Source organism: Acidovorax sacchari, from assembly GCF_042847045.1.
Lineage (GTDB): Bacteria > Pseudomonadota > Gammaproteobacteria > Burkholderiales > Burkholderiaceae_C > Paracidovorax > Paracidovorax sacchari.
Window position 1 is genome coordinate 1,286,244 of sequence record NZ_AP035783.1, and the last position, 56,394, is coordinate 1,342,637.

The 56,394-nt window shown below is 70.0% G+C and carries 48 protein-coding genes (2 of these 48 running past the window's edge); 30 read left to right on the top strand and 18 right to left on the bottom strand.

Translation table 11 applies throughout. The features are described from left to right. The 3 genes from ACGHC0_RS05770 to ACGHC0_RS05780 form a co-directional block, all read left to right on the top strand. A protein-coding gene (locus tag ACGHC0_RS05770) for a diguanylate cyclase (protein WP_368354389.1) crosses the window boundary here: on the top strand, positions 1–802 show its 3' end. 1,424 nt of this gene lie to the left of the window's left edge; only the last 802 of its 2,226 coding nucleotides appear in the window; its start codon lies off the left edge, out of view; it ends in the stop codon at positions 800–802. A 317-nt stretch (positions 803–1,119) separates the two neighbouring features. Further along, positions 1,120–1,761 (top strand): hypothetical protein, encoded by a 642-nt coding sequence (locus ACGHC0_RS05775; RefSeq protein ID WP_415268384.1) that lies wholly within the window; start codon positions 1,120–1,122, stop codon positions 1,759–1,761. Further along, on the top strand, positions 1,745–2,056 hold the full coding sequence (locus tag ACGHC0_RS05780) for a hypothetical protein (RefSeq protein WP_368354390.1): 312 nt from the start codon (positions 1,745–1,747) through the stop codon (positions 2,054–2,056). Before ACGHC0_RS05775 ends, ACGHC0_RS05780 begins: the two co-directional genes overlap by 17 nt. A gap of 15 nt (positions 2,057–2,071) precedes the next feature. Here ACGHC0_RS05780 and xdhB read toward each other — a convergent pair whose 3' ends face one another. Both xdhB and xdhA read right to left on the bottom strand, forming a co-directional pair. Beyond that, positions 2,072–4,543: a xanthine dehydrogenase molybdopterin binding subunit gene (xdhB, locus tag ACGHC0_RS05785; RefSeq protein WP_415267663.1), complete on the bottom strand. Its 2,472-nt coding sequence runs from the start codon at positions 4,541–4,543 to the stop codon at positions 2,072–2,074. Beyond that, positions 4,540–6,069, bottom strand: coding sequence for a xanthine dehydrogenase small subunit (gene xdhA / locus ACGHC0_RS05790; RefSeq protein WP_415268385.1), 1,530 nt, complete (start codon positions 6,067–6,069; stop codon positions 4,540–4,542). The genes xdhB and xdhA overlap by 4 nt, the downstream gene beginning before the upstream one ends. 787 nt (positions 6,070–6,856) lie before the next feature. Here xdhA and ACGHC0_RS05795 point away from each other — a divergent pair. From ACGHC0_RS05795 to ACGHC0_RS05810, 4 genes are all read left to right on the top strand, one after another. Next, entirely contained in the window at positions 6,857–8,455 is a 1,599-nt protein-coding gene (locus ACGHC0_RS05795) for an ABC transporter ATP-binding protein (protein WP_415267664.1), read from the top strand. Next, positions 8,442–9,521, top strand: a complete 1,080-nt coding sequence (locus ACGHC0_RS05800; protein ID WP_368354395.1) for an ABC transporter permease — start codon at positions 8,442–8,444, stop codon at positions 9,519–9,521. The genes ACGHC0_RS05795 and ACGHC0_RS05800 overlap by 14 nt, the downstream gene beginning before the upstream one ends. Then, positions 9,521–10,441, top strand: a complete 921-nt coding sequence (locus ACGHC0_RS05805) for an ABC transporter permease (protein WP_013593596.1) — start codon at positions 9,521–9,523, stop codon at positions 10,439–10,441. The genes ACGHC0_RS05800 and ACGHC0_RS05805 overlap by 1 nt, the downstream gene beginning before the upstream one ends. Positions 10,442–10,527: 86 nt before the next feature. Continuing rightward, the gene (locus ACGHC0_RS05810) at positions 10,528–11,694 is read left to right on the top strand and encodes a BMP family ABC transporter substrate-binding protein (RefSeq protein ID WP_415267665.1); all 1,167 of its coding nucleotides are present in this window, start codon (positions 10,528–10,530) and stop codon (positions 11,692–11,694) included. Positions 11,695–11,748: 54 nt separating this feature from the next. Here ACGHC0_RS05810 and ACGHC0_RS05815 read toward each other — a convergent pair whose 3' ends face one another. The 8 genes from ACGHC0_RS05815 to ACGHC0_RS05850 all read right to left on the bottom strand — a co-directional run bounded on the left by ACGHC0_RS05815 (position 11,749) and on the right by ACGHC0_RS05850 (position 19,959). Continuing rightward, positions 11,749–13,230 carry an N-acyl-D-amino-acid deacylase family protein gene (locus ACGHC0_RS05815; RefSeq protein ID WP_415267666.1) on the bottom strand — a complete coding sequence of 494 codons (1,482 nt, stop codon included), beginning with the start codon at positions 13,228–13,230 and terminating at the stop codon, positions 11,749–11,751. Further along, complete coding sequence (locus tag ACGHC0_RS05820; protein WP_415268386.1) at positions 13,230–14,213, bottom strand: Bug family tripartite tricarboxylate transporter substrate binding protein; 984 nt, start codon at positions 14,211–14,213, stop codon at positions 13,230–13,232. Before ACGHC0_RS05820 ends, ACGHC0_RS05815 begins: the two co-directional genes overlap by 1 nt. A gap of 53 nt (positions 14,214–14,266) precedes the next feature. After that, a complete protein-coding gene (locus ACGHC0_RS05825) occupies positions 14,267–15,217 on the bottom strand; it encodes an N-carbamoyl-D-amino-acid hydrolase (protein ID WP_415267667.1) in 951 nt (316 codons plus the stop codon). A gap of 216 nt (positions 15,218–15,433) precedes the next feature. Then, the gene (locus ACGHC0_RS05830; protein ID WP_368354399.1) at positions 15,434–16,360 is read right to left on the bottom strand and encodes a LysR family transcriptional regulator; all 927 of its coding nucleotides are present in this window, start codon (positions 16,358–16,360) and stop codon (positions 15,434–15,436) included. A gap of 110 nt (positions 16,361–16,470) precedes the next feature. Beyond that, a complete protein-coding gene (locus ACGHC0_RS05835; protein ID WP_415267668.1) occupies positions 16,471–17,781 on the bottom strand; it encodes an NAD(P)/FAD-dependent oxidoreductase in 1,311 nt (436 codons plus the stop codon). After that, complete coding sequence (locus ACGHC0_RS05840) at positions 17,778–18,524, bottom strand: amino acid ABC transporter ATP-binding protein (RefSeq protein ID WP_415267669.1); 747 nt, start codon at positions 18,522–18,524, stop codon at positions 17,778–17,780. The genes ACGHC0_RS05835 and ACGHC0_RS05840 overlap by 4 nt, the downstream gene beginning before the upstream one ends. Then, positions 18,521–19,183 (bottom strand): amino acid ABC transporter permease, encoded by a 663-nt coding sequence (locus tag ACGHC0_RS05845; protein WP_415267670.1) that lies wholly within the window; start codon positions 19,181–19,183, stop codon positions 18,521–18,523. Before ACGHC0_RS05845 ends, ACGHC0_RS05840 begins: the two co-directional genes overlap by 4 nt. Positions 19,184–19,188: 5 nt before the next feature. Next, positions 19,189–19,959, bottom strand: a complete 771-nt coding sequence (locus ACGHC0_RS05850) for an ABC transporter substrate-binding protein (RefSeq protein ID WP_415267671.1) — start codon at positions 19,957–19,959, stop codon at positions 19,189–19,191. Positions 19,960–20,167: 208 nt separating this feature from the next. Here ACGHC0_RS05850 and ACGHC0_RS05855 point away from each other — a divergent pair, with 208 nt between their 5' ends. The 14 genes from ACGHC0_RS05855 to ACGHC0_RS05920 all read left to right on the top strand — a co-directional run bounded on the left by ACGHC0_RS05855 (position 20,168) and on the right by ACGHC0_RS05920 (position 35,696). Further along, positions 20,168–20,962: an IclR family transcriptional regulator gene (locus ACGHC0_RS05855; protein ID WP_415267672.1), complete on the top strand. Its 795-nt coding sequence runs from the start codon at positions 20,168–20,170 to the stop codon at positions 20,960–20,962. Positions 20,963–20,977: 15 nt separating this feature from the next. After that, positions 20,978–21,955, top strand: coding sequence for a Rieske 2Fe-2S domain-containing protein (locus tag ACGHC0_RS05860; RefSeq protein ID WP_368354405.1), 978 nt, complete (start codon positions 20,978–20,980; stop codon positions 21,953–21,955). A gap of 119 nt (positions 21,956–22,074) precedes the next feature. Beyond that, on the top strand, positions 22,075–23,265 hold the full coding sequence (locus ACGHC0_RS05865) for an amylo-alpha-1,6-glucosidase (RefSeq protein ID WP_368354406.1): 1,191 nt from the start codon (positions 22,075–22,077) through the stop codon (positions 23,263–23,265). Between the two features lie 91 nt (positions 23,266–23,356). Then, positions 23,357–24,433 (top strand): adenosine deaminase, encoded by a 1,077-nt coding sequence (locus tag ACGHC0_RS05870; protein WP_415267673.1) that lies wholly within the window; start codon positions 23,357–23,359, stop codon positions 24,431–24,433. A 103-nt stretch (positions 24,434–24,536) separates the two neighbouring features. Then, entirely contained in the window at positions 24,537–25,373 is an 837-nt protein-coding gene (locus ACGHC0_RS05875; RefSeq protein WP_415267674.1) for a helix-turn-helix domain-containing protein, read from the top strand. 119 nt (positions 25,374–25,492) lie between these two features. Beyond that, on the top strand, positions 25,493–27,940 hold the full coding sequence (locus tag ACGHC0_RS05880) for a penicillin acylase family protein (protein WP_415267675.1): 2,448 nt from the start codon (positions 25,493–25,495) through the stop codon (positions 27,938–27,940). 103 nt (positions 27,941–28,043) lie between these two features. Then, positions 28,044–29,021 carry a 2-hydroxyacid dehydrogenase gene (locus ACGHC0_RS05885; RefSeq protein ID WP_415267676.1) on the top strand — a complete coding sequence of 326 codons (978 nt, stop codon included), beginning with the start codon at positions 28,044–28,046 and terminating at the stop codon, positions 29,019–29,021. Between the two features lie 137 nt (positions 29,022–29,158). Next, entirely contained in the window at positions 29,159–30,259 is a 1,101-nt protein-coding gene (locus ACGHC0_RS05890; RefSeq protein ID WP_415267677.1) for a BMP family ABC transporter substrate-binding protein, read from the top strand. Between the two features lie 100 nt (positions 30,260–30,359). Continuing rightward, a complete protein-coding gene (guaD, locus tag ACGHC0_RS05895) occupies positions 30,360–31,682 on the top strand; it encodes a guanine deaminase (protein ID WP_415267678.1) in 1,323 nt (440 codons plus the stop codon). Between the two features lie 99 nt (positions 31,683–31,781). Beyond that, entirely contained in the window at positions 31,782–32,348 is a 567-nt protein-coding gene (gene dcd / locus ACGHC0_RS05900) for a dCTP deaminase (RefSeq protein ID WP_013593615.1), read from the top strand. A gap of 189 nt (positions 32,349–32,537) precedes the next feature. Further along, complete coding sequence (locus tag ACGHC0_RS05905; protein ID WP_368354413.1) at positions 32,538–32,849, top strand: hypothetical protein; 312 nt, start codon at positions 32,538–32,540, stop codon at positions 32,847–32,849. Between the two features lie 27 nt (positions 32,850–32,876). Further along, positions 32,877–33,164, top strand: coding sequence for a hypothetical protein (locus ACGHC0_RS05910; RefSeq protein WP_415267679.1), 288 nt, complete (start codon positions 32,877–32,879; stop codon positions 33,162–33,164). A gap of 56 nt (positions 33,165–33,220) precedes the next feature. Beyond that, on the top strand, positions 33,221–34,117 hold the full coding sequence (locus tag ACGHC0_RS05915) for a neutral zinc metallopeptidase (RefSeq protein WP_415267680.1): 897 nt from the start codon (positions 33,221–33,223) through the stop codon (positions 34,115–34,117). A gap of 109 nt (positions 34,118–34,226) precedes the next feature. Next, on the top strand, positions 34,227–35,696 hold the full coding sequence (locus tag ACGHC0_RS05920; protein WP_415267681.1) for a DEAD/DEAH box helicase: 1,470 nt from the start codon (positions 34,227–34,229) through the stop codon (positions 35,694–35,696). Positions 35,697–35,732: 36 nt separating this feature from the next. Here the strand turns inward: ACGHC0_RS05920 and ACGHC0_RS05925 are convergent, their stop codons facing one another. Beyond that, positions 35,733–36,575: a symmetrical bis(5'-nucleosyl)-tetraphosphatase gene (locus ACGHC0_RS05925; protein ID WP_368354416.1), complete on the bottom strand. Its 843-nt coding sequence runs from the start codon at positions 36,573–36,575 to the stop codon at positions 35,733–35,735. A gap of 226 nt (positions 36,576–36,801) precedes the next feature. Between ACGHC0_RS05925 and ACGHC0_RS05930 the strand changes: the two genes are divergently transcribed. The 5 genes from ACGHC0_RS05930 (at position 36,802) to ACGHC0_RS05950 (ending at position 47,883) form a co-directional block, all read left to right on the top strand. Further along, complete coding sequence (locus ACGHC0_RS05930) at positions 36,802–37,101, top strand: H-NS family nucleoid-associated regulatory protein (RefSeq protein ID WP_013593621.1); 300 nt, start codon at positions 36,802–36,804, stop codon at positions 37,099–37,101. 546 nt (positions 37,102–37,647) lie between these two features. After that, complete coding sequence (locus ACGHC0_RS05935; protein ID WP_415267682.1) at positions 37,648–40,539, top strand: aconitate hydratase; 2,892 nt, start codon at positions 37,648–37,650, stop codon at positions 40,537–40,539. A 114-nt stretch (positions 40,540–40,653) separates the two neighbouring features. Beyond that, entirely contained in the window at positions 40,654–44,016 is a 3,363-nt protein-coding gene (locus tag ACGHC0_RS05940) for an EAL domain-containing protein (protein ID WP_415267683.1), read from the top strand. 2 nt (positions 44,017–44,018) lie between these two features. Beyond that, a complete protein-coding gene (locus ACGHC0_RS05945) occupies positions 44,019–46,571 on the top strand; it encodes a putative bifunctional diguanylate cyclase/phosphodiesterase (protein ID WP_368354419.1) in 2,553 nt (850 codons plus the stop codon). A 73-nt stretch (positions 46,572–46,644) separates the two neighbouring features. Beyond that, complete coding sequence (locus tag ACGHC0_RS05950) at positions 46,645–47,883, top strand: FAD-dependent monooxygenase (RefSeq protein ID WP_415267684.1); 1,239 nt, start codon at positions 46,645–46,647, stop codon at positions 47,881–47,883. Positions 47,884–47,932: 49 nt separating this feature from the next. On the opposite strand, the gene kynA is transcribed toward ACGHC0_RS05950, so the two are convergent. The 3 genes from kynA to kynB are packed head-to-tail and all read right to left on the bottom strand — an operon-like array spanning position 47,933 to position 50,869. After that, entirely contained in the window at positions 47,933–48,838 is a 906-nt protein-coding gene (gene kynA / locus ACGHC0_RS05955; protein WP_415267685.1) for a tryptophan 2,3-dioxygenase, read from the bottom strand. Between the two features lie 23 nt (positions 48,839–48,861). Next, a complete protein-coding gene (kynU, locus tag ACGHC0_RS05960; RefSeq protein WP_415267686.1) occupies positions 48,862–50,169 on the bottom strand; it encodes a kynureninase in 1,308 nt (435 codons plus the stop codon). 49 nt (positions 50,170–50,218) lie between these two features. After that, entirely contained in the window at positions 50,219–50,869 is a 651-nt protein-coding gene (gene kynB / locus ACGHC0_RS05965) for an arylformamidase (RefSeq protein WP_368354423.1), read from the bottom strand. A gap of 135 nt (positions 50,870–51,004) precedes the next feature. Between kynB and ACGHC0_RS05970 the strand changes: the two genes are divergently transcribed. Further along, positions 51,005–51,475, top strand: a complete 471-nt coding sequence (locus tag ACGHC0_RS05970; protein WP_415267687.1) for an Lrp/AsnC family transcriptional regulator — start codon at positions 51,005–51,007, stop codon at positions 51,473–51,475. Between the two features lie 6 nt (positions 51,476–51,481). Here the strand turns inward: ACGHC0_RS05970 and ACGHC0_RS05975 are convergent, their stop codons facing one another. Next, on the bottom strand, positions 51,482–51,808 hold the full coding sequence (locus ACGHC0_RS05975) for a YkgJ family cysteine cluster protein (RefSeq protein ID WP_368354425.1): 327 nt from the start codon (positions 51,806–51,808) through the stop codon (positions 51,482–51,484). 187 nt (positions 51,809–51,995) lie between these two features. Between ACGHC0_RS05975 and ACGHC0_RS05980 the strand changes: the two genes are divergently transcribed. From ACGHC0_RS05980 to ACGHC0_RS05990, 3 genes are read left to right on the top strand one after another with little or no spacing between them, the layout of a single operon-like run. Further along, positions 51,996–52,316: a ferrous iron transport protein A gene (locus tag ACGHC0_RS05980; protein WP_415267688.1), complete on the top strand. Its 321-nt coding sequence runs from the start codon at positions 51,996–51,998 to the stop codon at positions 52,314–52,316. Further along, complete coding sequence (gene feoB, locus ACGHC0_RS05985; RefSeq protein WP_368354426.1) at positions 52,313–54,217, top strand: ferrous iron transporter B; 1,905 nt, start codon at positions 52,313–52,315, stop codon at positions 54,215–54,217. Before ACGHC0_RS05980 ends, feoB begins: the two co-directional genes overlap by 4 nt. After that, positions 54,214–54,513 (top strand): hypothetical protein, encoded by a 300-nt coding sequence (locus tag ACGHC0_RS05990; protein WP_368354427.1) that lies wholly within the window; start codon positions 54,214–54,216, stop codon positions 54,511–54,513. Before feoB ends, ACGHC0_RS05990 begins: the two co-directional genes overlap by 4 nt. A 31-nt stretch (positions 54,514–54,544) precedes the next feature. Here ACGHC0_RS05990 and ACGHC0_RS05995 read toward each other — a convergent pair whose 3' ends face one another. The 3 genes in view from ACGHC0_RS05995 to argF are tightly spaced (at most 46 nt apart) and all read right to left on the bottom strand, a layout consistent with a single transcriptional unit that may run on beyond the window. Next, positions 54,545–54,997 carry a hypothetical protein gene (locus ACGHC0_RS05995; RefSeq protein WP_368354428.1) on the bottom strand — a complete coding sequence of 151 codons (453 nt, stop codon included), beginning with the start codon at positions 54,995–54,997 and terminating at the stop codon, positions 54,545–54,547. A gap of 46 nt (positions 54,998–55,043) precedes the next feature. Further along, positions 55,044–55,721 carry a hypothetical protein gene (locus ACGHC0_RS06000; protein WP_415267689.1) on the bottom strand — a complete coding sequence of 226 codons (678 nt, stop codon included), beginning with the start codon at positions 55,719–55,721 and terminating at the stop codon, positions 55,044–55,046. 30 nt (positions 55,722–55,751) lie between these two features. Further along, positions 55,752–56,394: the 3' portion of an ornithine carbamoyltransferase gene (gene argF / locus ACGHC0_RS06005; protein ID WP_415267690.1), read on the bottom strand. The gene runs 287 nt beyond the window's last position; only the last 643 of its 930 coding nucleotides appear in the window; its start codon lies beyond the right edge, outside the window; its stop codon occupies positions 55,752–55,754.

A 56,394-nucleotide genomic window follows, 5' to 3' on the forward strand; every position in this document is an offset into this window, starting at 1 on the left:
CGATGTCTGCTTCGTCCGCAAGGACGGCGGCGCGGTCTGGGCGCGGGTGCTGGGCCGGGCGGTGCGCGACGGCGCCGTGGCGGAAGGCGGAGGCACCGTGTGGATGCTGGAGGATCTGACCGCGGCGCGCGAGGCGCGGCGCCAGCAGGACTGGCCTGCGGGTCACGACTCCCTCACGCAGCTCGCCAACCGCGAGGCATTCCAGCAGCGCCTGCACGCCTTGCTGGCGGATCGTGCGAAAAGCTCCATGTTGGTGCGTTCGGTGTTTCGCCATGGTGCGGTTCCTGCCGATCCCGTGCAGGAGACCCCCGGTGGCGCCGAGACGTTGCTGCCGTCCGCTGCACCAGAAGCGGGCGTGGTGCTGTTCCTCGATCTCGACCATTTCACGGTGGTGAATGCGATCGCCGGGCATGACGCGGGTGACGACGTGCTGCGCCACGTGGGCCGGCTCATCGAGACGCAGGTGCGGCATGTGGGATGGGCCGCCCGGCTGGGCGGGGACGAGTTCGCGGTGGTGCTGCCCGGCTGCGCACTGCCGCGCGGCCTGGCGATCGCCCAGCAGTTGTGCGCGGCCGTGCATGCCTGGGAGCCGGCCTACGCCGGCCGCACCTATACGCTGGGGGTGAGCATCGGACTCGTGCCGCTGGACGGGGGCGCCTACGACGTGCCCACCGTGCTGCATGCGGCCGACATGGCCTGCTACGAAGCCAAGCGCGCGGGCCGCAACCGGGTCGAGGTGCGGTGGCTGCGGCCGGACCACCCGCTCGGCAGCACGCCGGTGGACGGCAACGTGCAGGCCTGACGTTCGCGCGGCAGCGGGGCCTCCCGAGCCCTACCGCGTAGCGGCCGTCCTGTCCATGACGGCTGTGGAAACATTCTGTTCTTCGGAACACGGGCGGCTGCGGCATCGGCAATGGTGCTTCCGTCGGGCATAGTGCGTGCCGCATGCCGGGCGCCCGTTCCGGCGCTTCCAGGGAGCCGGCAGCATCGCTGCCGGGGCGTGCGCCACGGGGAGGAATCAAAAGAATGTCGCTTGCGTACTGGCTTCGGGAGGAGCCTGCAGAGCCTGTTAGGTGGAGGAGATACTTTCTGACCACCAAGCCGCTCCTGGCCTTGCTCATGCTGGCAGGCGCCTGGACGGCATGGTGGTGGGCCGACAGCGCGCGTTGTGATCGCCAGGACGAATTCACGTTGCGTGGCATTTGCCTGATCCAGATCCGTGACAGTGCCGAGCAGGGCGAGGTGCTGGCCCAATGGATCTACGGCAATTATCTGGAAGGGGAAGATCGGAAGCAGGAGGGGAACGGCTGGCAGCTTCGCGCCATGCACGGCGCCAGGAAAGGGGTTGAGCTGCACGACAACATGATCGGCTATTGCGACCGCGTACCCGGCTTCGAGGCGCGCACGGTCGAGGCCATCATGCAGCGCGTGGCGGCGGACAGCCCCGATGCCCACCTGCGGCTGCTGCAGCTCTACACCTACCGGCGCTGCGGTGCGTTCGACCTGGACAAGGCCGCAGCGCAGATTCCGCTGCTCACCCAGTGCGCCCATCTCTCGCTGGGGCACTACCTGCGTGCAGCCCGGGACACCGGCCACCGCGTCGCTCCGGCGACGCGGCAGGCCATCCGGTCGAACTTGGCGCTGTGCGCCCAGGATGTCGCCCATCCACCGCCCATCGCCGATACGATCCGCGAGTTCATGCCGGTGCGCCAGGTGGACCTGGATGCGCTGTCGCGCGAGCTGGATGCGCTGGACCGCTGACATGGCGGCGTGGTGGCTGCGGTGCGGCAGTGGCGCGAAGTTCCTGATCACCTTCCTGTCGGTGTTCGGGGCGTGGACCGGCTGGTGGTGGATCGACAGTGCCCGCACCTGCCCCCGGCAGGAAGCAGCCACGCTGCATGGCCTGTGCCTGATGCAGGTGCGCGAGCGTGCGGAGCGCGGCGAAAGCGCCGCGCAGCGGACCTATGGCATCTACTTGCAGATCCATGGCCGGGAGGCGGAGGCCCGGGCCTGGCAGCTGCGTTCCGCAAGGCGCGCCGGCCCGGCGGCTCCCTGAGGGATCGCGCCCCGGTCAGTCCGCCACGCCACCGATCGCGCGCAGCACGTTCTCGGCGGTGGCCGGCGCCACCAGGCGCACCGGCCCGTCCGGCGAAACGCCCTTCGATGCATCCGCGTGCGCCGCTGCCACGGCATCGCGCAGCGCTTCATAGACGCTCACGGCCAGCATGAAGGGCGGCTCGCCCACGGCCTTGCTGCCGCCCACGTTGTCCTCGCGGTTGGCCTCGTGCCACAGGTCCACCCGGAAGTGGGCCGGGATGTCGCCCGTGGCCGGGATCTTGTAGGTGCTGGGCGCGTGCGTGGCGAGCCGGCCCTGGCCGTCCCAGACGAGCTGCTCGGTGGTGAGCCAGCCCATGCCCTGCACGAAGCCGCCTTCGATCTGGCCGATGTCGATGGCGGGGTTGATGCTGCGGCCCGCGTCGTGGAGGATGTCCACCGCCAGCACGCGGCTCTCGCCGGTGAGCGTGTCGATCGCCACCTCGGTGCAGGCCGCGCCGTAGGCGAAGTAGTAGAACGGGCGCCCGGTGAGCGTCGTCTTGTCGTAGTGGATCTTGGGCGTGCGGTAGAAGCCGTCGCTCCAGAGCTGGATGCGGTTGGCGTAGGCGGCCTGCACCACGTCGCGCCACGCATGCGTGCGTGTCGGCGAGGTGATCCGGCCGTTCTCGAAATGCACCGCGCCCGCGCCGCAGTGGTCCAGGCCCGCGACGAAGGCCGCGAGGTTGTCGCGCACGTGGCGCGCGGCGAACTGCGCTGCCCGGCCGTTGAGGTCGGTGCCGCTGGATGCCGCGGTGGCGCTGGCATTGGGCACCTTGCTGGTGTCGCTCGCGGTGACCAGCACGCGGTCCAGTGGTACGCCGAGTTCGTCGGCCACGATCTGCGCCACCTTGGTGTGCAGTCCCTGGCCCATCTCCGTGCCGCCGTGGTTCACCTGCACGCTGCCGTCGGTATAGACGTGGACCAGCGCGCCGGCCTGGTTGAAGAGCGTGGCCGTGAAGCTGATGCCGAACTTCACCGGCGTGATGGACACACCGCGCTTGAGCGTCGGGTGGCGGGCGTTCCAGGCCGCCACGGCCTCGCGCCGCTGGCGGTACTGCGAGGACTGCTCCAGCCGCGGCAGCAGGTCGGGCAGGATGTTGTCTTCCACGGCCATCTGGTAGTGCGTGACGTTGCGGTCCTCCAGCCCGTAGAGGTTGGCCATGCGCACGTCCAGCGGATCGTGGCCGAGAGCGCGCGCGATGTCGCCGAGGATGGTCTCGATGGCGATCACCCCCTGCGGCCCGCCGAAGCCGCGGAACGCGGTGTGGCTCTGCAAATTCGTCTTGCAGCGGTAGGAGGCGATCTCCACGTTCTCGAGGAAGTACGCGTTGTCGCAATGGAAGACGGCGCGGTCGGCCACCGGGCCGGAGAGGTCTGCGGAGAAGCCGCAGTTCACGGCCATGCGCAGCCGCAGGCCCTGGATGCGGCCGTCATTGTCGAAGCCCACGTCCCAGTCGTAGGCGAAGGGGTGGCGCTTGCCCGTGACCATGAAGTCGTCGTCGCGGTCCAGGCGCAGCTTCACGGGGCGCCCGGCCTTGCGCGCGGCCACGGCGGCCCAGACGGCCAGGTGACCGGCCTGCGTCTCCTTGCCGCCGAAGCCTCCGCCCATGCGGCGGCAGGACACGGTGACGCGGTGGCTGTCGATGCCCAGCGCGTGCGCCACCCAGTGCTGTACCTCGCCCGGGTGCTGGGTGCTCGAATGCACCTGCCACTGGCCCTGCTCCTGCGGCAGGACGTAGGCGATCTGGCCTTCTAGGTAGAAATGCTCCTGGCCGCCCACTTCGAGCGTGCCCTGCAGGCGGTGCTGCGCCGCGGCCAGGGCCGCGGCCGCATCGCCGCGGCGCACGGTGACGGGCGGCAGCACGTAGCTCTCCTGTGCCAGCGCCTCGTGCACTGAAAGCACGGGCGGCAGTTCCTCGATGTCCAGCTGGACCCGCCGCGCGGCGCGCCGCGCCTGCGCCACGGTGTCGGCCAGCACGAGGCCGACCACCTGGCCCGCGAACTGCACCGTGTCCCGGGCGAACACCGGCTCGTCGTGCGCGAAGGCGGCGAGCACCGGATCGCCCGGCACGTCGGCCGCCAGCACGACGTCGCGCACGCCGGCCAGGGCGCGGGCCGCCGCGGCATCCACGCCGCGCAGGCGGCCGTGCGCCACGGGCGAGAGGATGGGCGCCGCGTGCAGCGTGCCCTTCCATTCGGGCAGGTCGTCGATGTACTGCGCCGTGCCCGCCACTTGGGCGCGGGCGCTTTCGTGGATGGGGGAGGCGCCCACGGCGCGGCGTGCGCTGCGCGGCGTGCCGTCCAGGCCGGGCGGCGGGGCTTCGCCGGCCATCGGGCCGGCCGCGCCTTCCGCGTCGGCGCGGACGGCCACCGGGTCCGCATCCGCGTCGCGGCTCAGGGGTCCTTCGGGGGCGGTGCTGGCGGGCAGGGTGTCGTCGCGGCGGTTCATGCCTGTTCCTCCGCCTGCGCCTGTGCCACCGGCACGAGCTGTTCGAGCGATACGGTAAGGGCGCCAAGCCCTCCGGGATGCTCCGGGCTCTCCAGCCAGCAGCGCCGCATCAGCGAGGCCAGCACGGCGCGCCGGTAGGCACCGCTGGCGCGCATGTCGGATATGGGAGTGAACTCCGCCTGCAGGGCCTCGCCCGCGCGCAGCGCGGCCGCCTCGCTCCAGGGCTGGCCGGCGAGCGCCGCCTCGGCGCCGCGTGCGCGCGCCGGCACCGCGGCCACGCCGCCCGCGCCGATGCGGGCCGATTGCACGGCGCCGTCCCGCACCGTGAGCAGCACGGCCAGGCAGACGGCGGAGATGTCGTCGTCGAAGCGCTTGGACACCTTGTAGGCGGCCAGCCGGTCGCCCGGCGCGGGCAGGGGCACGGCGATGCGCGCGACGATCTCGTCCGGAGCCAGCAGGTTGCGGCGGTAGCCCGTATAGAAGTCCTCCAGCGGCAGGCTGCGCTCGCCGCGCACGCTGGCCAGCACGATGCGCGCGCCGAGCGCGATCAGCACCGGCATCGAATCGCCGATGGGGGAGCCGTTGGCGACGTTGCCGCCCAGCGTGCCCGCATTGCGCACCGGCAGCCCGGCGAAGCGCTCGGCGAAGCGCCGCAGCGCCGGCCAGTGCGCGGCCAGCGCGGCGAAGGCGTCGTCCAGCGTGGCCGCCGCGCCGATGGAAAGGTGGCCGTCCGCGGCATCGATGCGCCGCAGTTCCTCGGCCCGGGTGACGTCCAGCACGCGCTCGAAGCGGCGGTGCTGCTTGGTGATCCACAGGCCCACGTCGGTGGTGCCCGCGACGATTTGTGCATCGGGATGCGCGGCACGCGCTGCCAGCAGTCCGGCGAGCGTCTCCGGCGCCAGATAGCCGGGCGTGCCGTCCTGGGGTGCCGCCACCGGGTTCCGCAGCTCCCGCAGCCGCTCCAGCACCGCGCCTTCGTCCACCGGCTGGGCCGGCAGTTCGGCCATCCGCACGGCGGCGTCCAGGATCGGGCGGTAGCCGGTGCAACGGCACAGGTTGCCCGAAAGCTCCGCCACGGCCATCTCGCGCGTGACGGCGCGGCCCTGGCAGACATGGTTCTGGTACATGCCGAACAGGCTCATCACGAAGCCCGGCGTGCAGAAGCCGCACTGCGACCCGTGGCACTGCACCATGGCTTCCTGCGCGGGATGCAGCGGTGCGGGCGCGTCGCGCTGGATGAGCGGATCCTGCGCGAGGTCTTCCACCGTCCACAGCGCCATGCCGTCGATCGCGTGTGCGAGGCGGATGCAGCTGTTCACGGCCCGCAGGCGCAGCCGGCCCCCTTCCTCCGAGCCCAGCACCACGGTGCAGGCGCCGCAGTCGCCCTCGCCGCAGCCCTCCTTGGTGCCGCAGTCGCCCAGGTCCTCGCGCAGCACTTCCAGCAGCGTGCGGTCGGGCGGAACATGGGCCAGCGTCACGGGCTGGCCGCGGCGGAGGAAGCGGATCGGTCGGGAGGCAGCGTTCATTCGCGGGCTTTCTGGGGCGGGCCCGGCGTCCGGCAACCGGACGGGGGCAAGGGGGCCATGGACTCGAAGCGTAACCGGTCCCGGCGCCGCCTGCCACCGCAAATTCGATGCCAGCGCCCGCACTCCCGCTAGCGGCCGCAGTCCTCGCAGACGTAGAAAATACACCTCGCCCTCCTTCCCGTCCACCAGGGGCGCAAGGTAGGCCACGCCGCTGTCTGCCGCGAAGGTCATCCGCACGCGCCGTCCATCGGCGAACGACACGTCCACCCAGTCGCTCATGCATTCGCCGAAGGCGCCGTAATAGTTCATCACGTCGATCTGCGACACCGGGACGGCCTTGCGCAGGAACGTCCGCACATGGCGGGGCGTGACCGCGCGTGACTTCGGTGGCGGCGCGGCGCAGGGCCGGTTGTCGGCATCGAAGTAGCGCGTGCTGCGGATCCGGATGCCCTGGACCGGGCCGAGCGCGTGGGGGTAGGCGCGGGCTTCCGTGCGGCGCTGGTCTGCCTGGGCAGGGGGCAGGTCCGGGCCGGGAGCAGGGCCGGCTTGAACGGCTACGGCACCCAGGGCCGAGCACAGGACGAAGCGGTGCACCAGGGCACCGCGGTACGGAGAAGGAACCATGGCGTCGTCGGTGAAAGGCCGGATGAAGGCCGGAGGAACTCTTAGGATGATAGAGGGCGCCGGAGGGGCGTTCCGCGCACCGGCACGGCACGGGGCTTGCATGGTCCCGTGGGGCGCTCTTCTTTCTGCGCCGCCCGATTCAATCCAAGAGACAATCGTCCGCATGAATGCTCCCCCCTCCCCGCCAGCTGCCACCGGTGCGCCGCCGCGCCTGCAGTTGTCGGGCATCACCAAGCGCTACCCGGCCGTGGTGGCCAACAGCGGCGTGTCGCTCGCCGTGCAGCCCGGCGAGGTGCACGCGGTGCTCGGCGAGAACGGTGCCGGCAAGTCCACGCTGATGAAGATCATCTACGGATCGGTCAAGCCCGACGAGGGCGCGGTGTGGTTCGACGGCCGGCCCGTGTCCATCCGCAACCCGCAGGAGGCGCGCCAACTGGGCATCGCCATGGTGTTCCAGCATTTCAGCCTGTTCGACACCCTCACGGTGGCCGAGAACGTGTGGCTGGGGCTGGACAAGGGACTGGCGCTGGCCGAGGTCACGCGTCGCATCCGCGACACCGCGGCGCAATACGGCCTGGACATCGATCCGCTGCGCCCGGTGCACACGCTGTCGGTGGGCGAGATGCAGCGGGTGGAGATCATCCGCGCGCTGCTCACCTCGCCGCGCCTGCTGATCCTGGACGAGCCCACGTCGGTGCTCACGCCCCAGGCGGTGGAAAAGCTTTTCGTGGTGCTGCGCCAGCTGAGCGCCGAGGGCTGCAGCATCCTCTACATCAGCCACAAGCTGCACGAGATCCGCGCGCTGTGCACGGCGTGCACGGTGCTGCGCGGCGGCAAGGTGACGGGCGTGTGCAATCCCTCCGAGGAGTCGAACGCCTCGCTGTCGCGGCTCATGATCGGCGCGGAGCCGCCGGCCCTGCAGCACCGGCCCGCGCGCACGGGCGACGCCGTGCTGGAGGTCGAAGGCCTCAGCCTGCAGCGGGAGGACCCGTTCGGCGTGGAGCTGATCGACATCGGCTTTTCCGTGCGGGCCGGCGAGGTGGTCGGCATCGCCGGCGTGTCGGGCAACGGCCAGAAGGAACTGCTCTACGCGCTCTCGGGAGAGGACACGCGCGCCGCACCGGCCATGGTGCGCGTGGCGGGCCGCCCCGCGGGCCGCATGGGCCCGCGCGCACGCCGTGCGCTGGGCCTGCATTTCGTGCCCGAGGAACGCCTGGGCCGCGGCGCCGTGCCCACCATGGGCCTGGCCGACAACCTGCTGCTCACGCGCTCCGACTGCGTCGGCTCGGGCGGCTGGGTGCGCACCGGCGCGCTGGCCGCGCAGGCGCGCCGCATCATCGAGCGCTTCCAGGTGAAGGCCGGAGGCCCGCAGGCGGCGGCGAAGTCGCTCTCCGGCGGCAACCTGCAGAAATTCATCGTGGGCCGCGAGATCGACGCCGGCCCGAAGCTGCTGATCGTCTCGCAGCCCACCTGGGGCGTGGACGTGGGCGCGGCCGCGCAGATCCGCGGCGAGATCCTGGCGCTGCGCGACGCGGGCTGCGCGGTGCTGGTGCTGAGCGAGGAGCTGGACGAGCTGTTCGAGATCTCCGACCGCCTGCACGTGATCGCCAAGGGGCACCTGTCGCCCTCCATCGACCGGGCCGACGCCACGGTGGAGCGCATCGGCGAATGGATGAGCGGCTTGTGGAACGCCGACGTGCAGGCGCCCCTGGGCCGACGGGACAGCGAAGACCATCCGGAGGGCGTGCATGCTCAAGCTTGAACCGCGTCCGCAGGCCTCGCGCCTGTGGACCTATGGCTCGCCGCTGCTCGCGCTGGCCTTCACCGTGCTGATCGGCGTCCTGCTGTTCGCCGCCCTGGGCAAGGACCCGGTGCGCGGCCTGCAGGTGTTCTTCTGGGAGCCGGTCAAGACGCAATACGCGATCGGCGAGCTCATGGTCAAGGCCACGCCGCTGCTGCTGATCGCGCTGGGGCTGGCCGTGTGCTTCCGCTCCAACGTGTGGAACATCGGCGCGGAAGGCCAGTTCGTGATCGGCGCCGTGGCCGCGGGCGGCATCGCGCTGCTGGCGGACAAGACCACCGGGCCGTGGATCGTGCCGGCCATTCTGGTGGCCGGCGTGCTGGGCGGCATGTGCTGGGCCGGCATCACCGCGCTGCTGCGCGACCGCTTCAACGCCAACGAGATCCTGGTCAGCCTGATGCTGGTCTACGTGGCCACGCTGGTGCTGGGCTACCTCGTCTATGGCCCGTGGAAGGACCCGATGGGCTACAACTTCCCGCAGACCCGCACCTTCGAGCGGGTGACGCAGATCCCGCGCCTGATGCAGGGCTCGCGCGTGACCATCGGCCTGCCGATCGCGCTGGCCGCCGCCGCGGCGCTGTGGGTGTTCCTGTTCCGCACGCGGGCCGGCTTCGCCCAGCAGGTGGGCGGGCTCGCCCCGGCCGCCGCGCGCTATGCCGGCTTCTCGTCGCGCCGTGCGCTGTGGACGGCGCTGCTCATCTCCGGCGGCGCGGCCGGCCTGGCGGGCGCGCTGGAAGTGGCCGGTCCCCTGGGCCAGCTCACGCCCTACGTGCCGGCGGGCTACGGCTTCGCGGCCATCATCGTGGCCTTCGTGGGGCGCCTGCATCCGGTGGGCATGGTGTTCTCCGCGCTGCTCATGAGCATGTTCTACATCGGCGGTGAGCTCGCCCAGTCGCGCCTCGGGCTGCCGAAATCGCTCACGGGCGTGTTCCAGGGCCTGCTGCTGTTCACGCTGCTGGCCTGCGACACGCTGATCGCCTACCGCGTGCGCTGGGTCGGCGCGCCGGCCCGGAAAGGAGCCGCGTGATGGAAGCCTACGCACTGCTGCTGGGCTCCACGCTCAGCGCCGGCACCGTGCTGGCGCTCGCCGCGCTCGGGCTGCTCATCAACGAGAAGGCGGGCATCGTGAACCTCGGCGCCGAGGGCATCATGCTCTGCGCCGCCATCGCGGGCTTCGCCACGGCCGTGCACACCGGCAGCACCTGGGCGGGCTTCGCGGCCGGCATGGGCGCCGGGGCGCTGCTTGCCGCCGTCTTCGGCGTGCTGGTCATCTGGCTCAACACCAACCAGTACGCCACGGGGCTGGCCCTCAGCCTGTTCGGCGCGGGCTTCTCCGCCTTCGCCGGCATCCAGTACGTGCAGGCCAAGCTGCCCACGCTGCCGCAGTACGCGCTGCCGGTGCTGGGCGACCTGCCGCTGGTCGGGCCGGCGCTGTTCCGCCAGCATCCGCTGGTGTACGGCGCGATGGCGCTCACCGCGGGCCTGGCCTGGTTCCTCTACCGCTCTCGCGCGGGGCTGGTGCTGCGCTCGGTGGGCGAATCGCCCGAGTCCGCCCACGCGCTCGGCTACCCGGTGCGCCGCATCCGCCTCGCGGCGGTGGTGGCGGGCGGCGCGCTGTGCGGCCTGTCGGGCGCCTACATCTCCACGGTCTATACGCCGCTCTGGGTCGAGGGCATGGTGGCCGGCCGCGGCTGGATCGCGCTGGCGCTCACCACCTTCGCCACCTGGCGCCCGGCACGGGTGTTGCTTGGAGCCTATCTGTTCGGCGGCGTGACGATGCTGCAGTTCCACCTGCAGGCCACGGGCGTGCAGGTGGCCAGCCAGCTCCTGAGCATGCTGCCGTACGTGGCAACCATCGTGGTGCTGGCGCTGATCTCGCGCAATCCGGCCTGGATTCGCGCGAACATGCCCGCCTCGCTGGGCAAGCCGTTCCATCCCGGGGGCTGACCGGGGCGCCGCGCCGTGCCATCATTGCCGTTTCCAAACGTTTCCGATTTCTTCTCTCACCTGTTTTCCCTGGAAGGACATTCGACATGACCGATCTGCACAAGCGCTCGCTGATGAAGGCCGCCGCGCTTTCCGCCCTGGCCGCCGCCGCGCTCTCGGGCTGCGGCAAGAAGGACGAGCCGGCACCGGTGGCAGCGTCCGCGCCCGCTGCCTCGGTTCCCGCTGCCCCCGCCAAGGCCGAGCCGCTGAAGATCGCGTTCGCCTATGTCGGCCCGGTGGGCGACGGCGGCTGGTCGTTCGCGCACGACAACGGCCGCAAGGCCATCGAGAAGGAATTCGGCGACAAGGTCGTCACCAGCTTCGTCGAGAGCGTGCCCGAATCGGCCGATGCCGAGCGCGTGCTGCGCGACATGGCCGGCCAGGGCAACAAGCTGATCTTCGGCACCACCTTCGGCTACATGGAGACGATCCAGAAGATCGCCCCCGATTTCCCGGACGTGAAGTTCGAGCACGCCACCGGCTACAAGACCGCGCCCAACGTGCGCACATATGACAGCCGCACCTACGAAGGTGCCTACATGGCCGGCGTGATCGCGGGCGCCATGACCAAGACCAACACGCTGGGCGTGGTCGGCTCGGTGCCGATCCCCGAGGTGATCCGCAACATCAACAGCTTCACGCTGGGCGCGCAGTCGGTCAACCCGAAGATCAAGACCAAGGTGGTGTGGGTGAACGAATGGTTCAGCCCGCCGAAGGAAACCGAGGCCGCCACCTCGCTGATCAACGGCGGCGCCGACGTGCTGTTCCAGAACACCGATTCGCCCGCGGTGCTCAAGACCGCCCAGGAAAAGGGCAAGCGCGCCTTCGGCTGGGATTCCGACATGACCGCCTACGGTCCCAAGGCCCACCTGGGTTCCGCCGTCATCAACTGGGGCCCTTACTACATCAAGGCCACCCGCGACGTGCTGGAAGGCAAGTGGGCCACGGGCCAGAGCTGGTGGGGCGTGAAGGAAGGCGCGATCGACCTCGTCTCCATCGCCGACGACGTTCCCGCCGAGACCAAGGCCAAGGTGGACCAGGTCAAGGCCGGCCTGAAGGACGGTTCGTTCGCGATCTGGAAGGGACCGATCCTCGGCCAGGACGGCAAGGAACTGCTCGCCAAGGACGTGGTCGCCGACGACAAGTTCCTCTCGGGCATCAACTTCTACGTCAAGGGCGTGGAAGGCACGGTGCCGGGCGGCGACAAGAAGTGATCCGCGGGGTTCGCCCCGATGGCGAAAGGGCCGCCTATGGGCGGCCCTTTTTTGTCAGCGCTCCAGCACCCGACCCGGCCGCTGCCCCGTCGGCTCCCTGCCGTCCCAGACCCGCCGGCCGTTGACCCACACCCCCTCGATGCCGCGGCTGGCCTGCACCGGTTGGTCGAAGGTGGCCACGTCCTGCACCTGGGCCGGGTCGAACACCACGAAATCCGCTTTCCAGCCGGCGCGCAGCAGCCCCCGGTCGGCGAGGCCGTAGTTCTCCGCGGCGAGGCCCGTCATCTTGTGGATGGCCGCCTCCAGCGTCAGCAGGCCCTGTTTGCGCACCAGCCGCGAGAGCACCCGCGTGAAGGTGCCCCACTGGCGCGGGTGCGGATGCGGATCGAAGGGCAGTCCGTCGGAGCCGACCATGGTGCGCGGGTGCGCGAGGATGCGCTCCACGTCGCGCTCGTCCATCAGGAAATAGATCGCCCCCGCGGGCGCGAGCCGCTGCAGCATGGCGTCGTCGTCCAGGCCCCATTCGCGCTGCAGGTCCGCATAGTCGCGTCCCTGGGCGGACGGCTCGCCGCGCGACCAGGCGATGAGCGTGCGGCGCGCCAGCCGCACGCGGTCCAGGCGCAGCATGGTGGAGGTGGCGGGATAGGGATGGCAATCGAGGCACACGGGCTGCAGCAGGCCGGCCCGGTCGATGCGCGCGAGCGTCTCCACCGAGCGGCCGTGGTTGCGCTCGCCGGCCAGCTTGTGGTGCGAGAACACGACGCGCGCGCCGAGGGCGCGGCCGATGTCCAGCGCCTCCTCGATGGCTTCGTCGATGCGGTCGGATTCGTCGCGCAGGTGGGTGGCATACACCATGCCGGCGCGGCAGCGCATGGCCTCGCCGATGTCGATGATTTCCTGCGTGGTGGCGTGCTGCGCGGGCGGGTAGAAGGTACCGGTGGACAGGCCGAACGCGCCGGCCTCCAGCGCTTCCTCCAGCAGGCCGGCCATGCGGGCGGATTCCTCCGCCGTCGCGGGGCGCTGCAGGTCGTCCATCGCGCTCACGCGCAGGCTGGCATGCCCCACCAGGGGGATCACGTTGACCGCGGCGGGTGCATCGCGCAGCGCCTGCATCCAGGCATGGAAATCGGGGTAGCGGAAGAGATCGGGCGGGCCGAGCAGGTCGAGCGGCTGCGGCAGGGCGCGGCCGGGCGGCACTGGCGCGAGGCTGATGCCGCAGTTGCCGGTCACCACCGTGGTCACGCCCTGCGACACCTTGGGCACCATCTCGGGGTGGGCCAGCAGGTAGCCGTCGTCGTGGGTGTGCGAATCGATGAAGCCGGGCGCGATGACCCGGCCGGCGATGTCGATCACCGTGTGCGGGCCGGCCGCGCCGGTGCCCGGTTCCAGCACGGCGGCGATCGTCTCGCCCTCGACCAGCAGGTCGGCGGGGCGCGGCTCCGCGCCGCTACCGTCGATGAGCAGGCCGCCGCGCAGCAGCAGGCGTGCGTCCGGGGCTGCCGCAGCGGTGCCCGGGATGATGGCGGACCCGGCCATCAGTCGAGCTTCTCGATCTTGTTGCGCTCGATCAGCTCGCCCCAGCGCTTCGTCTCGCGGTCGATGGTGCGCTGGAAGTCGGCGGGCGTGCCGCCGGCGGGAACGGCGCCGAGCTTGGCCAGCCCTTCGCGCACGGCGGGCGTGGCCAGCGCGGCGTTGATCGCGGCATTCAGCTTGGCGACGATCTCGGGCGGCGTGCCGTGCGGCGCGACCACGCCGCCCCAGGCCACCGTCTCGTAGCCCTTCACGCCGGACTCGTCCAGCGTGGGCACGTTGGGCAGCAGGGCGATGCGCTTCGCGCTGCTCACGGCCAGCGCGCGCACCTTGCCGGCAGCCACGAGCGGGCCGACTTCGGACGAGTTGGCGAACAGGTAGTCGATGCGCCCGCCCATCAGGTCCTGCAGCGCGGCCGGGCCGCCGTTGTAAGGCACGAAGAGCACGTCGATGCCGGCCATGCTGCGGAACAGCTCGCCGCCCATGTGGCCGGTGGTGCCCACGCCGGGAGCGCCGAACGACAGCTTGCCGGGCGCCTTGCGTGCTGCGGCGACCAGGCCGGCCACATCCTGGATGGGCGATTCCTTGGGGACGATCAGCACGTTGTAGAGGTCGAACGCGTGGGCCACCGGCACCAGGTCGCGGTCCACGTCGTAGGGCAGTTTCCTGAACAGGGTGCGGTTCACGGCCAGCGTGTTCACGTTGCCGTAGCCGATGGTGTAGCCGTCCGCCGGCCGGCTCTTGATCTGCATGATGCCGATGTTGCCGGCGGCGCCGGGCCGGTTGTCGATCACCACCGGCACGCCCAGCGTCTTGGAGAGTTCGCTGGTCACGAGCCGCGACAGCACGTCGGGCGAGCCGCCGGCGGCCGAGGGCACGACGAAGGTGATGGGCTTCTCGGGCCACGCGGCCTGCGCGGGCAGGGAGGCCGCCGACAGGCAGGCGGCCGAGGCGAGGAGCGCGAGGGTGCGGGACAGCATGCGGTGCATCATGGTGGGCTTTCTCAGAGGGGCGGGTGGGGCGGTTCAGCGGCTTCGCTGGCTCAGGGGAGTGGATCGCCCGCGCCAGTGCGCTCGACGATCAGGCGGTAGTGCTCGGGGCGGCGGTGCTTCGCGAAATTGAAGACGTGCTCGCGGAAGTGCTCGCCGAGCGACAGGTCGGCGCGCACGCAGATCACCTCGTCCTCTTCGCTGGTGGTGCGCGCGACGATCTCGCCGCTGGGCGCGACGATGACCGAGCTGCCGATCATGTGGTGCCCGTCCTCGGACCCGCACTTGGCGGCCGCGGCCACCCAGATGCCGTTCTGGTAGGCGTTGGCCTGCAGGGAGATGAGGTGCGTGGTGGTGCGCAGGTGGGCCGGCTCGTCCCAGTGGATGTTGACCGAGGGCGTGTTGTAGCCGAGCACCACCACCTCCGCGCCCTGCAGCGCCATCACGCGGTAGGTTTCGGGCCAGCGGCGGTCGTTGCACAGGCACATGCCCATGCGCACGCCGTCGGTGTCGAAAGCGCGGAAGCCCAGGTCTCCCACGTCGAAGAACTTCTTCTCCAGGTGCTGGAAGGGCGCCTCGGGCTTGTGGTCCGCGTGGCCGGGCAGGTGGATCTTGCGGTAGCGGCCCCGGATGGCGCCGTCCTGCCCGACGATCACGGCCGAATTGAAGCCGCGCCCCTCGGCGGTCAGTTCCGCATACCCGAGGTAGAAGCCCACGCCGAGCCGGCGCGCCTCGTCGAACAGCGGCTGCGTCTCGGGCCCGGGCAGGCTGCGCTCGAAGAAGCGCTCGTGCGCCTCCGCTTCCGGCATCCAGTAGCGCGGGAAGAACGTGGTCAGCGCCAGTTCGGGAAACACCACGAATCGCGCGCCGCGGCCGTGCGCCTCGCGCAGCATCGCGACCAGGCGCGCCACGACCGAGGGCCGGCTGTCGGCCAGGTGGACGGGGCCCATCTGGGCGACGGCCAGGTCGAGGAAACGGCGGGCAGGGGCGGGGCGCGATGTCATGGAAACCTTCTTCTCTTCGTTGCAGCAGGGGTGATGCAACCGATTATTCGAAGCGGCGTCCGGAGCGTCGAATGACGCTTTGTGGCCCAGGTTTAACCGGGTGTTAAACCTTCGCATCCTCGCGGTGCGCACGGGCGGGCCATGCACCGGCGGGGAGCGTAAAAACCCGCCCGCACGCCACCATGGTGCGGTGCGGCCCGCACCACGCGGCGGACTTCAACCGGGCGCGCCGCCCTCGTCCGGAAAAGGCAGTGCCAGGCCGCACTGCAGCAGCACGCTGTGCAGCGCGCGCAGCAGCGCGTGGGCCGCGGGCGAGAGCGGTTCGCTCTGCAGGTGCACGAGGTCGGCCACGATGGGCTGCGCGCCCCGCACGGGGATCACCCTGAAGCGCGACTCCAGCCAGCCCTGCAGCGAATACTCGTCCACCAGCGCGGCCCCCGCGCCCGCATGTACCAGCGCGCAGGCGTACTGGGGCGAGGTGACTTCGACGCTGAAGCGCGGCGTCGCATCGCAGGCCGCGAACATCTGGTCGATGCGCAGGCCCAGCGGCGAGCCGTGCGGATAGCCGATGAACTCGTGCGGCAACAGCTCTTCCGTGCCTACTTCCTCGCAGGCGGCGAGCGGATGGCTGCGCGGGCAGATCAACATGAGCCGGCTGCTGGCCAGCGGCCGCGTCGCCAGGTTCGGGTGGTCCACCGGGAACGTGGAAATGCCCAGGTCGGCCCGCTGCTGGAGGATGCGCGCTTTCAGCGCCTCGTGCGTGAGGCAGTGGAAATGCACCTGCACGTCCGGCAGCGCCGTGCGCAGCTGGGCGATCGCCAGCGGCACGATCATCTGCCCGAGGCTGGGGCTCGACAGAATGCTCACGAAGCCCCGGCGCCGCACGGCCAGCTCCCGCGTCAGGCTGCCGATGCGCTGCACGCCGCCGTGCACCTGCTCGACCTCCACGTACAGCCGCCGGGCCTCTGCCGTGGGATGCAGCCGCCCCTTGACGCGCTCGAACAGCGCGAAGCCCAGCCGGCTCTCGGTATGCGACAGCAACCGGCTGATGGCGGGCACGGACACGTGGAGCAGGCGCGCCGCCCCGCTGACGGACCCGGTCACCATCACGGCCCGGAAGGCTTCGATCTGTCGCAGATTCATGGCCCGATTCTGCGGCGTGCGCGCCCCGCGTGCCGGCCGCGCGCTGCCATGGTGCGGAACGCGGTGCCTGCAGCGGGGGCGGGAGCCGGGCCGCCGGAGCGGCCGCGGGCTCAGGTATTCAGCCGGTCCAGCAGGCTGTACCACGCCACGCCCGCCGCCACGTAGAACCGCTGCAGTCCGTGCAGGGGGATGGGCTGGATGGGCGTGACGGGGTAGGGACAGCGCTCCGGCGCGCCGCCACCCACCAGGGCCGCCACCTCCCGCCCCATGCTCGTGGCGAGTGCCACGCCGCGGCCGTTGTAGCCGAGCGCCAGGGTGACGCCGGGCGCGGGCTGGTGCAGGTGGGGCATGAAGTCGCGTGTGACCGCGATGCGGCCGGCCCAGCGGTACGCATACTCCAGCCGGCCCAGGTCCGGGAACATGAGCGCCGTGGCCCGCTCCAGGTGCGCGAAATCCGCCGCACCCGCGGGGTCCGTGAAGTGGCCGCGCCCGCCCATCAGCAGCCGGCCCTGCGCATCCTTGCGGAAATACAGCAGCAGCCGCTGCGAGGTGGAGCCGGTCTCTCCGCCCGGCAGGATCGCATCGCCGCGCGCCCCGAGCGGCTGCGTGGCAACGATGAAGCTGTTGGCCGCCAGCACCGTCCGGGCGAGGCCCGGCCACAGGCCGTCGGTATAACCGTTGGTGGCCAGCACGACCTGGCCGGCCTCCACGCCGTGGCCCGCGGCCGTGGTGGCCACCCAGCGCGCGCCCTGGCGCTCGAGCTTCGCCACCGGCGAGCCGCCGTGCAACTGCACGCCCAGGGCCTGCGACGCGCGCGCCAGCCCGCGCGCATAGGCCAGCGGCTGCACGGCCCCCGCGCGCCCGTCCCACCAGCCGCCCGCGAAGGCCGGGCTGCCGATGCGCGCGGCCGCCTGGGCGCGGTCCAGCATCGCGGTGCGCACGCCGTGGCGCTCCCATTGCCGGGCGCGCGCGTGCATGCCCGCCACCGCCTGGTCGGTGTAGCCCACCTGCAGCCAGCCCGCGCGCACCGGCGCGCAATCGATGCCGTGGCGCGCGATGAGCTCGAACACCAGGTCCGCCGATCCGGACACGGCCTGGATCAGAGGCTCCGCGCGGGCGGCGCCGTAGATGCGCACCAGCTCGTCCGGGTCGTGCTTGAGGCTGGGGTTGACCTGCCCGCCGTTGCGGCCCGAGGCGCCCCAGCCGATGCCGTGCGCATCCAGCACGCACACGCGCGCGCCGATGGCGGCCAGGTGCAGCGCGGTCGAGAGGCCCGTGTAGCCCGCGCCCACCACCAGCACGTCCGCCGTCTGCCGGCCCTGCAGCGGGGGGGCATCGGGCGCGGGCGGCGCGGTGGCGGCCCAGAGCGAATCCGCACCGGGATGCGTGCCGACGGGGCGCACCGAAGCGCCGCCGCTCATGCCGCGCTCCCGCCGGGCGCATGCAGCACCCGGCGCAGGAAGTCCTGCGTGCGCGCATGCCTGGGCGCGCCCAGCACCTGTGCCGCAGGGCCTTCTTCCACGATGGTGCCGCCGTGCAGGAAGCACACGCGGTCGGCCACCTCGCGCGCGAACCCCATCTCGTGCGTCACCACCACCATCGTCATGCCTTCATCCGCCAGCGTGCGCATCACGCCGAGCACGTCGCCCACCAGTTCCGGATCCAGCGCGGAGGTCGGCTCGTCGAACAGCATGGCCTCCGGCTTGAGCGCCAGGGCCCGTGCGATCGCCACGCGCTGCTGCTGCCCGCCCGAGAGTTGCGCGGGGTAGTGCCCGCCCTTGTCGGCCAGGCCCACTTTCTCCAGCAGCGCCAGCGCCTCGGAGCGCGCCTGGGTGGCGGGCACGCCCAGCACATGCACGGGGCCTTCCATCACGTTCTCCAGCGCGGTGCGGTGGGGAAAGAGGTTGAAGCGCTGGAACACCATGCCCATGCGGCGGCGCAGCAGGTGGATGCCGGCGCCGCGCTGGTCCACGCGCTCGCCGAAGGCGCGCACCTCGCCGCCCTGGTAGGACTCCAGTCCGTTGATGCAGCGCAGCACGGTGGATTTTCCCGAGCCCGAGGGCCCGATGAGGCAGACCACCTCGCCGCGCGCCACGCGCAGGCTCACGCCCTGCAGCACGCGGTGCGCGCCGTAGGATTTCTGCAGGCCTTCGATCTCGATCATCGGCGGCTCCCCGCGCCCAGCCGGCGCTCCAGGCGCCGCAGGCAGGCCACCAGGGGCAGGCTCATCGCAAGGTAGAGCAGCGCCACCAGGGTATAGACGGTCATGTTCTGGAAGGTGGACGAGGCGATGAGCTGGCCCGCGCGCGTCATCTCGGCCACCGTGATGGTGGAGACCAGCGACGAGTCCTTCAGCATCATCACCAGCGTATTGCCGTAGGGCGGCAGCGCGATGCGGAAGGCCTGCGGCAGGATCACCCGCCGCATCAGCAGGGCGGGGCGCATGCCCATGGCCAGCGCCGCCTCGCGCTGGCCCGGGTCCACCGCCTCGATGCCGGCGCGGAAGTTCTCCGCCTGGTAGGCGGAATACGCGATGCCCAGCCCGATCACGCCGGCCTGGAACGCCGTGAGCTGCACGCCGAAATCCGGCAGCACGAAGTAGATGTAGAACAGCTGCACGATGATCGGCAGCCCGCGGATCACGTTGATGAGCGTGTATGCCGTGAACGACACCGCCCGCACCGGCGAGAGCTTGCCGAGCGCGAGCACCAGCCCGATCGCGCTGCTCAGCAGGAAGGCGAGCACGGTGACCTGCACCGTGACCACCGCGCCCTGCAGCAGGATGGGCAGGAAGTCGCGCGCATGCTGGAGAAAATGGGACATGGGGCTCAGATACCCCACTTCTTCGTGATCTGGGAGAGCGTACCGTCGGCCTTGACGGCTGCGATCGCCTTGTTCAGGCGCTGCAGCGTCTCGGCATCGCCCTTGCGCACCACCAGGCACACGTCGCCCACGTTCGACGGCTTGTAGCCTTCGGCCAGCTTCACGCCCTGGAAGGTGTTCTGGCGGATCTGGTAGGCCAGGATGGGCTGGTCCGCCAGGCCCGCCTTGATGCGGCCCAGGGCCAGGTCGCGCGTCAGGTCGGCCACCGAGTCGTAGCTGCGCACTTCCTTGAAGATGCCTTTCTTCTGCAGCATGTCGAGGAACACGGTGCCCACCTGCGCGCCCACCACCTCGCCCTTGAGGTCGTCCAGCGAGGCGTAGGCGCGGGCGTCGTCGGCCTTGACGATCAGGCCCTCGCCGTAGGAATACACCGGATCGCTGAAGTCCACCACCTGCTGGCGCGCGGGCGTCTTCAGCATGGCGGCCGAGACGATGTCGATCTTGCCCGCGGTGAGCGAGGGAATCAGCGCCGAGAACACGGTCTGCTGCACGTTCACGGTGAAGCCGCCGGCTTTCGCCACCGCCTGCACGGTGTCCACCATCATGCCCTGGATGGTGTTGGTCTTGATGTCGAGGAACGTGAAGGGAATGCCGGTGGCGGTCGCGCCGACGTTGTAGCTCGCGGGCGCGGCACCCTGTGCGCAGGCGGCCGTGACGGCGGCAGCGGCCAGCAGGCCGGACGTGAGGTGGCGGAGGCGGCGGATGAGGGGACGCATGCAGGGGCTCCTTGAACGAAAGGCGGGATGGACCACGGATGTGCGCCGTGCACGCCATTGGGGCGTGCCGGTCCGCACGTCGCGGTGAAGTGCAAGATCGGTGCCATCATCGATTCATGATGGGCGATTTGAAATTGGTAAAAACTACTAGTCGCCAAAAGCAAATCGATATGCGATTTTTCAAGGCGGCGAGGCTATACTGGCCACCATGGTTTCCACCCCTTCCGAAGATGACGTCAGCCGCCTGTTCAACCAGTCCCTGGAGAAAGGGCTGGACGTGCTGTGCGCCTTCGGTGCCCAGCGCCGGGGCATGACCTTCGCCGAGGTCGCCGAGGCGGCGGGCATCAACCGCAGTTCTGCGCAGCGCATGGTCTATACGCTCGAGCAGCTGGGCTACGTGCGCAAGCATCCGCAGACGCGGCGCTACGAACTCACGCCGCGCGTGCTGCGCATCGGGTTCAACTACCTGGCCGGCAACCCGCTCATCGACCTGGCCAATCCGTTTCTGTCCGAACTCACCAACGTCACCACGGAAACCTCCTGCCTCACCGAGGCCGATGGCGCGGAGATGGTCTATGTGGCGCGCTTCGTCAGCGCCCAGTTCGTTCCGGTGCACATGCCCATCGGCAGCCGCATACCCATGTACTGCACCGCTTCGGGGCGGGCCTTCCTGGGCGCATTGCCGGACGCCGAGGCGCTGGCGCTCATCCGGCAGGGCGAGCGCGTGGCGCACACCCGCCACACGCTGACCGACGAATCCGCCATCCTGGAGCAGCTCCAGCTCGCCCGGCAGCGCGGCTACGCGGTCAACCGCGAAGAGCTGTTCCTGGGCGACATGACCCTGGCGGCACCGGTCGTCGGCGGGCGCGGCCGGCCCGTGGCGGCGGTGCACGTCGTGGCACCCACCAGCCGCTGGACGCCCGAGGAGGCCGAGAGGCGCCTCGCGCCCGCCCTGATCGCCTGCGCGCGGTCGCTGAGCAATTCCGTGCGCGCGCTGGCCTGACAATTCATTCCAACGATGATCGAACACCACCACTGGCACCCTGTCGCCCTGGCCGAGGAGGTCGGCGCCGCACCCCTGGCGGCGCGGCTGCTGGACCAGCCCCTCGTCCTGTGGCGCGACGCCGCGGGCCTGCCGCACGCCTTCCCCGACCGCTGTCCCCACCGCGGTGCGCGCCTCTCGCTCGGCCGCGTGCAGGACGGCCGGCTGGAGTGTCCCTACCACGGCTGGCAGTTCGAGGGCGGTGGCCACTGCGTCCATGTGCCCGCGCTGCCGCAGTTCCAGCCGCCGGCCGGGCACCGCGTGGAATGCTTCGGCGTGCGGGAGGCCCACGGCCTGGTGTGGGTGCGGCTCGCCCCGGGCGATGCGGCCCTGCCGGCGTTCGCCGCGGAAGACGACGCCCGCCTGCGCAAGCTCAACTGCGGGCCCTACGACGTGGCGGCCAGCGCGCCGCGCATCGTCGAGAACTTCCTCGATATGTCCCACTTCGGCTTCGTGCACGAGGGCTGGCTGGGCGCGCGCGATGCCGCGGCCATCGACGACTACCGGGTGGAGCCGACGCCGACCGGCCTGCTGGCCACCGGTTGCAAGGCCTGGCAGCCCCAGTCCAACCTGCATTCCACCACGGCGGCGCAGGTCGAATACACCTACGAAGTGACCGGCCCGTACGCGGCCGTGCTGACCAAACTGCCGGAACCCGGCACCACCGCGGTGGAGGGCTGGCGCGAGTCCATCGCGCTCTACATCTGCCCGCTCACCCAGGAATCGAGCCGCGTGTGGTTCCGTCTGGCGGTCGCGGACTTCGATTCGCCGGACAGCAAGCTGCGCGATTTCCAGCACACCATCTTCACGCAGGACCAGCCGGTGCTCGAATCCCAGGAGCCCAGGCGCCTGCCCCTGGACCTGCGGGCGGAACTGCACACCGCCGCGGACAAGGCTTCTTCCGCCTACCGCCGCTACCTGCGCGGCTGCGGCGTCACCTTCGGCGTCTGCTGAAGGGCCCGCGGCCGGGCAGGGCACACGCGGGAGGGCTGGACACATCCGCGTGCGGCTGCACAATGGACCCTGTGCCGGCCCGATGCGTCCGCTCCGGCCCGCCTGCCCATTGCATGCCCATGACAGACCATTCCCTCGACGCAACATCCCGCGCGCTGATCGATGCCTGTTCGGACGCTTCGCTCGCGCTGCTCGAACGCAACCTCACGCCCCACGGCATCCTGGCCGCGAGCCGCACCGCGGCGGCGGTGGCGCGGCGCTACACGCGCATCTTCGGGCGCGATGCGGCCATGTGCGTCATGGCGATGTGCGGCAGCGGCGTGCCGGCCCTGGAAGAGGGCGCCGTGGCCAGCCTCGACGCCCTGGCCTCGCAGCAGGCCCCCAACGGGCAGATTCCCAAATACGTGGACCCGGAAGGGCGCGATGCGGACTTCTGGTACCTGGGCTGCATCGACGCCACGCTCTGGTGGCTGATCGCGGTGGACCACGTGCGCCGCCACGGCGCCGTGGGCGCAGGCCGCTGGGCGGATGGCGTCGAGCGGGCCATCGGCTGGCTGCTCGCGCAGGAGCACCAGCACTTCCGGCTGCTGCAGCAGAACGAGGCCAGCGACTGGGCGGACATCATGCCGCGCTCGGGGTACGTGCTCTACACCAACGCCCTGTGGTTCGACGTCAAGCGCCGCTTCTCGCTCTGCCAGGCGGACGACACGCACCACCACTTCAACCATCTCTTCAACCCGTTCCAGCGCGACCTGCCCGGGTACCATCGCGCCCGGCTGCTGCAGCACTACGCCCGCCGCGGCCGCCGCGACCCGGGTCTGTTCCTGAGTTTCGTGAACCTGGCGGTGGTGGGCGACGAGGGCGATGTGTTCGGCAACCTGCTGGCCATCCAGTCCGGCCTCGCCGACGAGGCGATGGCGCACAGCATCGTCAACACCATCGAGGCCGCCCATGCGGGCAACTCCCTGCCCGTGCGCGTGGTGCTGCATCCGCTGTCCCACGAGCACGACCTGTGGCGGGCCTACATGGGACGTCACCGCCAGAACCTCATGCACCAGTACCACAACGGCGGCATCTGGCCCTTCGTCGGCGGCTTCTGGGTGATGGCGCTGGCCCGCCTGGGCCTGCGCCGCGCCGGATGGTCCGAGTTGGCGAAGCTGGCCCATGCCAATGCGCTCGACGACTGGCGCTTCACCGAGTGGTTCCACGGCCGCACGCTGGCGCCCATGGGCATGGCTGGCCAGAGCTGGAACGCGGCCACCTTCCTGCTGGCCCGGCGCGCGCTGCAGGGGCTCGACTCCGCCTGGTAGCGGACGTGTGCCCGTGCCGCCGCGCGCCGGGCCGGGGCCTTATGCTGTGCGCTGCGCGCGCCTTAATGCCGTCCTTTTCCCGAGGCCTTCCATGACCGACTCCCGTACCGACGCCCCGCCGTCCGCCGATGCCATCGCACCGGAGCGCCTGCCCGACCTGCTGCGCGCCATGCCGAAGGCCGAACTCCACATGCACATCGAGGGCTCGCTCGAGCCCGAACTGATCTTCGCGCTGGCCGAGCGCAACGGCGTGGCGCTGCCCTATGCCGACGTGGAGTCGCTGCGCAGCGCCTACGCGTTCACCAACCTGCAGAGCTTCCTGGACATCTACTACGCCGGAGCGAGCGTGCTGCTGCACGAGCAGGATTTCTACGACATGGCCTGGGCCTACCTGCAGCGCGCGGCCGCCGACCACATCGTGCACACCGAGATGTTCTTCGATCCGCAGACGCATACCGCGCGCGGCGTCGGCATCGGCGTGGTCATCGAAGGCCTGCACCGTGCCTGCGAGGACGCCAGGCAGCAACTGGGCGTGAGCGCTTCGCTGATCCTGTGCTTCCTGCGCCACCTGAGCGAAGAAGACGCCTTCGAGACGCTGGAGCAGGCGCTGCCCTACCGTGACCGCTTCATCGGCGTGGGCCTGGATTCGAGCGAGGTGGGCCACCCGCCCGAGAAGTTCGCCCGCGTGTTCGCGCGCTGCGGCCAGCTGGGCCTGCACCGCGTCGCGCACGCGGGCGAGGAGGGGCCACCGGCCTATATCTGGAGCGCGCTCGACGTGCTGCGGGCCGAGCGCATCGACCACGGCGTGCAGGCCGTGCACGACCCGGCCCTGATGCGCCGCCTGGCCGCCGAACGGGTGGCGCTCACCGTCTGTCCGCTGTCCAACGAGAAGCTGTGCGTCTTTCCCGACCTGGCGGACCACAACATCCAGGTCCTGCTGGACGCGGGCCTGGCGGCCACGGTGAACTCGGACGATCCCGCCTATTTCGGAGGCTACCTGAACACGAATTTCGTGCGCCTGTTCGAGGCCGTTCCCACGCTCACGGCGGCGCATGCCTACCAGCTCGCGTCCAACAGCTTCGAGGCGAGCTTCGTTCCGGACGCGGACAAGCGTGCCTGGCAGCGTGCGCTGCGGGCCTGCTTCGACCGCTTCGCCACGCCGCAGTGAGGCCTAGCCCGCGGGTCGTTGCGGATCGACGGCCTGCTGCCCGTGGCGTGAGAATCACGCGGCGCACAACCCGGCGCCGGTCCGGGCCCGCGCCGCACACTGCATGTCCACCACCAACCAGCTGCATCTCTGGGATGACCGCTTCTTCTACATCACGGAAGCGATCCAGTCCGGCCTCACCGCCCGGGCTTCCGCCACCCTGCTGGCATCCGCCACCGGCCGCCCCTTCGTCCTCGTCGCGCTCGATGGCACGGTACTGCGCTGCACGGCCGCCCTGGTGGCGCCGCATGTGCCCCGCCAGCTCGACGCCGATGGCTGCGGCCTGCTTTCGCTGAACGTCGATCCGGCGTCCGGAACGTTCCGAAGGCTGGCCGCGCGCCTGGCCGGCCGGGGCATCCTGCCGCTGGATGCGGCCGACTTCGGTGCGCTGCGCGAGGACTTCGAAGGCGCGCTGCATGGCGAGCTGGACAGCCCGGCCCTGCGCCGCCTCAGCGGCGGCATGCTGGACGCGGCCTGCGGCTGTGCCTTGAAGCGCCCCCGCGTCGGCGACCGGGCGTGCCTGGATCCGCGCGTCGAGCGCGTGCTGCAGCGGATGCGCGATGCCGGCAGCCATGGCACGGCGGTCCCGCTGTGCGACCTGGCGGCCGTGGCCTGCCTGTCGCCCGGCCGGCTCACGCACCTCTTCCATGAACAGACCGGCCTGTCGATCAAGCGCTACCTGCTGTGGTCCAAGATCCGCCGCACCGTGCAGATGATGGCCTCGGGCATGCCGCTCACCGGCATTGCGCTCGCGGGGGGCTTCACCGACGGCGCGCACATGAGCCGCACCTTCCAGCGCTGCTTCGGCCTGACGCCGTCCTTCCTGGCGGACGCGGGCCGCGTGGACGTGTTCGTGGACGACTGCGCGCACACGGCCTGGCGCGGCGCGCAGGCCGGCTGATGCATTCCCCGGTGGGGGACGTAGCCGCTGCGTACAAGCGCCCGGCGGCAATTTTTCCTATGCTCTGGCGGCCCCGGCCATTCCGGCCGACAAGAGGGCCCACAAGGAGACACGCAACCATGCGCACTACATTCCGTGGCGGCCTCAGGCCGCTTTCCCTTTGCCTCGTCGCGACCCTCGCCGCCTGCGGCGGCGGACGCGGCGACGGCGACCTGGCCCCCTACAGCGCGGAGATCCGCCGCACCGCCATGGGCGTGCCGCACATCAGGGCATCCACCTGGGGCGGGGCGGGCTTCGGCTACGGCTACGCGCAGGCGCAGGACAACCTCTGCACCCTGGCCGATGCCTTCGTCACCTACCGCGGCGAGCGCTCCCGCTACTTCGGCGGGTCCGCGCAGGTCATCTACAACAGCACGCTGGGCCGGCCGCTCAACATCGACTCGGACTTCTTCCACCGCCACGTCATCTCTGCCGACGTGGTGGAGAAGATGATGGCGGCCCAGCCGGAGAAGCTGCGCCAGATGGTCGAGGGCTTCGCCGCCGGCTACAACCGCTACTTGGCCGATCTGCAGGCCGACAGCAACGCCCACGCGGCCTGCCGCAACGAGGCCTGGGTGCAGCCCGTCACCGTGCAGGACCTGTGGCGGCGCATGTACGCCGCCAACCTGGCGGGCGGCTACAGCAACTTCGCGGCAGCCATCGCCAACGCCACCGCGCCGGCCGCCTCCCGTTCGGACGCCGCCGCTGCCGCGCCGCAGCGCAAGGAGGGCGCCACCGCGGTCGCAACCCTCGATGCTTCCCGCGTCCGGACCCCGGACCTGCAGGTCGGCGGCACGGCGGGCATCGGCAGCAACATGTACGGCTTCGGCACGGCAGGAACGGGCGAAGGCAGCCCGCTGCTCTTCGGCAACCCGCACTGGTACTGGAAGGGGCCCGACCGCTTCTACCAGGCGCAGCTCACCATCGGCAACGAGCTGAACGTGAGCGGCGTCTCGTTCCTGGGCATCCCGGTGGTGCTGATCGGCTTCAACGACAACGTGGCCTGGAGCCACACCGTCTCCAGCGCGCGCCGCTTCGGCTTCTTCCAGCTCACGCTGTCCGCGGGCGATCCCACCAGCTACCTGCGCGACGGCGCCCCCGTGAAGATGGCGGCCACCACCATCACGGTGCAGAACCGCACGGCATCGGGCATGGTGGACGTGACGCGCACGCTCTACAAGACCGACATGGGGCCGCTGGTGAACCTGTCCACGCTCAATCCGGCCCTGGCCTGGAACCAGACCACCGCCTTCGTCATCCGCGACATCAACGGCGAGAACTACCGCACCTTCCGCAACTGGATGCGCTGGAACCAGGCCCGCTCGCTCGACGAGTTCATCGCCATCCAGCGCGAGGAGTCCGCCATTCCCTGGGTCAACACCGTGGCCGTGGGGCGCGGCAGCGCCCGGGCCTGGTATGCCGACATGGGCGCGGTGCCCAACGTGTCCGCGGGCCAGCTGGCCTCGTGCACCACGGCCTATGGCAAGGCCGTCGCCGCGGCGCTGCCGGGCGTTCCGTTCTTCGACGGCTCCCGCAGCGCATGCGACTGGCAGTCCGATCCGGATTCCGTGCAGAAGGGCGCCATCGGGCCTTCCCGCATGCCCAACCTCCAGCGCGACGACTACGTCGGCAACATGAACGACAGCTACTGGCTCGCCAACGCCAATGCGCCGCTCACCGGCTACGCGCCCATCTTCGGCGCCACCGGCGCCGCGCAGAGCCTGCGCACGCGCCTGGGCCACACCATGGCGCTGCAGCGCCTGGCCGGCACCGACGGCTACGGCGGCCGCCAGGCCACCAGCGCCATCGTGCGCCAGATGGTGCTGAGCAGCCGCGTCTTCAGTGCCGAGCGCTTCAAGGACCAGGCGCTCGCCCTGGTCTGCACCTCGCCGCAGATCACGGTCGGCGGTTCCTCCGTGGACGTGGCCTCCGCATGCGCGGCGCTGCGTGCCTGGGACAACACCGGCAATGGCGATGCGCACGGTTCGCACGTATGGGATGAGTTCTGGAGCCGCGTGCAGGTGCCCGCCGCCCAGCTCTACACCACGCCGTTCGACCCGGCCGATCCGCTGAACACGCCGCGCGACCTGAATCCCGCGGCCGCCGGCGCGTTGCAGCAGGCCTTCGGCGCCGCCGTGGCCAAGGTGAAGCAGAGCGGCTTCGCGGTGGATGCGCCGCGCGGCGAGGTGCTGTTCTCGGTGCGCGGCGGCCGGAAGATGCCGCTGTACGGCGGGTGCGCCGGCATCGGCTACTTCACCATCGCCTGCTCCGAAAACCCCATCGACCAGGGCGGGTATTCCATGGATGGCCAGCCGCACGGCAACAGCTACCTGCAGGTGGTCACCTTCCCCGCGGGCGGGGTGCAGGCCCATACGCTGCTCACCCATTCCCTCTCGGACGATCCGGGCTCTGCGCACCAGGGCGACTACACCCAGGCGTATTCCGCGAAGCAGTGGGTGCGCGTGCCCTTCACGGAAGCCGAGATCGCCGCGGATGCGAATTTGCGCACCCAGACCGTGCGGCCGTAGTTCCCCGGGGCCGCGGGCTGGCGCACAATCTCGGCACCCCGGCCGGTGTGCCGCAGCGGCCCTCGCAGCCGCCGCGGCATGCCCGCGCCCGATCCCCGGGCGCATGCCGACCTTGATTGTTGGATTGGAAGCTTCCACCGTGTCCACCCCGCGCATTCCCCTCCTGGCCCTCAACACCCTGTCGCCGCAGCACCAGGCGCAGATCGCCGCCGCCTACGACCTGCACTACGCGCCCACCCCCAACGACCGCACGCAGGCGATCGCCACGCAGGGCGGCCGCTTCCGCGCCGTGCTGACCATCGGCTCCATCGGACTCACGGCCCAGGAAATCGAGTCCATGCCCGCGCTCGAACTCATCTGCGCCCTGGGCGCCGGCTACGAGAACATCGCGCTCGACGCAGCCAGGGCGCGCGGCATCGCGGTGGCCAACGGTGCCGGCACCAACGACGACTGCGTGGCCGACCATGCCTTCGGCCTGCTCATCTCCATCGTGCGCGGCCTGCGCCCGCTGGACCGGCTCTGCCGCGAGGGCGTCTGGCGCGACGCCATCGGGCTGCCGCCGAACGTGTCCGGCAAGCGCCTGGGCATCTTCGGGCTGGGCACCATCGGCCAGAAGATCGCGCGCCGCGCGTCCGGCTTCGACATGCAGATCGGCTACCACAACCGCAACCCGCGGGAAGGCGTGCCGCACCAGTACTTCTCCAGCCTGCGCGAACTCGCCGAATGGTGCGACGTCCTGGTGTGCGCCACGCCCGGCGGCCCGTCCACGCGCCACGCGGTGAATGCCGAGATCCTCGACGCCATCGGCCCGCTGGGCTACCTCGTGAACATCGCGCGCGGCAGCGTGGTCGATACCGAGGCGCTGGCCGACGCGCTGCGCGATCACCGCATCGCCGGCGCCGGCCTGGACGTGTACGAGAGCGAACCGCATCCGCCCGAGGCCCTGATCGGGCTCGACAACATCGTGCTCACGCCGCACGTGGCCGGCTGGTCGCCCGAGGCCGTGCAGGCCAGCGTGGACCGGTTCATGGCCAATGCGGAAGGGCATTTCGCCGGGCGCGGCGTGGTGTCGCCGGTCTGATCAGAAAGGCCCGTGCGGGCCCGCGGAAGGCGGGCCGCGGGTAAAATCCCGCCCCTCTCTTGCGCAGAGGCGGACAAAGGCTGCTGTCCCGGCAGCCTTTTTCTTTTTCCAGTCCCGGGACCATGTAGAGGACCACCATGTACAAAAACCTCGCTGCCGTGTTCGCGGCCGCCTGTCTTTTCCTGTCTGCCACCGCCGGGGCGCAGCAGCCCGCCAACCCCGCCGCACCGGCCGACACCGCTCCCGTGAAGGCCGGCTTCGTGTACGTGTCGCCCATCACCGAGGCTGGCTGGACGCGCCAGCACGAGGAAGGCCGCCGCGCCGTGGACAAGGCCCTGGGACCGCAGGTGCGCACCACCTACGTCGAGAACGTCGCCGAGGGCGCGGACGCCGAGCGCGTGATCCGCGACCTCGCCGCCACCGGCCACCAGATCATCTTCACGCCCAGCTTCGGCTACATGGAGCCCACGCTGCGCGTGGCGCGCGACTTCCCCGAGGTGACGTTCGAATCCATCACCGGCTACAAGACCGCGCCCAACGTGGCCACGGCCAATGCGCGCTACTACGAAGGCCGGTACCTCGCGGGCGTGGCGGCGGGCCGCATGACGCGCTCGCACGTCGCGGGCTTCGTGGCCGGCTTCCCGATTCCCGAGGTGCTGCAGGGCATCAACGCCTTCACGCTCGGCATGCGCTCCGTCGATCCGAAGGCCACGGTGAAGGTCGTCTGGCTCAATGTCTGGTTCGATCCGCCCAGGGAGCGTGACGCGGCGATGGCCCTGTTCAACGAAGGCGTGGACGTGGTTGCGTTCCATACCGGCTCCACCGCGGTGATGGCCGCGGCCCAGGAGCGCGGGCGCCTGGCCATCGGCTACCACTCGGACATGCGGGGCATCGGCCCGGACGCCCAGATCCTGGCCGTCACACACCAGTGGGGCGCCTACTACACCGAGCGCGTGCGCGCCGTCCGCGAAGGCCGCTGGAAGAGCGGCAACCTCTGGGGCGGCGTGCGCGAGGGCATGGTGCGCGTGGAGGGCTTCGGCAGCCGCGTGCCGCCTGCCGTGCGCAAGGAAGTGCTCGCACGCCAGGACGATATCGCCCGTGGGCGCCTGCATCCCTTCTCGGCCGGCGCCATGCCCGTGCGGGACAACACCGGGCGCGAGGTGATCGCCGCCGGCCGCACGCTGGACGACGGGCAGATCCTGCGCATGGACTGGCTTGCCGAGGGCGTGCAGCGCTAGGGCCTGTTGACGCCCACCGGTTTCCGCTTTCCGTTCGTTCGTCCACCCATCCATCTGCCTGACCACGCGCGCCGACGGGCCGCCATGTCATCATTCCCGCATGCCCACGCCGACCCCGCCCCTGACCCCTGACGCCGCCACCCATGGCCTGCGCGCCGCACTCCTGCGCTTCGATGCCGAAGGCCGGCCGCTCTACGATGAAGATGGACTGCTTGCCATCGGTCCCGGCGCGGACGGCGTGCAGCGCGTGGTCGCCGCGGGCGACTGGCGCACGCTCTCGCAGCGCTTTCCCGGGCTGCCGGTCACGCACTACCCCGACCGCATCATCGCGCCCGGTTTCGTGGACATGCACGTGCATTTCCCGCAGACCGACGTCATCGGCTCGCCCGCGGAAGGGCTGCTGCCCTGGTTGGAAAACTACACCTTCCCGCACGAATCGCGTTTCGCCGACGCCGGCTACGCCCGGGGCGTGGCCACCGTCTTCATCGACGAGCTGCTGCGCAACGGGGTCACCACCTCCCTCACCTTCGCCACCTCCCACCCCGCGTCGGTGGATGCGCTGATGGAAGAGGCTTCCACGCGCGGCATGCGCCTCATTGCCGGCAAGGTGCTGCAGGACCGGAACTCCCCCGACGGCGTGCGCGACGAAACCACCCGCTCGCTCGCCGACACCGAAGACCTCATCCGCCGCTGGCACGGCCATGGCCGGCTGGGCTACGCGATCACGCCGCGCTTCGCTCCCAGCTGCAGCGAGGCGCAGCTGCGTGGCGCCGGGGAACTGGCGGCCCGGTATCCCGACGTATGGATCCAGTCGCACGTGGCCGAGAACCGCGACGAGATCCGCTGGGCGCTCGAACTCTTTCCCCAGGCCCGCAGCTACCTCGCCGTGTACGACGGCTTCGGCCTGATGCGCGAGCGGGCCGTCTATGCCCACTGCATCCATTTCGACGACGAGGATCGCGCCCTGATGCGCGATACCCGCACCGCCGCGGCCGTCAGCCCCACCAGCAACCTGTTCCTCGGCAGCGGCTTCTTCGACTACGAGGGCGCCGACCGCGTGGGCTTCCGCTACGGCCTCGCGAGCGACGTGGGCGGCGGCACCAGCTTCAGCCCGTTCCACACCATGCTCGCGGCCTACTACGTGGGGCGGGAGGGGCAGACCAAGCCCGGCCTCTCGCTGCCGCCCGGCCACCTCTGGTGGCAGCACACGGCCGGCGCGGCGCGCGCGCTGGGGCTGGAAGGCGTGATCGGCAACCTGCAGCCGGGCTGCGAGGCGGACTTCGTCGTGCTGAACCCCGCCGCCACCCCGCTGCTCGCGCGCAAGACGGCCCAGGCTGCCAGCCTGGACGAACTGCTGTTCGCGATGATCGTGCTGGGCGACGACCGGCTCGTCGAGCGCACCGTGATCGCGGCGGCCCGATGAGCCTGTGGAGCCCGTCCCGCGGATTCGCACAGCTATGAAAAGAGTAGTATCGCGTCCGCGCGCCGCCTTTCGACTGGCGCGCACGAGGAGAGAGAACCCATGAGCATCAAGAGCGACAAATGGATCCGCCGCATGGCCGAACAGCACGGCATGATCGAGCCGTTCGAGCCCGGCCAGATCCGCGAAAGCGACGGCCGCAAGATCATCAGCTACGGCACCAGCAGCTACGGCTACGACATCCGCTGCGCGCCCGAATTCAAGGTGTTCACCAACATCCACAGCACCGTGGTGGACCCCAAGCATTTCGACGAGAAGAGCTTCGTCGATTTCCATGGCGACAGCTGCATCATTCCCCCCAACAGCTTCGCCCTGGCGCGCACCGTGGAGTACTTCCGCATCCCGCGCAACGTGCTCACCATCTGCCTGGGCAAGAGCACCTATGCCCGCTGCGGCATCATCGTGAACGTCACGCCCTTCGAGCCCGAATGGGAGGGCTACGTGACCCTCGAATTCAGCAACACCACGCCGCTGCCTGCGCGCATCTACGCCGGGGAGGGCTGCGCCCAGGTGCTGTTCTTCGAAAGCGACGAGGTTTGCGAGGTGAGCTACCGCGACCGCGGGGGCAAGTACCAGGGGCAGGTCGGGGTCACGCTGCCCAAGGCCTGACCAGCGCGCGGCAGGGGCGCGACAGGGGCGCGACTGGCGTGTGTCCTACAGGCGGGCGGCCTGTTTCTCCGATGCGCGGGCAGGGGCGGGGCTCTAGCATTTGCATCAAGGTATGCCGTTGCATGTCGTGATGGTTGTCACAAAGCACCGGCAAACTGACACATACGTTCTTTTGCCAAGGACCTCGCCATGCTTGCCTCCTTCCCGCTCCCTTCCGCCCGGGCAGGCGCGCCCGCCGACTACCACCCCGATGGATCCCACCCCTGCGGCCCGCGCTACTGGCCCGCGCAGACGCTCGACGCATTCCTGCTGCAGATGGCGGCCCGGGGCCATTGCATCAGCGCCGCGATGATGCTCGGCGACCGCCGCTACGCCCTGGAACAGATCTCCCGTGCGCGCCAGTTGCCGGGGGACACCCTGCAGGCACTGGTGCAGGAGCTGTCCGCTTACTTCGAAGACGCCCAGCCGGCCGCTGCCGGCCTGCACTGGTCCCACCGCTGAAGCGTCCGCCGCCGCCGAGGAATCCCCATGGACCACTTTCACGCAGAAGCGCCCATCGCGGCCGCCCGGAGCGAAGAAGACCGCCGCTCCGTCATCCATCCGGGCCTCCTGGCCGCTGGCGCCACGGTCATCGTGCTGCAGATCGCGGCCATGGCCTGGGTGCTGGAGGACCACGTACGGCACGCCGAACAGCAACAGCACACCTGGGTGGCCCGGGGGCTGCAGGCCCCGGCCGGCAGATCCGCCCAGGCACCCGGGCAGGCGCTGCAGGCCGACGCCGGCTGGCCGGCCGGTACCAGCTTCGCCGCCCGCTGAACCTCTTCCGTCGGGCGTACCATCCGCACTGGCATGAATATTTCGGGGTACGCACGATGAGATGGGAAGGCAATCGCGAATCGGACAACGTCGAGGACCGCCGTGACGAAGGCGACGGCGGAGGAAGAGGGGGCGGCTTTCCGGTGTTCGGGGGGCGCAGCATCGGTATCGGCACCATCGTCATCGCGCTGATCGGCGGATGGGTGTTCGGCATCAATCCCCTGACCATCCTCGGCCTGCTGAGCGGCGGTGGCGGGCCGCCCGCCCACGTGCAGACCCAGCAGCCCCCGGCCCACCGGCCGCCGGCGGACGACACCATGGCCCGGTTCGTCTCCACGGTGCTCGCCGACACCGAAGACGTCTGGGCAGATGTCTTCCGCCAGAATGGTTCCACCTACCAGAACCCGCGGCTCGTGCTTTTCCGCGGTGCCACGCCCACCGCCTGCGGGCGAGGCGAATCGGCCATGGGCCCGTTCTACTGCCCGGCGGACCGCAAGGTCTATATCGACCTGGGCTTCTATGAAACGCTGAAGAACCGTCTCGGTGCCCCGGGCGACTTCGCGCAGGCCTACGTGATCGCGCACGAGGTGGGCCACCACGTGCAGAACCTCCTGGGCATCAGCGCCCGGGTGGACCAGATGCGCGGCCGGGTGAGCCAGGTGGAATACAACCACCTGTCCGTGCGCCTGGAACTGCAGGCCGACTGCTTCGCGGGCGTTTGGGCCCACCACGCACAGAATGCGCGGCACATCCTGGAGCAGGGCGACGTCGAGGAAGCCATGAACGCCGCGGCGAAGATCGGCGACGACGCGCTGCAGCGCGCCGCGGGCCGCGCGGTGGTTCCGGACAGCTTCACCCACGGAACCAGCGCCCAGCGCCAACGGTGGTTCCAGACCGGGCTGCAGGGCGGAAGCATCAAGGCCTGCGACACCTTCTCTGCCAGGAGCCTTTGAAGCAAAAGGTTTGCTGCTATCGAAGATGCAGCAAAAATAGCCACCCCGTCGGCCACGAGGACGTTCCCGTGGCCTCCGGGAAGGGCTGGTGCGACAATACCGGCCGCACATGACAAGTTCTTTCTCCAATTTATCGCTGGCCGAGCCGCTGGCGCGCGCCGTGGCCGAGATGGGCTACACGTCGATGACCCCCATCCAGGCCGAGGCCATTCCCGTGGTGCTCACCGGCCAGGATGTGATGGGCGCCGCGCAGACCGGCACCGGCAAGACGGCGGCGTTCTCGCTGCCGCTGCTGCAGCGCCTGCTCAAGCACGAGAACAGCTCCACCTCCCCGGCGCGCCATCCCGTGCGCGCCCTGGTGCTGCTGCCCACGCGCGAACTGGCAGACCAGGTCGCCCAGCAGATCGCCCTCTACGCCAAGTACACCAAGCTGCGCAGCACCGTGGTCTTCGGCGGCATGGACATGAAACCCCAGACGCTGGAGCTCAAGAAGGGCGTGGAAGTCCTCGTGGCCACTCCGGGCCGCCTGCTGGACCACATCGAGGCCAAGAACGCGGTACTGAACCAGGTCGAGTACGTGGTGCTCGACGAGGCCGACCGCATGCTGGACATCGGTTTCCTGCCCGACCTGCAGCGCATCCTGAGCTATCTGCCGAAGACGCGCACCACGCTGCTGTTCTCGGCCACGTTCTCTCCGGAAATCAAGCGCCTGGCGGGCAGCTACCTGCAGAACCCGGTCACCATCGAGGTCGCCCGCCCCAACGAGACCGCCTCCACGGTCGAACAGCGCTTCTACAGCGTGAACGACGACGACAAGCGCCGCGCCATCCACCACGTGCTGCGCACGCGCGGGGTCAAGCAGGCCTTCGTCTTCGTCAACAGCAAGCTGGGCTGCGCGCGCCTGTCGCGTACCCTGGAGCGCGAAGGCCTGAAGGCCGCTGCGCTGCACGGCGACAAGAGCCAGGACGAGCGCCTGAAGGCACTGGACGCCTTCAAGCGCGGCGAGGTGGACCTGCTGGTGTGCACCGACGTCGCGGCCCGCGGCCTCGACATCAAGGACGTGCCCGCGGTGTTCAATTTCGACGTGCCGTTCAACGCCGAAGACTACGTGCACCGCATCGGCCGCACGGGCCGCGCGGGCGCCTCCGGCCTCGCCGTCACGCTGGTGTCGAGCAGCGATGCCCGGCTGGTGGCTGACATCGAGAAGCTCACGAAGAAGAAGATCGATCTCGAGGCCCTGGAAGTGGAAGAGGACCGCCCGCGCGGCCGCTTCAACGACGGCCGCCGCGCCTGGCGCGACGACGAGTCCGGCGGCGATGCGCGTGGACGGCGGGAAAGCCGTGGCGAAAGCCGCGACTCCCGGCCGCAGGGCGGCTACCGCACGCCCGCCGCCGCGCGCGATCCCTTCTTCGACAAGCCGTACGAGGCCCCGGCCGCCAACGGGGCGCCCAGCTGGGAGGCCGCTTCCCGGCAGCAGCCCGCGCGCAGCGGCATTTCCGCCAACATCAAGCCCAAGCGCAAGGTCGCCGCGCTCTTCAAGGCCGCCATGCCGGCCGTGGAAACCCCGTCCGGCCAGTGACCGGCGGCACGTCCGGGCCTCCGGCAGGCCCGGATCTCAGCCCGGTGCCTGCGCCTGCTCGCAGCGCACGCTGATGTGCTCGCGCTCCGCCAGCGTGGCGCCGAAACGTACGGCGCTGAGGCAGCCTCCCCAGACACAGCCCGTATCCAGCGCCAGCAGGTCGGGCCGGTTCATCCAGCCGAGCGTGGACCAATGGCCGAATGCCACCAGCGTGCCGCGCGTGCGCCTGCCGGGCGCATCGAACCAGGGGACAAGGCCCTCCGGCGCGGCATCCGCCGTCTCGCTGCTGTCGAAATCCATGCGGCCGTCGGGCGTGCAGAAACGCAGCCGCGTCAGCGCATTCACGATGGCCCGCCAGCGGTCCATGCCGCAAAGCCCGTCGCTCCATCGGTCCGGCGTATTGCCGTACATGGCGTGCAGGAATTCCGGCAGTGCGTCCCCCTGCAGTTGCGCCTGCACTTCGGCGGCGTGCTCCAGCGCTGCGTCGGCCGTCCAGGAGGGCAGCACGCCTGCATGCACCATCAGCATCCGTTCGCCCGCCAGCCGGTGTTCGCGCGCCAGCGGCTGCCGCCTCAGCCAGTCCAGCAGCGCATCCCGGTCGGAGGCCTGCAGCACCCCGGCGAGGGTGTCGCGCCGCGACGGCTTTCGCGCTCCGTGGGCGGCGGCCAGCAAATGCAGGTCATGGTTTCCCAGCAGGCTGCGCAGGCTGTCGCCGGCCCGCGCGCAGCGCCGCAGCACGTCCAGCGATTGCGGGCCCCGGTTCACGAGGTCTCCCAGCAAATAAACCGTATCGCGACTGGGGGAAAAATCCACCGTGTCGAACAGGCGCTGCAGCGCTGCGTCGCAGCCTTGAATATCGCCAATGCAGTAGAGAGCCATGGGGGCTGCCGGCACGCGGCGGGTTATGGAAGAGCGCTATTGTGATTCGGCTGCAAAGCCCTGGCGGGCTGCCGGGCCCTGCCGGAGGGCGGGATTCGAGGAGTTTCCGCTTTCAAAGTTCCCCGGGGAACGTCCCCTCCAGGCTGGGCTTTATGAATCTCCGTAAAGCCTGCACGTAATCGAAAATAGTTTCTATAATGCGGTCCTTGTTATCCACTCCACACGCATGACCGACATGAACACCAGCTACAAGGAACTGCTGAAGCAGCGCGAACAACTCGAGCAGCAAATCAACGAGGCACGCCGCCGTGAGTTGTCGGATGCGATCGCCCAGGTGCGTTCGCTCGTGTCCGAGTATGGCCTCAAGGCGGAAGACGTATTCCCGTCCGGCCGCGCCCGCAGCGCCAGTGCCGGTACGAAGGTGGCTCCGAAATACCGCAATCCCGCCACCGGCCAGACCTGGACGGGCCGCGGCAAGGCGCCCAAGTGGATTCAGAACGAAAATCGCGAACAGTTCGCCATTTGATGGCGCGATCCGGCTGGCACTTTTGCCCTGCCCTTTGGGCCAGCCGGCCTTTCCTGTAGAGCTGACTCAACCCGCCTTTCGGCGGGTTTTTTATTGCCCGGGCCTGGTTTGTTTGCGGACCCGCGTCCATTTCCGGGTGGTGCCGGGGCGAATGTCTGTCCCCCGCATTCCCCCGGTGGAAAAGCCTTCGTTGAATGCGCACCGGATGTCCTTACTGCATGGAGATGGCGCATGCTTTCCTCGCGGGCAATGGCCGCGATGCGCCGATGGTTGTTGCGCTTCGATATGTGAGCGAGGCCGGTGGCACTCTGGCCATATGTTTCTTGTGGTTCTTACCACATTTTATGTGGTGGTAATGCAGGAGTTTGGCGCTTTCCATGCCTGCAGATGATTCCGCAGGGGCCGCGGCAACCGCATTCCCGGCGGCGTGCCCGCTTCCGGGCGCCGCCGGCGAACGCTGCGGCTGCGGGTCCTTCGCCCTACATTTGCATCGAAATCCCGGACTGCCAAAATGGGAGCGTCGCCCCATTAAAGGAGTAGTGCTACATGGCCTCGAAGTCCCCCGTGGTTCCGCGCCACGCTTTCGCATCCACCTTGCAGACATTCACGACCGCATCGGGTAAAAGCGGCCAGTTCTATTCCCTTCCCGCCCTGGTGCGGAAGTTCCCGTCCGTCAAGCGTTTGCCGGTGTCCATCCGCATCGTCCTGGAGTCCGTCCTCCGCAATTGCGATGGCCTGAAGGTGACGCCCGAGCATGTGGAGCAGCTCGCGAACTGGCAGCCCGTCGCCGACCGGAAGGACGAGATTCCCTTCATCGTGTCGCGCGTGGTGCTGCAGGATTTCACCGGCGTGCCGCTGCTGGCCGACCTGGCCGCGATGCGCAGCGTGGCGCAGCGCCTGGGCAGGAAGCCAAAGAAGATCGAGCCGCTCGTTCCGGTCGATCTCGTGGTGGACCACTCCATCATGGTCGATTACTACGGCACGAAGAAGGCCCTGGACCTGAACATGAAGCTCGAATTCCAGCGCAACCGCGAGCGCTATGAATTCATGAAGTGGGGCATGCAGGCGTTCGACACCTTCGGGGTGGTGCCTCCGGGCTTCGGCATCGTCCACCAGGTGAACCTGGAATACCTCGCACGCGGCGTGCACCGGCGCGCCGATGGCGTCCATTACCCCGACACCCTGGTCGGCACGGACAGCCACACGACCATGATCAACGGCATCGGCGTGGTCGCCTGGGGCGTGGGCGGCATCGAGGCCGAGGCCGCGATGCTCGGGCAGCCGGTGTACTTCCTCACGCCCGACGTGGTGGGCTTCGAGCTGACGGGCCAGCTGCGCGAGGGCGTGACAGCCACCGACCTCGTGCTGACGGTGACCGAGATCCTGCGTCGCCACAAGGTGGTGGGCAAGTTCGTGGAGTTCTTCGGCGAGGGCACGCGCACCCTGGCGCTGCCCGACCGGGCGACCATCGGCAACATGGCGCCCGAGTACGGCGCCACCATGGGCTTCTTCCCGGTGGACGAGAAGACCATCGACTACTTCAAGGGAACGGGCCGCACCAAGGCCGAGATCGAGGCCTTCGAGGCGTATTTCCGCGCCCAGGGCCTGTTCGGCGTGCCGCAGGCCGGCGAGATCGACTATTCGCAGGTGGTGCGCCTGGACCTGGGCGACGTCACCCCCAGCCTGGCCGGCCCGAAGCGGCCGCAGGACCGCATCGAGCTGGGCAAGGTCAAGGAGCAGTTCGCCACGCTGTTCTCCCGGCCCGCAGCGGAAAGCGGATTCAACCGGCCTGCGGAGCTGCTGCACACGCGCCACCACATCCACCGCGGCGAGGAGGACGTGTGCGAGGACGTGCCCGCCGAGAAGGACGCACCCGCGGGCGGCCCGCGCTTCCTGGTGGAGATGGAGCACAACAAGCCCAGGCTCGCGGTCAAGCACGCCGATCCGTCCATCCGCCTGCCGGCCAGGGGGGCCGACCCGACGATCGGCAATGGCGACGTGCTGATCGCGGCCATCACGAGCTGCACCAACACCTCCAACCCGAGCGTGCTGCTCGCGGCGGGCCTGCTGGCGAAGAAGGCGGTGGAGGCAGGCCTGAAGGTCCAGCCGCACATCAAGACCTCGCTGGCCCCCGGCTCGCGCATCGTCACGCAGTACCTGAGCGAAACCGGCCTGCTGCCCTACCTCGAGAAGCTGGGCTTCGCCGTGGCGGGCTACGGCTGCACGACCTGCATCGGCAACGCGGGCGACCTCGCTCCCGAGATCAACGATGCGATCACGGGCAGCGATCTCGTCTGCGCCGCCGTACTCTCGGGCAACCGCAATTTCGAGGCGCGCATCCACCCCAACATCAAGGCCAACTTCCTCGCGAGCCCGCCGCTGGTGGTGGCCTATGCCATCGCCGGCACGGTGCTGCGCGACCTGATGACCGAGCCGGTGGGCAAGGGGCGCGGCGGCCGCGACGTGTACCTGGGCGATATCTGGCCCAGCAGCGACGAGGTGCACCAGCTCATGAAGCACGCGATGAACGGCAAGGCGTTCCGCGAGAACTACGGCAAGGTGAAGACCGATCCGGGTGCCCTCTGGGGCAAGATCCAGGGCGTATCCGGCGACACCTACAACTGGCCCGCCAGCACCTACATCGCCGAGCCGCCGTTCTTCGCCAATTTCGCGCTGGAGGCGTCGGAGGGTGCAAGCGCCTCGGTGCTGGGCGCGCGCATCATGGCCCTCTTCGGAGACTCGATCACCACCGACCACATCTCTCCGGCCGGGTCGATCAAGGAAACCTCGCCCGCCGGCCAGTGGCTGCTGCAGCACGGCGTGATGAAGCAGGACTTCAACAGCTACGGCGCGCGCCGTGGCAACCATGACGTGATGATGCGCGGCACGTTCGCCAATGTGCGCATCAAGAACCTCATGATCCCGGCGAAGGAGGACGGATCGCGGGAGGAGGGCGGGCTGACCATCTTCCAGAACGAAGGCTCCCACCAGGGCGCCAAGATGTTCATCTTCGACGCGGCGATGCAGTACATGGCGCAGAACACGCCCACCGTGATCTTCGCCGGCGAGGAGTACGGCACCGGCTCCAGCCGCGACTGGGCGGCCAAGGGCACGCAACTGCTGGGCATCAAGGCGGTGGTCGCGCGCAGCTTCGAGCGCATCCACCGCTCCAACCTCGTGGGCATGGGCGTGCTGCCCCTGCAGTTCCGGGGCGCGGACTCCTGGGAGTCCCTGGGGCTGCGGGGCGACGAAACCATCGATGTGGTGCCGGATCCGGCGCTCACGCCGCAGAGCGATGCGCGGCTCGTGATCCGCCGTGCCGACGGCTCGCAGCAGGAGGTGATGGTGACGCTGCGCATCGATACTCCCATCGAGGTGGACTACTACCGGGCCGGAGGTATCCTGCCCTACGTGCTGCGCCAGCTGCTGACCGCCTGACGAGCGCGCTGCCGGGCGGACCGGCGGCAGCCAGCCGCCCTGCGGGATCGATACACTTGTGACGATATGTTCAAGGCATGAATTCGTCACAGCCGGCCACTTCGACCCCCTTCCATGCGCCTGTTCCGCCCGCCGTCTGCCGGCTCTTTCCGCCGCGCCCTGTTTTCCGAAAGCCCGGCGGTCACCGCCGTGCTGGTGGCGGCCGGCATGGCGGCGATGTTCATCCCCGTCATGCAACTGCTGGGCACGGGACTAGGCGGCCCCCACGGCCTCGAGCAGTTCCTGGACATGGTGGCGGTGCTGATCGGCGTGCTGGCCGTGTCGGTGTCGCTGCACATGTTGGATGAGAGCGCGCAGGGCCGCGCCAACATCCTGGTGGCGGGCCTGGCGACCGCTGCCGTCTGCAATTTCTTCCACGGCGTCCTGTCGCACCAGCCGCTTGGCACGGGCCAGGACGCGCAGGCGGCGGTTTCGCATTATTTTTCCTTCTGGGGGCACGGCGTGGAAGCGGTGACGCTGCTGCTGTTCGCGGCACGCGCCTCGGCCGCGGGCCCCGGCATGGCCTGGGCCCTGGTGTCGGCCCTGCTGTCCCTGGTCATTGTCTGGACGGCCACGACGGAAGGCCCCCGCGACTGGTTGGTCGCTTCGGGCCATGCGCCGCTGCGTGTCGCCGCCCTGGTGTCCGGCGCGATCATGGTCCTGTCCGCCGGCCTGTTCTACGGCATGCGCCAGCGTCGCGCGGACGCGGCGGTGCCGCGCCACGGCCGGCGCCGCACGATGGCCGCCGCCGCGGTGGCGATGGCGATGGCGCAGTTTCTGCTGGCGCTGCCGCCGGACCGGTTCCTCTGGTCCCGCATGCTGGCCCATGCCCTGCATGTCGTGGGCTACGCGCTGCTCTTCCAGGCGGTGTTCATCGCCGGTGTCCGCATGCCCTATGCCCGACTGCGGGAAGCGGAGTCCCGCCTGCGCGAAAGCGAGTCGCGCCTGCAGCTGCTCGGCCGCAACCTGCCCGACAGCGTGCTCTACCAGATGGTCCGGGAGCCCGACGGCCGGCGCCGGTTCGTCCACATGGGCGAGGCGCTGGAGCGGCTCGTGGGAGTGCGCGCCGCCGACGTCATGGAGGATGCGCAGCGACTGTTCGACCGCATCGATCCCGAAGACCGGGCGGCTCAGGCCGAGGCGGATGAAGCCTCCTACCGAACGATGGGCGTGGGGGAGTCGGTGGTGCGGATGCGGCGCATGGACGGCGCGCCGCGGTGGATACGGCTGAGCTCCTCGCCGCGGTTGCTGAAGGGTGGAAGCGGCCGGGTCATCTGGGACGGCGTGCTCACCGACGTGACGGAGCAGCGGGAGGCGCAGGATCTGAGCCGGGCGCACGAAATCCAGCTTGCCAGCCTGCTGGGCCGCATGCCGGGGGGCATCTCCCGGCTCGACCGCGATCTGCGCATCCTCTACGTGAATCCGTCGCAGGCCCAGTGGCTGCGGCGCACCCCGCAGGAACTGGAAGGGCGGCTCGTTGCCGAAGTCCTGTCCACGGAACTCGTGCAGTCTTTGCATCCGCATCTGCTGCAGGCCCTGCAGGGGCAGCCGGTGGTGTTCGACTACCGTTCGCCCTACAGCGGGGGAGGCCCGGAGTTCTTCCACACCACCATCATTCCCGAGACCGGGCCGGACGGGCGCGTCGTGGCGATCATGGTGTTCGCCGTCGACGTGACGGAGCAGAAGCACCTGGCGCTGGAACTGGGCCAGCAGCGGTCCCGGCTTGCCAGTCTCGTCAACGCCATTCCGGACGTGGTGTTCCTCAAGGATGCGTCCGGGCGCTACCTGTCCTGCAACCCGGTGTTCGAGCGCTACCTGGGCCGGCGCGAGCGCGACATCGTCGGCCTGGGCGACGAGGAACTGCTGACTCCCATCGAAGCCGCCCGCGTGCGCCAGCTCGACGAGCGGGCGATGGCCGCCTGGCAGCCCGTGGTGTACGAGGAAACGCTCACCTTCGCCGAAGACGGCTATGCCGGCTACTTCGAGACCATCAAGACCCCGATCCGCGACATGCACGGGCACGTCACGGGGCTGCTCAGCGTGAGCCGCGACATCACCGACCGCAAGAAGGCCGAGCAGCAGATCGAGCTGCTGGCCTTCTTCGACGCACTGACTGGGCTGCCGAACCGGCGCCTGCTGCTGGACCGCCTGCAGCGGGCCGGTGCCGCCTGCCAGCGCAACGAGAAGCTGGGCGCGCTGCTTTTCATCGACCTGGACAACTTCAAGGACCTCAACGACACCCTCGGCCACGACATGGGAGACCGCCTGCTCGTGCAGGTGGCGCAGCGGCTGCAGGAGTGCGTCCGCACCTCCGATACCGTCGCCCGTTTCGGCGGCGACGAATTCGTGGTCATGCTCGAAGGCCTGGACGCCGACACCGCGCAGGCGGCGCTGCAGGCCGAACAGGTCGCGGAGAAACTGCTGGCCCAGCTCAACCGGCCCTTCGAGATGGGAGCGCAGCAGCACTACAGCACGCCGAGCATCGGCATCACCCTCTTCGGCGACCAGCGGCGCAGCGTGGACGAACTGCTCAAGCGCGCCGACCTGGCCATGTACCAGGCCAAGGCGGCCGGGCGGAACACCCAGCGGTTCTTCGATCCGGACATGCAGGCCCAGGTGACGGCGCGCTCGCAGCTGGAGTCGGACCTCCGCCAGGGCATCGCGCGGCAGGAGCTCACCGTGCACCTGCAGCCCATCGTGGACGGCAGCACGCGCCTGTGCGGTGCGGAAGCGCTGGTGCGCTGGCGGCATCCCGTGAAGGGCCTGGTGAGCCCGGCCGACTTCATCCCGCTCGCCGAAGAGACCGGCCTCATCCTTCCGCTGGGCCGGCAGGTGCTGCAGGCCGCGTGCGAGCAACTCGTGCGCTGGGCGGCACATCCCGCCACGGCCGCTTTCACCATCGCGGTGAACGTGAGCGCCCGGCAGTTCCGCCAGCCCGATTTCGTCGCGGAGGTCCTGGGAACGCTCGCGGGCACCGGGGCCAATCCGCAGCGGCTCAAGCTCGAGCTCACCGAGAGCCTGCTGCTGGGCGACGTAGAAGACACGATCGGCCGCATGGCGCAGCTCAAGCGGGTCGGCGTGGGCTTCGCGCTGGACGATTTCGGCACCGGGTACTCGTCGCTGAGCTACCTCAAGCGGCTTCCCCTGGACCTGGTGAAGATCGACCAGAGCTTCGTCCGCGATGTGCTCACCGACCCCAACGACGCCGCCATCGTCCGCACCATCCTGGCGCTGGCCAAGAGTCTCGACCTGCAGGTCGTGGCCGAAGGTGTGGAAACCGCGGGCCAGCTGAGCTTCCTCAAGCTGCACGGCTGCGAAGGCTTCCAGGGCTACCTGTTCGGCAGGCCGGTGCCGATGGAGGCCTTCGAGCGCGAGCACGACCTTCCGGTTCCAGCAGAGCCTGACGCGGCCCGCGGAACCGCCGGCGCGGTGCTCTGAACATGCGCATCGGGTGGATCGATTCCGCCGCGGACGGCGAGAGCTCCGCGGCAGCAGCGTCCCTGGCATCGGAGGGTGGGCACTGGGGGCATGCATGGGACGTGGTTCCTGTGCCCTGGACGTCGATGCGCGACGGGCCCGGCCCGGGCGCCGGGTTCGACGCCGTGGTGCTGGTGCCGCCCCTGCACGCGGTGACACTGCCCGCATGGTCCGTACAGCCCGGCCGGCGCCTGCCGCTGCTGCTGTATCTCGACGCGCAGCCCCAGCAGGAAGCCCTGGCGGCCCGGGCGCTGCGCGCCGGCCCCGGAGACTACGTCCTGCGCTCAGGCCCGGGTGACGGCACGATGCGCGACCTCTCCCTGCGACTGTCGGCCCTGCTGGCTGCCTGCGAGCGGGGCGGCATCGACGGGATGCGGCAGGGGGTGGCCCGGCCGGACGGGGACGGGGCCGCCAGCCCTCCCGGCCATGCCGCCTCACCGGAAATGCTGCGCACGGCACTCGACCACATGGCGTCCGGCCTGCTCATCCTCGGGGCGGACCGCCGCGTGCGCTTCTACAACGACCGCCTGCCGGAGATACTCGACCTTCCGCGCACCTTGCTCGATGCCGCTCCCACCCTCGCGGAAGTGAAGCAATGGCAGGCGCAGCGCGGCGATTTCGGGCCGGGCTTCGAGCGGGTGGACGAGCGGGGACGCCCGTACGTGGAGAGCGGCGACGCCCTTCCGCCCCCCGGCGTCTATTGGCGCAAGACACCCGACGGCCGCATGCTCGAGGTCTTCACCGCGCCCCTGCCGGGCGGGGAGTGGCTGCGCACCTTTTCCGACGTGACCCCGCACATGCTCCTGCAGTCGGAACTGCGCCTCAGCGAGGCACGGTTCCGCAGCCTGTGCGATCTGTCGTCCGACTGGTACTGGGAGCAGGATGCAGAGCACCGTTTCGTCCACGTCAACCAGGGCCTCAAGGGCCTGGGCATTTCACCGGAGGAAGTGGTCGGCCGGGCACGGTGGGAACTGGGCGCTTCCAATCTCTCCGCGCAGGACTGGGTGGAGCACCGGCGCCTCCTGGCGGCGCGCCAGCCCTTCCGGGACCTGGAGCTGCAGCGTACCGCGGCCGACGGTCGCGTGTATTGGGTGTCCGTGAGCGGGATCCCGGTCTTCAGCGCGGACGGCGCCTTCCAGGGCTACCGGGGCGTGGGCCGGGACATCACCGAGCGCAAGCGCGTGGATGCGGAAATCGAACGCCTGGCGTTCTTCGATCCGCTGACCGGGCTGCCCAACCGGCGCCTGCTCACCGACCGCCTGCACCGCGCCATCGCCACGGCGGCGCAGGAGCGCAGCCACGGCGCGCTGCTCTTCCTCGACCTGGACAACTTCAAGGACCTCAACGACACGCTCGGGCACGACATGGGCGACCGCCTGCTCGTGCAGGCGGCGCAGCGCCTGCTCGCCTGCGTCGGTGCAGGCGATACGGTGAGCCGGTTCGGCGGCGACGAATTCGTGGTGCTGGCAGAAAGCCTGCCGGGCGACATGCACCGGGCCCGCGCCGACGCGGCCGTGCTGGCCAACCGGATCACCGCGGCGCTGGGCAGGCCCTACGCGGTCGGGGGGATGGGATACCACCACAGCACGCCCAGCATCGGGCTGGCGCTGTTCGGTGGCGGCGCCGGGGACACGGCCGGCGTGGACGACCTGCTCAAGCATGCCGATCTCGCCATGTACCAGGCCAAGGCCGCGGGGCGCAACACGATCCGCTTCTTCGATCCCTCGATGCTGCAGGCGGTGCTCGCGCGCGCGGCGCTCGAGTCGGAGTTGCGGCTCGCCCTCGAATCGGACGAACTCCTGCTGCACTACCAGCCCCTGGTCAACGGCGACGGCAGCATGCTGGGCGCGGAGGCGCTGGTGCGCTGGCGCCACCCGCAGCGCGGCCTGGTGATGCCCGGGGAATTCATCCCGGCGGCCGAGCAGGGCGGGCTGATCATCCCGCTGGGGCAATGGGTCCTGGAGAAGGCCTGTGCCCAGTTGGTGGCCTGGAGCCGGAGCGCTGCCACGGCACAGCTCGTGCTTGCGGTGAACGTGAGCGTGCGCCAGTTCCGCCAGCCCGATTTCGTGGACCGGTTGCTGCAGACGCTGCGCCGCAGCGGAGCGCAGCCGCGGCTGCTCAAGATCGAACTCACCGAAAGCCTGCTCATGGCGGACGTGGAGGAAGTGATTGCGCGCATGGAGCAGCTGCGTGCGCACGGGGTGGGCTTTGCCATCGACGATTTCGGCACGGGTTACTCGTCGCTCGCCTACCTCAAGCGGCTGCCGCTGGACCAGCTCAAGATCGACCAGAGCTTCGTGCGCGATGTGCTGACCGACCCCAACGATGCCGCCATCGTGCGGACCATCCTTGCGCTGGCCCGCAGCCTCGACCTGGAGGTGGTCGCCGAAGGGGTGGAGACCACGGGCCAGCTGAAATTCCTGCAGCGCCACGGCTGCAAGGCGTTCCAGGGCCACCTCTTCGGGCGGCCGGCGCCGGCCGCCGTACTGGAGCGGGCGCTGCGCCCGGCCTTCTGATCCGCCGCCGCGGCGGGGCCTGGCTTTGACCTGCCTCGACCCCGGGGCGCGGGGGAGCCCGCACAATCGGCCCATGCAACACACACGACAGACCGTGCTTCTGGTCGCGGGCGGCGGTATCGGTGGCCTGTCCGCGGCCCTGGCCGGCTCGCGCGCGGGCTGGTCGGTGGACCTGTACGAGCGCGCTCCCGTTTTCAGCGAAGTGGGCGCGGGCGTGCAGCTCGGGCCGAATGCGGTGAGGCTGCTGCATGCCTGGGGACTGGAGCCTGCCCTGCAGGCTGTCGCCGCGTATCCCGACAGGCTGCAGGTGCGCAGCGCGCTGGATGGCCGGGTGCTGGCGGCCATGCCGCTGGGCACGGCCATCGCGTCCCGCTACGGAGCGCCCTACGTGGCCATCCACCGCGCGGACCTGCATGGCCTGCTGCTGGAGGCCGTGCGCGGGCGGTCCGGCGTCGAGCTGCATCTCGGCGAGACCATCGCGGACCATGGGGAGCATGCAGCGGGGGTCACGCTGCGCACGGTGGCGGGGCACCCGGTGCAGGGGACCGCCTTCGTCGGTGCCGACGGACTGCGCAGCGCCACGCGCGCCCGGATGCTGGGCGCGGAGCCCGCGCGGATATCCGGCCATCTGGCCTACCGGACGGTGGTGCCGCAGCAGGCGCTGCCCGAGCGCCTGCGCACCACGCAGGTCACGGCCTGGCTCGGGCCGGGCCTGCATGTGGTCCAGTATCCGGTGCGCCGCGGCGAACTCATGAACATCGTTGCCATCCGCCATGGACGGGCGCCGGAGGACCTCGACCACTGGGACCATGCCGGCAACGCGGGGGACCTGGAAGGGGCGCTGCGGCCCGCCTGCGCGGCGCTGCAGGACCTGGTGCGCGCGGTGCCGCAGGCGGGCGGCGGCTGGCGTCTCTGGCCGCTGTCCGACCGGTCTCCGCTGGCCGGGCCGCACGAGATGGCGCGCGGCAGGGTGGCCCTGCTGGGCGACGCCGCCCATCCGATGCGGCCCTATCTGGCCCAGGGCGCCGGCATGGCGATCGAGGATGCCGCAGCGCTCGGGCTCGCCCTGTCCGGTGGCGGCGACGATGTGCCGCGCCGCCTGGCGCGCTACGCTGCCGGACGGTGGCAGCGCAACGCGCGCGTGCAGTCCAGGGCCGAACGCAATGGCAGGATCTTCCATGCCAGGGGCCCCCTGCGCTGGGCCCGCGACGCCTCCCTGCGCCTGCTCGGAGCGCGCCTGCTCGACCAGCCCTGGCTTTACCGGGGCGATGCGGTGGACGCGATGGCTGCGGGTCCCGGCAGCAGCCGGTAGGCGAGCGCGCCTGCAGCAAGCAGCATGGCCCAGGGCGGCTCCAGGGGAGTCAGAGGCTCGTGCGCAGCTTCCAGATCTCCGGAAACAGCACCACGTCCAGCATGCGCCGCAGGTAGCTCACGCCGCCCGTGCCACCGGTGCCTCGCTTGAAGCCGATCACGCGCTCCACCGTGGTCACGTGGCGGAATCGCCAGAGGCGGAAGGCATCTTCCAGGTCCGTGAGCTTCTCGCCCAGCTGGTACAAGTCCCAGTAGCGCTGTGTGTCGCGATAGACCGCGAGCCAGGCCCCCTCCACCGCATCGCTCTCGGCATAGGGCTGCGTCCAGTCGCGGTCCGTGTGGCTCGCGGGCACGGGAATGCCCCGGCGGGCCAGCAGGCGCAGGGCCTCGTCGTAGAGCGAAGGCGCCTCGTAGGCGGCCTGCACCTGCGCGAGCAGGTCCGGCCGGTGCGCATGCGGCCTGAGCATCGCCGCGTTCTTGTTGCCCAGCGAGAACTCGATGCAGCGGTACTGGTAGCTCTGGAAGCCGCTCGACTGCGCGAGGTAGGGCCGGATGGCGCTGTACTCGGGCGGCGTCATCGTGGCCAGCACGTCCCAGGCATGGACCAGCTGTTCCATGATCTTGGACACCCGGGCCAGCATCTTGAAGGCCGGCGGCAGGTCGCCCTGCGCCACATGATCGATCGCGGCGCGCAGCTCGTGCAGCATGAGCTTCATCCACAGCTCGCTGGTCTGGTGCTGCACGATGAAGAGCATCTCGTTGTGGTTGGGCGAGAGCGGCTTCTGCGCGTTCAGGATCGCATCGAGCTGCAGGTAGTCGCCATAGCTCATGTCGCGGCTGAAGTCGAGCTGTGCGCGCTCCTCGTGCACGATGGCTTCGGGGCGGGACGCATGCGCCGAAGGGTCGGGGGCTGCTGACGGAGGCGTGCTGGATGCTTGCGTGGCGTGGGGGCACATGGTGCGATGTCTCCTGCCGGCCTTCAGGTCACGGCGTGTTGCTGGTTGAACTCGGGGCGGCGCCATTCGCCGCTGTCCAGGACGGCGCGCAGGTGCTCCACGGCATTCCACACGTCCTCGAATCCGAGATAGAGCGGGGTGAGGCCGAAGCGCAGGATGTCCTTGTGCGGTCCCTGGCCGCCGTCGCCCTTGCGGAAGTCGCCGATCACCCCGCGCGCGATCAGCGCCTGCACGATGGCATAGGCGCCGCTGCCCCGGCCGTCCACGCCCTGGCCTTCATCGCGCGTGAGGCACACCTGGGAGCCGCGCCGCGCGTGCTCGCGGGGCGTCGCCAGGCCCAGGCCGTGGCCTGCGCAGCGCTCCTCCACCAGGCGGATGAACAGGTCCGTCAGCGCCAGCGATTTCGCGCGCAGCGCCTGCATGCCGCCCAGCGGCTGCGCGGCAGTGAACACGTCCAGCCCGCATTGCAGTGCCGAGAGGCTGATGATGGGCTGGGTGCCGCACAGGTAGCGGGCGATGCCGGGGGCCGGCTGGTAGTCCGGCGTGAACGCGAACGGCGCTGCGTGGCCCCACCAGCCCGACAGGGGCTGCCAGAAGCGGTCGGCATGGCGCGGGTGCACCCAGACGAACGCCGGGGCGCCGGGGCCGCCATTGAGGTACTTGTAGCCGCAGCCGATCGAGAAGTCCGCGCCCGCGCCGCGCAGGTCCACCGGCACGGCACCCGCGCTGTGCGCGAGGTCCCACACGCAGAGGATGCCCTGCGCATGCGCCGCAGCGGTGACGGCCGCCATGTCGTGCATCGCGCCCGTACGGTAGTTGACATGCGTGAGCATCAGCACCGCCACGTCGCCCGTGAGCGCGGCAGGAATCTCCTCGGGCTCCACCAGCACCAGTTCCAGGCCGCGCTCGCGGCACAGGCCTTCGGCGATGTAGAGGTCGGTCGGGAAGTTGCTGCGCTCGCTCACGATGCGGCGGCGCCCGGGCGCGTCCTCGCGGGCGATGTTCAGCGCGGCGCTCAGCACCTTGTAGAGGTTGATGGACGTGCTGTCCGTGCAGACGACTTCGCCGGCCCCGGCGCCGATCAGCGGCGCGAGCTGGTCGCCCAGGCGCTGCGGCAGGTCGAACCAGCTCGCGGTGTTCCACGAGCGGATCAGGTCGGTGCCCCATTCGCGGGCCACCACCTCGGCAATGCGCGCGGGGGCGGCCTTCGGCAGCACGCCCAGGGAGTTGCCGTCCAGGTAGATCACCCCGTCGGGCACCTGGAAATGGCCGCGCAGGGAGCGCAGCGGGTCGTGCGCATCCAGGGCGCGGCAGTCGTCGAGTGTGGTCATGGTCAAGGGCTGGGAAAGGATCGGGAATGGGGGCGGCGGGTGGGCCGTGTCAGGCCAGCGTCCGCAGCACCGCGCGCACGGGCGAGGCGTCCGCGGTGGCGAGCTTCAGGGGCAGGGCGATGAGTTCGTAGTCGCCCTCGGGAACCGCATCGAGCACGAGGTTCTCCAGTACTCGCAGCCCGCGCCGGCGGATCACCTGGTGGCTGTCCAGCGACTTGCTGTCGGCAGGGTCGATGCTGGCAGTGTCGATGCCCACCAGCACCACGCCCAGGTCGGCCAGGCGTTCGATGGTGTCCGGTGCGTAGGCAGCCAGCGCGGCATCCCAGCGGTCCACCGGCATGCGCTCGTAGGTGCGCACGAGCACGCGCCGCGGCAGGGCGGGCCGGTCGGCGCCCAGCGCGTGGGCGATGTGCTCCCATGCGACCAGCGGACCCTTGCCGATCGCATGGATCACGCGGCAGGGGCCGATGAAGGCGTCCAGGGAGACGTCGCCGATCGACGCGCCCTGCGGGTCGTAGTGCAGGGGCGCATCCGCATGCGTGCCCACGTGGGGCGACATCGTCACCGCGCTCACATTGACGGGGCACTGCGGCCCGATGGTCGCGCACCACTGCTGCGCATAGGCCGTGTCGCCGGGAAACACCGGGCTGCCGGCATGCACCGGTGCGGAAATGTCCCAAAGAGAGCGGGGCGTGGTCATGGGGAGGGCTCCTTGCGGCGGCAACGCCGCCAACGCGCGCATCCTAGGCAGCCCACAAGCGCGTGGTGTCGTTTAATCCCTACATGCCGGAAAATTGGAAAATCCTTTCCATTTCGGCGCCTGTGGGAAAAATCTATGCAACCCGAACTGGATCGAACGGACCGGCAGCTGGTATCGGCCCTGCAGGACAACGCCCGGCTCACGTCCGGCGAACTGGCCCAGATGGCCCATCTCTCGCAGTCCCCGTGCTGGCGCCGCGTGAAGCGCCTGGAAGAAGAGGGCGTGATCGCGGGCTACCACGCCACGCTCAACCGGCGTGCGCTCGGCCTGGGGGTGATGGTGTTCGTGATGATCGGCATCGACCACCAGACCGAAGCGTCGTCCCTGCCTTTCGAGGAGGCGGTGTGCGCCATTCCCGAGGTGGTCATGTTCCACGGCATCTCCGGCCCGGAGGATTTCATGCTGTTGGTCGTCACCCGCGACCTGGACGCCTATTCCGAGCTGCTGCAGAACCGCCTGCACCGCCTGCCCGGCGTGCGCCGGGTGCACAGCTACTTCTCGCTGCAGGAATTCAAGGGGCGCATCGGCGGCCTGCCCGTGCCCTGAACCCGGCTAAAGGACGAAGCCTTCTGGAAGCGGCGCCATGCCGTGGCGCCGCCGGGCCTGCGCGCAGGCGCCGCTGCCCGCCTCGAATTCACGGCAGGGCGAAGGGCGCCATTCATAGATGCCGCAGGCGGCCCGCGTGCCCACCTGCCCGGACAACGCGGCGCAACGCGGCGCCGCGTGGTCGGTGCCACGCATGCGGCGCAGGCCGGTATTCACTTCGACCACGAGTCCCGCGGGAACGCAGCCGCCTTCCTCCTGCGACTCGTACACCGAGAAATCGACGCGGAAACTCGCGCAGCAGGCGCCGCAGGTCAGGCAGGGGTGAAGGCTCATGGCGGCGCGATTGTGCCCCGGCTCGCACGCGAGCGGCGCAGCGCCCGGTGCGGGCAGCTCCAGGACGAGAGAAAATCCCGGCCGTGCGAGAACCTTTGCGTGCCATGGGGGTCTGTGATCCATCGCAAGGCCCAAAAGGTTCTGCCAGGTAGAATGAGAATTAATATCATTGCTAACAATAGCTCCCATGAAGATGTCCGCTGACGATGCGGCCGGGCTCGCGCACGCCTGGCCTTCCTCCCCGCACGCGCCCATGGGGCTGGACCAGTTGCCGCGCCGGGTGGCCGCGCACGTGGCGTCCCTTCAGCCCGCGCGCGACGAGCGCGAGCAGGCGATCGTGCAGCGTCTCATGGAAATCGGCTTCCTGCCGGGCGAACCCGTGCGCATCGTGGCCAGCGGCTTTCCCGGCGGCGATCCCCTCGCCGTCCGCATCGGGCAGGCCACTTTCGCGCTGCGGCGCCACGAGGCAGCCCTGGTCCAGGTGCAGCCCGGGGAGGTGCCGGCATGACGGTACAGGCCTCGACCTCCGGTGCCCAGCCGCTGCGCATCGCCCTGCTGGGCAATCCCAACTGCGGCAAGACCGCGCTCTTCAACCTGCTGACCGGCGCCCGCCAGAAGGTCGCCAACTACGCGGGCGTGACCGTGGAGCGCAAGGAAGGCCACCTGCAGACGGCGGGCGGGCGGCGCGTGCGCGTGCTCGACCTGCCAGGTGCCTACAGCCTGAACGCCCACAGCCTCGACGAAGCCGTCACGCGCGACATCGTCACCGGACGGCGCGCGGGCGAGTCCCTGCCCGACCTGCTCGTGTGCGTGACCGATGCCACGCACCTGCGGCTCAATCTGCGGCTGGTGCTGGAAGCCCGCGCGCTCGGCCTGCCCATGGTGCTGGCGCTCAACATGAGCGACATGGCCGAGCGCCAGGGCATCTCCATCGACCGCGAGGCGCTGTCGCGGGAACTCGGCATGCCGGTGATCTCCACGGTCGGCGTGCGCAGCGACGGCGCTCGGGAACTGCTGGGCTGGCTGGATACGGCCACGCCACCGCTGCCCACGGCCCCCGCGGCCGCGGCGGAGGGCCCGGCTTCCGCGTCCGAGCGCGCGATGCAGCTGCACCAGGAAGTGCGCCGGATCATGTCGGTGGCCGTGCGCGAGCCCGCGGCCGCCAGCCTGCTCGCGGACGACCGCATCGACGCGGTGGTACTGCATCCGTTCTGGGGCCTCGTGCTCCTGGCCGTGACCCTGTTCCTCATGTTCCAGGCCGTCTTCAGCTGGGCCGAGGCCCCCAAGGGCCTCATCGAGGACGGCGTGTCGGCGCTGTCGGGCTGGGTCAACGCCCACATGGCCGAAGGGCCGCTGCGCAGCCTGCTCACCGACGGCATCCTGGCCGGCACCGGGGGCGTGCTGGTCTTCCTGCCGCAGATCCTGATCCTGTTCCTCTTCATCCTCGCGCTGGAGGATTCCGGCTACCTGCCGCGCGCCGCGTTCCTGCTGGACCGCGTCATGGGCACGGTCGGCCTGTCGGGGCGGTCCTTCATCCCGCTGCTCTCCAGCTTCGCCTGCGCCGTTCCGGGCGTGATGGCCACGCGCTCGATCACCCACTGGCGCGACCGGCTGGTGACCATCATGATCGCACCGCTCATGACCTGCTCGGCGCGGCTGCCGGTCTATGCCTTGCTGATCGGCGCGTTCATTCCCGAGCGCGCGGTGGCCGGTATTTTCAACCTCCAGGGTCTGGTGCTGTTCGCGCTGTATGCCGGCGGCATCGTGAGCGCCATGGCCGTGGCGGCCGTGGCCCGCCTGGCACGGCGCCAGCAGGGTGCGACACCGCTGCTCATGGAACTGCCCGCCTACCGCTGGCCCAGCCTGCGCGGCCTGGCGCAGGGCCTCTACGAGCGCGCGATGATCTTCCTCAAGCGCGTGGGCGGCATCATCCTGGCGGTGACCATCCTGCTGTGGTTCCTCTCCAGCTATCCGGCGCCGCCGGACGGCGCCACGGGTGCCGCCATCGGCTACAGCTTCGCCGGCCGCATCGGCGCCTTCCTGGAGCCCCTGGTCGCACCCATCGGCTTCAACTGGCAGATCGCGATCGCCCTCGTGCCCGGCATGGCCGCACGCGAAGTCGCCGTGAGCGCGCTCGGCACCGTCTATGCGCTGTCGGCCACGGGCGAGGAGGCAGCTGCGCAACTGGGCACGCTGATCGGGCAGACCTGGTCGCTCGCGACGGCGCTGTCGCTGCTCGTGTGGTTCGTGTTCGCACCCCAGTGCATCTCCACCATCGCCGCCGTGCGGCGTGAAACCAACAGCTGGCGCTATCCGATCATCATGGCGGCCTACCTGTTCGCGCTGGCCTATGCCGCGAGCTTAGTCACCTACCGCGTGGCGCTCGCCCTGACCTCCGGAGGTGGATGAACATGACATCGCAGGAATGGATCGTCGCGGCGGCCGTGGCCCTGGCCGCGGCCTATGTCGCCTGGAAGTGGATGCCCGCGCGCTGGCGCGCCCGCCTGGGCGGCGTCCACCCTGCGCTGGCGGCATCGTCCGGTTGCGGAGGCTGCGACAGCTGCGGAAGCAGTGGCGGTGGCGGCTGCGCGACCTCGTCGCCGCAGGCCGGCAGCGGCGACGGGCAGCCGGTGGTGTTCCATCCCCCGGTGCGCAGCCAGGGCGCAGGGGTTTCCCGGCCGCAGCAGGGCTCCTCCTCTTCTTGAGCCTGCGGCTCCTGGCTCCTGTCTGCGGGCCTCAATCCCTGCGGCCGCTTCCCCGGTGGCCGGTCGGCTGGAACCCGAAACCCGGCTCCAGGATATCCGTGCAGCTGCGGCAGTAAAGGAACTGCGTGCTCCGGTCATCGCTGATGGAGCCCCAGCCGGTCCAGTTGTCGATGGAGACCTTGAACCGCCGTCCGTCCTTCAATTCCACTCTGCCTTCGGCATTGCAGTCATCGGCAAGCATCTCCTGGTCGTAGCGCTCCGGGGTGCCCGCGTGGGCGTGCGCCAGGAAAAACCGCAGCCGCTTTTCGTCGAGCACCAGGTGGCTGCATTGGCCCTGGCCGAAGCTGCGGGCTGCGGGCTGGTCGATGGTGACCTGGCGGACATGCTGCGGTCGCCAGAATTCCTGGATGGGCCGGCCTGCGGCAGGCGCCGTGCCGAAGGACATGGCTGCGATGGCCGTGAATGTGATGAAACGCATCTTCATTGCCGTGAATCCGTCGCCGTTGTTGGCGGGCCTGGATCCTTGCTTCCTAGAAAGTCTTTCCCGCACCCAGCACCTCCAGCGCATGCCGCAGATTTTCCCGCGCCTGGACCTCGTAGCGCTCGCGGAACCAGGGCGTGGCATACAGGGCCGGCCGCTCCAGGAACGACCGCAGGACCGCGCAGCGCCCCGCCTGGTAACGCGGCCAGCGCACGAACCGGTATTCGCGCCGCACGTTGCGCTCGAATTCGGCATAGACCGCCGGAGGCTGCCCGAGGATGGCAAGGTCGATGTCCACCACCCAGCAGGCATCTCCAGCGGGATGCGGTTCCGCTCCATGGAGCGTCGCCAGGATGTGCCGCTCCACGGTCTCCACCCGTGCGGTGCCCAGGCCCTGGCCCTGCAGGAAGCGGCCTGCCCAGCGCGCGCTGCGTTCCTCGTTGCGGCCCGACCAGGGCCAATAGACGGCGTCGTGGAACCAGAGGGCGAGGGCGATGGCCTCCGGGTCCTCCATGGGCTGAGGCCCGGCAGGATCGCGCGCTGCCTCCCAGTGGTCCAGGCAGGCACGCAGGTGATGGGTGTCGTGGTAGGCGCGGGGCCAGAACGACCAGTGGCGCAGCAGACGCCTTCCTTCCGCCATCCAGGCGGGCCCATGCCGGGACAGCGACCGGCCCAGTGCTTCCCAGCGGGCCAGCAGGGCCGGCACGGCATCATGGCGGGCATCCATGGCGCAGGCCTGGCCGCGGGGCAGGCGCTTTCAGGCCATCCGGCCCAGCAGCAGGTATTCCATCAGCGCCTTCTGCACGTGCATGCGGTTCTCCGCCTCGTCCCACACGACGGATTGCGGGCCATCGATCACGTCGGCCTCCACTTCCTCGCCGCGGTGCGCCGGCAGGCAGTGCATGAACAGCGCGTCCGGGCGCGCCGCAGCCATCATCTCGGCGTCCACGCACCAGTCGGCGAATGCCTTCTTGCGGGCCTCGTTCTCGGCCTCGTAGCCCATGCTGGTCCACACGTCGGTGGTGATGAGGTCGGCGCTGCGGCAGGCCTCCAGCGGGTCGCTGAACACCTTGTAGTGCGAGCCGGCCGCCACGCCTGCGATGCGGCTGTCCACTTCGTAGCCCGAGGGCGTGCTCACGTGCACCGTGAAGCCCAGGAGCTCGGCCGCCTGCAGCCAGGTGTTGGCCATGTTGTTGCCGTCGCCCACCCAGGCCACCGTCCTGCCCTGGATGGAGCCGCGGTGCTCAATGAACGTGAAGATGTCGGCCAGGATCTGGCAGGGGTGGAATTCGTTGGTGAGGCCGTTGATGACCGGCACCCGCGAATGCGCCGCGAAGCGCTCGATCTTGGTCTGCTCGTAGGTGCGGATCATCACCAGGTCCACCATGCGGCTGATGACC

What these genes read in the sequence shown, in the direction of transcription:
- ACGHC0_RS05910 (WP_415267679.1), top strand. Translation starts at nt 32,877, where the DNA reads ATGGACCACTTTCACGCAGAAGCGCCCATCGCGGCCGCCCGGAGCGAA.
- ACGHC0_RS05920 (WP_415267681.1), top strand. Translation starts at nt 34,227, where the DNA reads ATGACAAGTTCTTTCTCCAATTTATCGCTGGCCGAGCCGCTGGCGCGC.
- ACGHC0_RS05885 (WP_415267676.1), top strand. Translation starts at nt 28,044, where the DNA reads ATGCCGACCTTGATTGTTGGATTGGAAGCTTCCACCGTGTCCACCCCG.
- dcd (WP_013593615.1), top strand. Translation starts at nt 31,782, where the DNA reads ATGAGCATCAAGAGCGACAAATGGATCCGCCGCATGGCCGAACAGCAC.
- kynB (WP_368354423.1), bottom strand. Translation starts at nt 50,869, where the DNA reads ATGACCACGCCCCGCTCTCTTTGGGACATTTCCGCACCGGTGCATGCC.
- ACGHC0_RS05820 (WP_415268386.1), bottom strand. Translation starts at nt 14,213, where the DNA reads ATGCACCGCATGCTGTCCCGCACCCTCGCGCTCCTCGCCTCGGCCGCC.
- ACGHC0_RS05905 (WP_368354413.1), top strand. Translation starts at nt 32,538, where the DNA reads ATGCTTGCCTCCTTCCCGCTCCCTTCCGCCCGGGCAGGCGCGCCCGCC.
- ACGHC0_RS05970 (WP_415267687.1), top strand. Translation starts at nt 51,005, where the DNA reads ATGCAACCCGAACTGGATCGAACGGACCGGCAGCTGGTATCGGCCCTG.
- ACGHC0_RS05990 (WP_368354427.1), top strand. Translation starts at nt 54,214, where the DNA reads ATGAACATGACATCGCAGGAATGGATCGTCGCGGCGGCCGTGGCCCTG.
- ACGHC0_RS05880 (WP_415267675.1), top strand. Translation starts at nt 25,493, where the DNA reads ATGCGCACTACATTCCGTGGCGGCCTCAGGCCGCTTTCCCTTTGCCTC.
- ACGHC0_RS05805 (WP_013593596.1), top strand. Translation starts at nt 9,521, where the DNA reads ATGGAAGCCTACGCACTGCTGCTGGGCTCCACGCTCAGCGCCGGCACC.
- ACGHC0_RS05835 (WP_415267668.1), bottom strand. Translation starts at nt 17,781, where the DNA reads ATGAGCGGCGGCGCTTCGGTGCGCCCCGTCGGCACGCATCCCGGTGCG.
- xdhA (WP_415268385.1), bottom strand. Translation starts at nt 6,069, where the DNA reads ATGAACGCTGCCTCCCGACCGATCCGCTTCCTCCGCCGCGGCCAGCCC.
- ACGHC0_RS05780 (WP_368354390.1), top strand. Translation starts at nt 1,745, where the DNA reads ATGCGCTGGACCGCTGACATGGCGGCGTGGTGGCTGCGGTGCGGCAGT.
- ACGHC0_RS05860 (WP_368354405.1), top strand. Translation starts at nt 20,978, where the DNA reads ATGATCGAACACCACCACTGGCACCCTGTCGCCCTGGCCGAGGAGGTC.
- ACGHC0_RS05915 (WP_415267680.1), top strand. Translation starts at nt 33,221, where the DNA reads ATGAGATGGGAAGGCAATCGCGAATCGGACAACGTCGAGGACCGCCGT.
- ACGHC0_RS05940 (WP_415267683.1), top strand. Translation starts at nt 40,654, where the DNA reads ATGCGCCTGTTCCGCCCGCCGTCTGCCGGCTCTTTCCGCCGCGCCCTG.
- ACGHC0_RS05795 (WP_415267664.1), top strand. Translation starts at nt 6,857, where the DNA reads ATGAATGCTCCCCCCTCCCCGCCAGCTGCCACCGGTGCGCCGCCGCGC.
- ACGHC0_RS05950 (WP_415267684.1), top strand. Translation starts at nt 46,645, where the DNA reads ATGCAACACACACGACAGACCGTGCTTCTGGTCGCGGGCGGCGGTATC.
- ACGHC0_RS05850 (WP_415267671.1), bottom strand. Translation starts at nt 19,959, where the DNA reads ATGCGTCCCCTCATCCGCCGCCTCCGCCACCTCACGTCCGGCCTGCTG.
- ACGHC0_RS05815 (WP_415267666.1), bottom strand. Translation starts at nt 13,230, where the DNA reads ATGGCCGGGTCCGCCATCATCCCGGGCACCGCTGCGGCAGCCCCGGAC.
- ACGHC0_RS05800 (WP_368354395.1), top strand. Translation starts at nt 8,442, where the DNA reads ATGCTCAAGCTTGAACCGCGTCCGCAGGCCTCGCGCCTGTGGACCTAT.
- ACGHC0_RS05775 (WP_415268384.1), top strand. Translation starts at nt 1,120, where the DNA reads ATGCTGGCAGGCGCCTGGACGGCATGGTGGTGGGCCGACAGCGCGCGT.
- ACGHC0_RS06000 (WP_415267689.1), bottom strand. Translation starts at nt 55,721, where the DNA reads ATGGATGCCCGCCATGATGCCGTGCCGGCCCTGCTGGCCCGCTGGGAA.
- xdhB (WP_415267663.1), bottom strand. Translation starts at nt 4,543, where the DNA reads ATGAACCGCCGCGACGACACCCTGCCCGCCAGCACCGCCCCCGAAGGA.
- ACGHC0_RS05925 (WP_368354416.1), bottom strand. Translation starts at nt 36,575, where the DNA reads ATGGCTCTCTACTGCATTGGCGATATTCAAGGCTGCGACGCAGCGCTG.
- ACGHC0_RS05975 (WP_368354425.1), bottom strand. Translation starts at nt 51,808, where the DNA reads ATGAGCCTTCACCCCTGCCTGACCTGCGGCGCCTGCTGCGCGAGTTTC.
- ACGHC0_RS05855 (WP_415267672.1), top strand. Translation starts at nt 20,168, where the DNA reads ATGGTTTCCACCCCTTCCGAAGATGACGTCAGCCGCCTGTTCAACCAG.
- ACGHC0_RS05870 (WP_415267673.1), top strand. Translation starts at nt 23,357, where the DNA reads ATGACCGACTCCCGTACCGACGCCCCGCCGTCCGCCGATGCCATCGCA.
- feoB (WP_368354426.1), top strand. Translation starts at nt 52,313, where the DNA reads ATGACGGTACAGGCCTCGACCTCCGGTGCCCAGCCGCTGCGCATCGCC.
- ACGHC0_RS05930 (WP_013593621.1), top strand. Translation starts at nt 36,802, where the DNA reads ATGACCGACATGAACACCAGCTACAAGGAACTGCTGAAGCAGCGCGAA.
- ACGHC0_RS05945 (WP_368354419.1), top strand. Translation starts at nt 44,019, where the DNA reads ATGCGCATCGGGTGGATCGATTCCGCCGCGGACGGCGAGAGCTCCGCG.
- ACGHC0_RS05825 (WP_415267667.1), bottom strand. Translation starts at nt 15,217, where the DNA reads ATGACATCGCGCCCCGCCCCTGCCCGCCGTTTCCTCGACCTGGCCGTC.
- ACGHC0_RS05845 (WP_415267670.1), bottom strand. Translation starts at nt 19,183, where the DNA reads ATGTCCCATTTTCTCCAGCATGCGCGCGACTTCCTGCCCATCCTGCTG.
- ACGHC0_RS05995 (WP_368354428.1), bottom strand. Translation starts at nt 54,997, where the DNA reads ATGAAGATGCGTTTCATCACATTCACGGCCATCGCAGCCATGTCCTTC.
- kynA (WP_415267685.1), bottom strand. Translation starts at nt 48,838, where the DNA reads ATGTGCCCCCACGCCACGCAAGCATCCAGCACGCCTCCGTCAGCAGCC.
- ACGHC0_RS05810 (WP_415267665.1), top strand. Translation starts at nt 10,528, where the DNA reads ATGACCGATCTGCACAAGCGCTCGCTGATGAAGGCCGCCGCGCTTTCC.
- kynU (WP_415267686.1), bottom strand. Translation starts at nt 50,169, where the DNA reads ATGACCACACTCGACGACTGCCGCGCCCTGGATGCGCACGACCCGCTG.
- ACGHC0_RS05935 (WP_415267682.1), top strand. Translation starts at nt 37,648, where the DNA reads ATGGCCTCGAAGTCCCCCGTGGTTCCGCGCCACGCTTTCGCATCCACC.
- guaD (WP_415267678.1), top strand. Translation starts at nt 30,360, where the DNA reads ATGCCCACGCCGACCCCGCCCCTGACCCCTGACGCCGCCACCCATGGC.
- ACGHC0_RS05875 (WP_415267674.1), top strand. Translation starts at nt 24,537, where the DNA reads ATGTCCACCACCAACCAGCTGCATCTCTGGGATGACCGCTTCTTCTAC.
- ACGHC0_RS05980 (WP_415267688.1), top strand. Translation starts at nt 51,996, where the DNA reads ATGAAGATGTCCGCTGACGATGCGGCCGGGCTCGCGCACGCCTGGCCT.
- ACGHC0_RS05840 (WP_415267669.1), bottom strand. Translation starts at nt 18,524, where the DNA reads ATGATCGAGATCGAAGGCCTGCAGAAATCCTACGGCGCGCACCGCGTG.
- ACGHC0_RS05830 (WP_368354399.1), bottom strand. Translation starts at nt 16,360, where the DNA reads ATGAATCTGCGACAGATCGAAGCCTTCCGGGCCGTGATGGTGACCGGG.
- ACGHC0_RS05865 (WP_368354406.1), top strand. Translation starts at nt 22,075, where the DNA reads ATGACAGACCATTCCCTCGACGCAACATCCCGCGCGCTGATCGATGCC.
- ACGHC0_RS05890 (WP_415267677.1), top strand. Translation starts at nt 29,159, where the DNA reads ATGTACAAAAACCTCGCTGCCGTGTTCGCGGCCGCCTGTCTTTTCCTG.